Genomic DNA, 55550 nt, shown 5'->3' on the forward strand with positions numbered 1-55550 from the left:
CCAATCTGGGCAATGGCTGCCTGATACAGACGGTGTATCAGGACCTGTCCGTGGTGCGCCTGGGCTATGATGCGCTGGACAATCGGGGCTATTTCACCGTTTTCCACAAGGGCTGGGGCGATATCGAACCCGGCAAATCCTATCCGATCCGGTTCGAGCTGGACGGCAAGAGCTTTGACGCCACAGCCATCGGGTTCAAGCAGGATCGGGTGCCCGGTGCGACCGTGTTCTTCACCGACCGGAACTTTGTTACTGCCATCGCCCAGAACAAGACGATGACGATCTACAACCCCGCGGGCGAGCGAGTTTTGGCGATCGATCTGAAAGGCACCGCCAAGGCATTGGACTATGCGCGGGACTGCCAGAACAAGAAGCTCTAGCGAATTGGATCGAACAACGCATCCGAAGCGGTGCAGTCCCGGATCACGTCCCGCCCACAGGGCACCGGGTCCAGATCACGTGACAGACAGATGCGCACTTCTTCGATGTAACCGTGCTTGCAAGTGACGGTGATCATGTCCGACTCGAGCCCTGGATTGGCACTGAGGAAGGCATCCTCGACCACGCGCGCCGGCAGTTTCACGGCTTTGTCCAATTTGCGAAACACCGGCGGTCGGGTGATGCGGTTATAGGCTTGCCGGGACAACGCGTAATAGTCCACCGCAGACAGGCCCGAACAGGTGCCGTGTTTCTTCCACTGGTGCCAGGCCAGGCCCGAACTGCCTTGAATATCTTCCATCTGTCGGGTCATCGCGCGGGACGGCGGTGCTTTGGCTGTCGGGCAATAGGACGGCCAGCCCTGGTGATATTGCGGCCACAATCCGTGCAGGATCCAGCCGTGATCGTGGCGCGCATCGCACTGGTCGGATCCGCGCGCGTCGCCTTCGCGGGCGCACCAGTTGGGCGACCAGCTCAGCGACAGGACGTAATAGTCGAACACGCCCGACTTCTCGCCATCGGCCAGCGCGGCCGTCGCGCCCAAAATCCACACCAGCAGCCCCAATAACGCCCAGCGCATTCGCCTCTTCCCTTCTTGCATCTGCACGACTATATACGGGCCAAGTTCCCCGACAACGGAAACCTGCCCCAAGAACACGGGGCCGCCGAATTCCGGCGACGGGACAGATGTATTCAAAGGAGACGGGCTGATGGCAAAACCCCTGATGGCCAAGGCAACCGCCGTTTGGCTGGTGGACAATACCACGATCAGCTTCAAGCAGATCGCGGATTTCGTGGGCATGCACGAGTTGGAAGTGCAAGGCATCGCTGATGGCGATGTGGCGGCAGGCGTCAAGGGGTTCGACCCGATCGCTAACAACCAGCTGACTCAGGAAGAGATCGACAAGGCCGAGAAAGATCCGCTGCACAAGCTGAAGCTCAAGTTCAACCCGGCCGCCGCCGGCGAGGAAAAGCGCCGCGGTCCGCGCTACACGCCGCTGTCCAAGCGTCAGGACCGACCGAACTCGATCCTGTGGCTGGTCAAGTTCCACCCGGAGCTGACCGATGGCCAGATCGCCAAACTGGTTGGAACCACCAAGCCCACGATCCAGTCGATCCGCGAGCGCACCCACTGGAACATCGCCAATATGCAGCCGATCGACCCGGTCGCGCTGGGCCTGTGCAAACAGTCGGAACTGGATGCCGCCGTCCAGAAAGCCGCTGCCAAGAAGGCCGCCGAAGGTGGCGTCATGAGCGATGACGAGCGCCGCAAGCTGGTCTCGACCGAACAGTCGCTGGAAATGGATGCCGCTCCCAAGATCCCCACGGCGATCGAGGGGCTGGAAACCTTCTCGCTGTCCGATGACGGCGACGAGGAAAAAGAAGACGAAGCAGTGGTGGATGCCGACAGCTTCTTCAACCTGCCCAAGGGCGGCGCCGAAGAAGACGACGAGGACGACCTGCGCAACTGACACTGTGCTGGCCCCGGTCCGATGGACCGGGGCCTTTTTGGAACTGGACCATGCTGAACATTCTATCGTCTATCTTCGGGCCGCACCGGGCGGTTTCGATTTACGCTTTCGCAAAAACAAAGGGACTGGCCATTCTGGGCGGCGTGGCCGTTATCGCCGTAGCTGCCGGTCTGCTGCTGTTCAGCGGCGATGGGAAACACGAACACGAAGCGTTTCTGACCGTTCCCGTGCTGTCGGCCACACCGATCAATGGTGATCTCAAGAACGGGGTCATCGCGTCGGTTCGATTGCCGGACGGATCGGCAACTTCAATCACCGCGACCGAGGCGCCGATCGCGCGCAGTGTCGGAACCACGGCCTGTGTGGAAAAACGGGTTTACGTGGACAGCGGCGAACCGCGCTATCGGTTCAAATTGCCAAGCAACTGCGGCGCAAGCTGATTTGCAGAACCGCCCGGAGAATACTCCGGGCGGTTTTCTTCTTACAAAAGCTGGAACAGGATCCCGGCTGCAATAGCTCCGCTGATCCCAAGCCCGATGTAGGCTGCGAACACACGGGGTTTGACCAGAGACCAGACAGCCGCCATGGCCGGAATGGAACTGACGGCCCCGGCGATCATGAACGACATCGCGGCGCCCGCGCTCATCCCCTGCTCCATCAGGCCGGCCAGAAGCGGCGGCGCGACATACGAATTCAGGTAGGCCGGCATCCCGACAAAGGCGGCGATCACGATCGGCAAGGCACCCTCGCCACCGACCAGCCGCGCGATCAGATCAGCCGGAACATAGCTGACCAGCAGCGCCTCGAGCACATAGGCCAGAGCGAGCCACTTCAGCAGGAACAGGCCGTTCTGCACGAATTCCCGACGGAACCGGACGCGGCGTTCAGGCTCTTGCCAAAAGCGCCAAAGCAGCGTGTCTTTCTTCGGACCGCAGCCACAGCATCCGGCCGGTTCATAGTGGCGCAGAGGTTGGGCAAAGGCACCCTGACGCATGAGAAAACGCACCGCGAACCCGCCGAACAATCCCAGTGCCACGGCTGCAACGGCTTTGCCGATCGCAAACGGCCAGCCCAATGCGCCCGCCGTAATCAAAAGCGTGGGCGGGTCAATCAACGGCGAGCTTAGCCAGAAGGCCATCACCGCTGACAAGGGCGCACCCAACGCAAGCAGGCCCGCGATGAACGGAATCACCTCGCAAGAGCAGAACGGAGCCAACCCGCCAAACAATGCGGCCAGCAGGATCATCCGGGTTTCGCGGCCCTCGAAGGCCCGGGCAACCATAGTCTCGGCCCCGCTGGCCTTGAGGTAGGACAGCAACAGCACTGCAAACAGGATGTACTGACCGGTGTGCACCAGAGCCTTGGCTGCAAAAGTCGTGACGTTCACCCAATTGCCTGGGTCCAGAATGGCCACAAGCACAAGGATCGCCACGATCAGGGCCCAAGGTGTCTTCAGCAGACCGGACAAGGTTTGACCAACGGCCTTCGGGGATTGGGTCAATTCAGCCATCGTTGGCAACCTTTCTGGATTCATCCGCGCAGCATTCGCTGAGGATGAACTGCGCCAGTGATCTCAATTCATCGAAACATGCACGGTTGATTGTGGTCCGCCCGGATTTCTCCTGCTCGACCACGCCGCCTGCCGCCAAGAAACGCAGGTGATGAGCCAGGGTGGACGGTGCCATCCCAGTCCGGCTTTGGATTGCCCCGACCGTCAGACCCGCCTGTCCGGCCCGTACAAGGGTCTTGAGCACCTGCAATCGCGCCTCGGACCCCATCGCGGAAAACCCTGCAGCAGCTTTTTCCCACATTTGGTTATCTCCATTAAACTAGATTTCTAGTTTCTTAGTGATGAGCTATGCCCGTGTCAACCGTATGGGTAAATTTCCGTTCATCCTGAATAAGTCCAGATTGCCCTGCATTTAAGTCCAACATATAACGAGGCATGGGAATTTCGGTCGAAACCTTCTTTCTGAAACCGGGCGGTCAGGGCACTCTGCAGGCGCAGATCCAGCAGATGATTGCCGAGGGCATCCTGTCAGGCCGCTTTCATGTCGGTGAGAAACTGCCGTCGTCGCGCAAACTGGCCGCGCATCTGGGTGTCAGCCGCATCACCGTGACGCTGGCCTATACCGAGTTGCTGGCAAATGACTATCTGACGGCCAAAGGCCGGTCCGGGTACTACGTGTCGCAGAACGCGCCAGTGCCGCCGAAATACACACCGATTCAGCGCAGCGAAGAAACCGTCAACTGGGACGCCGCACTGGCCCGCCGTTTTTCCGACGGTGATTTTCTGGCCAAGCCACCGGATTGGCGGGAATACAGCTATCCGTTCATCTACGGCCAGGCCGACCGCACCCTGTTTGATCATGCGAACTGGCGCCTCTGCGCCGTTCGGGCCCTTGGCCACAAGGATTTCGACTCGCTGACCGGCGACTACGTGGATCAGGACGATCCATTGCTGATCGAGTTCATCGCTCGCCACACGTTGCCCCGCCGCGGTATCGCTGCACGGCCCGAGGAAATTCTGATCACGCTGGGCGCTCAGAACGCCCTGTGGCTGACCTCGCGCATTCTTCTGGGCCATGGGCGAATGGCTGCGATCGAGGATCCCAGCTACTACGCTCTGCACGAACTTATGCGCTGCTCGGATGCCTCGATGACACCATTGCGGGTGGACAAGGATGGGTTGCCGCCCGAGTCCATCCCGGACGGCACCGATGTGATCTACACCACGCCCAGCCACCAATGTCCGACAACTGCGACAATGCCCGTCGCCCGGCGTCACGACCTGTTGAAACGCGCCCGCGAACTGGACGCGATGATCGTCGAAGATGACTATGAGTTCGAGATGGCCTTTCTGGGTGCCCCGTCACCGGCGCTCAAGTCTTTGGACAAGGACGGGCGTGTGGTCTACGTGGGCAGCTTTTCCAAGTCGTTGTTCCCGGGGTTGCGGCTGGGGTACATGGTCGGATCCGAACCGTTCATCCGCGAGGCTCGTGCGCTGCGGTCACTCGTTTTCCGACACCCACCCGGCCATATCCAGCGAACGGCGGCCTATTTCCTGTCGCTCGGGCACTATGACGCCCAGATACGGCGTATGTCCAAGGCTCTGATGCAGCGGCGCAAGACGATCGAGGACGCGATCGAGGCGAACGGGTTGACCGTGGCCGGGCGCGGCGTCTTTGGTGGATCGTCGATGTGGATGAAGGCACCGGACCATGTCGACACGGCAGAACTGGCGAAAACGCTGCAGAATCAGAGTGTTCATATCGAGCCCGGCGCTGCGTTCTTCTCGGGCCCGGATCGGCCCAGGAACTATTACCGCCTCGGGTATTCCTCGATTTCGGCTGACCGGATACCCGCGGGAATCGAACGGGTTGCGGCCGCGATCCGGGCCTGCTGAAGCCACACTGGACCTACTCCGGCGCCGTGTCTGGCCCTAACCCAGATGCCCCCGTTGCGCCAAAACCAATGGCAAGCCAAGGCGTATCGCCTGACCGTTTCCACCATTGCTTGGAGAGCGTCCAAATGAAAATGACGACAGAAGAGGCCTTTGTTAAGGTTCTGCAGATGCACGGTATCGAACACGCGTTCGGGATCATCGGCTCGGCCATGATGCCGATCTCGGACCTGTTCCCCAAGGCCGGAATCATGTTCTGGGACTGCGCTCATGAAGGTAGCGCCGGCATGATGGCCGACGGCTACACCCGCGCCACCGGCAAGATGTCGATGATGATCGCGCAGAACGGCCCCGGCATCACCAACTTCGTCACTGCCGTCAAAACCGCCTACTGGAACCACACACCGCTGCTGCTGGTCACACCGCAGGCGGCGAACAAGACCATCGGTCAGGGTGGTTTCCAGGAAGTCGAGCAGATGAAACTGTTCGAGGACATGGTCGCGTATCAGGAAGAGGTCCGCGATCCATCCCGCGTCACCGAGGTTCTGAACCGCGTGATCATGAAGGCCAAGCGCGCCAGCGCCCCGGCCCAAATCAACATCCCGCGTGACATGTGGACTCAGGTCATTGACGTCGAACTGCCCGCGGTCGTCGATTTCGAGCGTCCCGCAGGCGGTGAAACCGCAGTCGCAAAGGCCGCCGAACTGCTGTCGAACGCCAAGAATCCCGTGATCCTGAACGGAGCGGGCGTGGTGTTGGCCAAAGGCGGCATCGAGGCCTCCAAGGCTCTGGCCGAGCGTCTGGATGCGCCGGTTTGCGTCGGCTACCAGCACAACGACGCCTTCCCCGGCAGCCATCCGCTGTTTGCCGGCCCGCTGGGCTACAACGGGTCCAAGGCAGCGATGGAGCTGATCAAGGAAGCCGACGTGGTCCTGTGCCTCGGCACGCGCCTGAACCCGTTCTCGACCCTGCCGGGCTATGGCATGGAATACTGGCCGGCTGACGCCAAGATCATCCAGGTCGACATCAACCCCGACCGGATCGGCCTGACCAAGAAGGTCTCGGTCGGTATCGTCGGCGACGCGGCCAAGGTGGCGAATGGCATCCTGGCGCAGCTGAGCGACACGGCCGGAGACGAGGGCCGCGCCGAACGCAAGGCCAAGATTGCCGAGAAGAAGTCGCGTTGGGCCCAGCAGCTCAGCAGCATGGACCACGAGGACGACGATCCAGGCACCAGCTGGAACGAACGCGCACGCGCGGCCAAGCCCGACTGGATGAGCCCCCGCATGGCATGGCGCGCCATTCAGGCCGCGCTGCCGAAAGAAGCCATCATCAGCTCGGACATCGGCAACAACTGCGCCATCGGCAACGCCTACCCGTCCTTTGAGGAAGGTCGCAAGTATCTGGCCCCCGGCCTGTTCGGACCATGCGGATATGGCCTGCCCGCCATCGTCGGCGCCAAGATCGGCTGCCCGGACGTGCCCGTAGTGGGTTTTGCCGGCGACGGCGCCTTCGGCATCGCGGTGAACGAGCTGACCGCCATCGGCCGCGAGGAATGGCCTGCCGTGACACAGATCGTGTTCCGCAACTACCAGTGGGGCGCGGAAAAGCGCAACTCGACCCTGTGGTTCGACGACAATTTCGTGGGCACCGAACTGGACACCAAAGTGTCCTATGCCGGCATAGCCCAAGCCTGCGGCCTTAAGGGTGTTGTCGCCCGCACCATGGACGAGCTGACCGCCGCTCTGAACCAGGCCATCGAAGACCAGAAAAACGGCATCACCACCCTGATCGAAGCCCTGATCAACCAGGAACTGGGTGAGCCGTTCCGCCGCGACGCTATGAAAAAGCCTGTGGCGGTGGCCGGTATTTCGGCCGACGACATGGTGCCGCAGCAGGTCTGAGCGGAAACGGAGCTGGAGCGGATGACCCTGACACCCATCGAGTTGTTGCGTCAGCAAGCTCCGGCAATCCGGCCAGTCGTTGCACTGAGCGAAGGCAGTGATCCCCGCATCGTTGCGGGGGCGCTTGCCGCCCGGTCCGCAGGGCTGTCCGACATCATCCTTGTCGGTCCGCGGACAGAAATCGAAGCCGAGTTGCTGGCGCAGGGCGCCGCATCGGGCGATGACCTTTCCATCCATGACCCGACCGAGTCGCCGCTGACCGAGGAGTTCGCGGCCGTCTACCACGATCTGCGCCGGCACAAGGGCGTGGATGCGGTGTCGGCCCGGTCCGCCGCCGAAACGCCCTTGGTCTACGCGGCCATGCTGGTCCGGACGGGCAGTGCCACGGGAACGGTCGGTGGCGCTGTCCACACGACCGGTGAGGTGGTCCGTACGGCGATTCAGGTGATCGGCCTGGCCCCGGATGCCGGATTGGTGTCCTCGTTTTTCCTGATGTACCCGCCGGATCCGGGCGGCCCTGATGCGCGCGCGATGCTGTTTTCCGATTGCGGGCTCGTGATTGATCCGACCGCATCGGAACTGGCCCTTATCGCGGCGGCCTCGGCCCAGTCGGCCCGGGCCATCCTGCGGGAACAGCCGTCGCTGGCGATGCTGAGCTTTTCGACCAAAGGCAGCGCAAGACATCCCGGTGTCGACAAGGTTACCGAGGCAACGCGCCTTTTGCGCGAACAGCATCCCGAGCTGCATGTCGACGGCGAGCTGCAATTCGACGCGGCTTTCCACCCCCCCGTCGGCCAGAAAAAGGCTCCTGGATCGACTGTGGCCGGCAAGGCCAACGTCATGATCTTTCCCAATCTGGACGCGGGAAACATCAGCTACAAAATCACCCAGAGGATCGGTGGATACATGGCGATCGGTCCGGTGCTGCAGGGTCTGGCCCGACCGGCGAATGATCTGTCCCGGGGCTGCAGCGCCGAGGATGTAGAACAGATGATCGCCGTGACCGTGCTGCAGGCATTGGGAACATGACCATCAAATCTGGCGCCATCGTCAGAACAGTATTCTAAATCCGGGCTGAAAGTGACAAGTTCGTCCCGACGCAAACGACTGGATCCGCAAATGACCCATCAGCAGCCAATCCTCGACACGTCCCCCAAGGTCTCGGACGAGGTTCGCAAGACAACCTGCTACATGTGTGCCTGCCGGTGCGGGATCAACGTCCACATGAAGGATGGCAAGGTCGCATATATCGAGGGCAACCGTGACCACCCGGTGAACAAGGGTGTTCTGTGCGCCAAGGGCAGTGCGGGCATCATGCAGGTCAACGCCCCGTCACGCCTGCGCGCTCCGCTCAAGCGGGTGGGTCCGCGCGGGTCGGGTGAGTTCGAGGAAATCAGCTGGGACGAAGCGTTGGACATCGCCGTCGGCTGGCTCAAGCCGCTGCGCGAGGACAACCCCGAGAAACTGGCCTTTTTCACCGGCCGCGACCAGTCGCAGTCCTTCACCAGCTTCTGGGCCCAGAATTTCGGCACCTGCAACTATGCGGCCCATGGCGGTTTCTGCTCGGTCAACATGGCGGCCGGCGGCATCTACACGATGGGCGGCGCGTTCTGGGAATTCGGCCAGCCCGATTGGGACCGCACCAAGCTGTTCATGCTGTTCGGCGTGGCCGAGGACCATGACAGCAACCCGATCAAGATGGGCATCGGCAAGATCAAGGCGCGCGGTGCCCGCGTGATCGGGGTGAACCCGATCCGCACCGGCTACAACGCAGTGGCCGATGACTGGGTCGGCATCACGCCCGGCACCGACGGTCTGTTCATCCTGTCGCTGATCCATGTGTTGATGAAGGCCGGCAAGATCGACCTGGATTACCTGAGCCGCTATACCAACGCCCCTGTCCTGGTGAATGCCGCCGAAGGCCCTGAAAAGGGCCTGTTTCTGCGGGACGCTGACGGCAAGCCGCTGGTGATCGACCGGGTCACCGGGCAACCGACGGCTTTCGACAAACCGGGCGTCCGGCCTGACCTGACCGCCACCTATGACAAGGATGGCGTCACCCACCGGCCCGTCTTCCACCTGATGGCGGAAAAATACCTCAGCGACGAATTTGCCCCCGACGCGGTGGCCGAGGAATGCGGCGTACCCGCCAGCCGCATCCGCGCCATCGCTGGCGAGCTGGCGCGCGTCGCCTTTGACGAAGCGTTCGAGCTGGACCAGGAATGGACCGATTTCCGCGGCGAAAAGCACAACAAGATGATCGGCCGCCCGGTGGCCATGCACGCGATGCGCGGCGTTTCGGCCCATGCCAACGGGTTTCAGACCTGCCGTGCGCTGCACGTGCTGCAGATCCTGCTTGGCACGGTCGAAGTCCCGGGTGGGTTCCGCTTCAAGCCGCCCTATCCGAAGCCAGTCGAAGCGCACCCGACCCCCCATTGCAAGGTCACGCCAAACTCGCCCCTGGACGGCCCGCATCTGGGTTTCGTGCGCGGCCCCGAAGATCTGGCCCTGAAGGCCGATGGCAGCCCGGCGCGCATCGACAAGGCCTTTACCTGGGAAAACCCGATGTCCAGCCACGGGCTGATGCACATGGTGATCTCGAACGCTCACGCGGGCGATCCCTACAAGATCGACACGCTGTTCATGTACATGGCCAACATGTCCTGGAACTCGACCATGAACACCAAGGGCGTGATCGAGATGCTGACGGACAAGGATGACAACGGAGACTATGTGATCCCGCGGATCATCTACTCCGATGCCTATTCCTCGGAAATGGTGGCCTATGCCGACCTGATCCTGCCCGACACGACCTATCTGGAGCGCCATGACTGCATCTCGCTCCTCGACCGCCCGATCTGCGAGGCCGACGGAGCCGCAGATGCGATCCGCTGGCCGGTGATCGAGCCCGATAGGGATGTGCGCGGATTTCAGACGGTGCTGATCCAACTGGCCAACAAGCTGGGTCTGCCGGGTTTCACGGATGAGGACGGCTCGGCCAAATACACGGACTACGCCGACTACATGGTCAACCATCAGCGCAAGCCCGGAATCGGCCCGCTGGCTGGGTTCCGCGGCGCAGATGGCTCGCAGGTGGGTCGGGGCGACGTGAACCCGAACCAACTGGACCGATATATCGAGAATGGCGGCTTCTACCTGGAACACATTCCGGACGAGGCCCTGTTCTACAAACCCTGGAACGCCGCCTATCAGGACTGGGCAGTGGGAATGGGCCTGTATGACAGCCCGCAACCCTACCTGTTCCAGCTCTATTCCGAACCGATGCGCAAGTTCCAGCTGGCTGCAGAAGGTCATGGTGACCGCCAGCCTCCCGACCACCTGCGCGACCAGATCAGACAAAAAATGGATCCACTGCCCATTTGGTACGAAACCGACCAGACTGGAAACGAGGGCTTTACCGTCAACGCCCTGACCCAGCGCCCCATGGCGATGTATCACAGCTGGGGCACCCAGAATGCCTGGTTGCGGCAACTGCACGGGCGCAACCCGCTTTATGTTCCCACCAAGCTGATGCGCGAACACGGACTGAAGGACGGGGATTGGGCCAAAGTCAGTTCTCCGCACGGAGAAATCACTGTTCCGGTGATGGAAATGGCGGCGTTGAACGACAACACCGTCTGGACATGGAACGCCATCGGCAAACGCAAAGGGGCATGGGCGTTGCGGCCCGACGCACCCGAGGCGACCAAGGGCTTTCTGCTCAACCATCTAATCCACGAACTGCTGCCGCCCAAGGGCGACGGTCTGCGCTGGGCCAATTCCGACCCGATCACGGGACAGGCCGCGTGGTTTGACCTCAAGGTCAAGATCGAAAAAGCCGAAGCATCGGCAGACGCCCAAAGCCAACCGGAATTCCCGCCGATCAAGTCTCCGGTCGGCACCGGCCCCAAGCATCTTGCATGGAAGGTTGGCAAATGACCCAGCGCCACACTCCATTTGGCCCGCAATACTCCGGGGATGAATTGAGCCGAGTGGCTCAGGAGGGGGCTGGCCCCCTGTCGGCCCCGGCCCTCGACAAAGAGCAGACGCCATGACCCAACTTCCCCAATCCACCGAGCGAAAAATGGGCCTGGTCATTGACCTGGATACCTGCGTCGGCTGTCATGCCTGCGTGATCTCCTGCAAGGGCTGGAACACCGAGAACTACGGCGCGCCCCTGTCCGATCAGGACGCCTATGGCGCCGACCCCTCGGGCACATTCCTGAACCGGGTGCACTCCTACGAGGTTCAGCCGGCCGAAGGTGCCGCCCAGCTGATCCATTTCCCCAAATCCTGCCTGCATTGCGAGGATGCCCCCTGCGTCACCGTCTGCCCCACCGGCGCCAGTTACAAGCGGGTCGAGGACGGGATCGTGCTGGTCAACGAAAGCGACTGCATCGGCTGTGGCCTGTGCGCCTGGGCCTGCCCCTATGGCGCGCGCGAACTGGACGCCGCAGAGGGCGTCATGAAGAAATGCACCCTGTGCGTCGATCGCATCTACAACGACAACCTGCCCGAGGAAGACCGCGTTCCCGCCTGCGTGCGGACCTGCCCCGCGGGTGCCCGCCATTTCGGTGACCTGGGCGACCCCGACAGCGAGGTCAGCCAACTGGTGGCCGAGCGCGGCGGAATGGATCTGATGCCCGAAATGGGCACCAAACCGGTCAACAAATACCTGCCACCCCGCCCCAAGGATACGGTCGAAGAGCAGATCGACATCCTGGCGCCCCTGCTGGCGCCGGTCGCCGACGAGCCGAAGGGCTTCCTTGGCTGGCTGGACAAGGCATTGGAGAAGCTCTGACATGCATCCCGCACCTTCCGTCATCCTGTTCACCACCCTGTCGGGGCTGGGCTTCGGCCTGCTGTTTTTCCTGGGCCTCGGCTTTCCGAATGTCTCGGGCTGGGTGGCCTTCGTGTTCTTCGCCATCGCCTATGCGCTGTCCGTGGGTGGGCTCATGGCCTCGACCTTTCACCTCGGCCACCCCGAGCGCGCCCTCAAGGCGTTCACCCAATGGAAGACAAGCTGGCTCAGCCGCGAGGGCTGGTGCGCAGTTCTGGCCCTGTTGGTCATGGGGCTCTACGCGATCGGTGTGATCTTTCTGAACCAACGCTGGTCCGGTCTGGGTCTGATCGGTTCGCTGCTCTCATTGGCGACCGTTTTCACCACCTCGATGATCTACACGCAACTCAAGACGATCCCGCGGTGGAACCTGACGCTGACGCCCATGATGTTTCTGAGCTTCAGCGTGGCTGGCGGCGCGCTTTTGGCGGGGCAGACCGCGTTTGCGATCCCGCTGCTGTTGATCGCCGCGCTGGTTCAGATCCTGTACTGGCGTTCGGGCGATCAGGCCTTGGCCAACTCGGGAACCAATCTTGGTACGGCAACTGGTCTTGGCGACAGGGGTTCTGTCCGCGCGTTTGAACCGCCGCATACAGGAACCAACTATCTGCTGCGCGAATTTGTTCACGTTGTCGGACGCAAACACGCAGACAAGCTGCGGGCCATTTCCTTTGCCTTGGCCTTCGTGGTTCCCGTCGGTCTGTTGATCCTACCGTTCAACCACCTGGTCGGAGCGCTGGCGGTGCTGTCTCATATGGCGGGTATCGCAACTTCGCGCTGGCTGTTCTTTGCCCAGGCTGAACATGTGGTCGGGCTGTACTACGGCAAGCGCTAAGTCACCCTGCAAACAAGAAAAGGGCGGTGCCGGTTCTCCCGGACACCGCCCATTTTCTTTCGGAACGCCTCTGATCAGATCAGGCCCGCATGCTCCATCGCGGAATCAATCGCGGCCTTTGTGCTGTTTTCCAGCGTCGTCAGCGGCGACCGCACTTCTTCGGTGCAGCGTCCCAGTTTGCTGAGCGCGTATTTCGCACCCACCAGGCCCGGTTCGATGAATATGGCTTCGTGCAGCGGCATCAACCGATCCTGATACTCCAGCGCCGTCGCATAGTCGCCGGACAGGGTCGCCTGCTGGAACTGGGCACACAGCTTCGGGGCCACGTTTGCGGTGACCGAGATACAGCCGACGCCACCATGGGCGTTGAAACCCAGGGCTGTCGCGTCCTCACCCGAAAGCTGGTAGAAGTCTTTGCCGCAGGCAGCGCGCTGCTGGCTGACGCGGGCAAGATCGCCCGTGGCGTCTTTGACACCGATGATCCGAGGCAGCTGCGCCAGCGCACCCATGGTATCCGGGTTCATGTCGATGACCGAGCGACCCGGAATGTTGTAGATGATGATCGGGATATCCGCACAGTCATGCAGCGCCCGAAAATGGGACAACAAGCCTTTCTGAGTCGGCTTGTTGTAATAAGGCGTGACGACCAATGCCGCATCCGCACCCACTTTCTGTGCGAATCGCACGAACCGGATGGCCTCGACCGTGTTGTTCGACCCGGCCCCGGCAATTACCGGCACGCGCCCCGCGGCGGCCTTGACCACCTCGGCCACTACGGTTTCGTGTTCCTCGTGGCTCAGCGTCGGGCTCTCGCCGGTCGTGCCGACGGGCACCAGACCGGTCGACCCTTCGGCAATCTGCCATTCCACCAATTGTTTGAGCGTATCCAAGTCCAACTCGCCGTTGCGGAACGGGGTGACGAGAGCTGGCATCGAGCCTTTGAACATGGAACGCTCCTTGAGGTTCAATCGTGTGATGTGCGTCGCGGGCCGACACGAATTTAGGTTTCTTGAGTTGATCCCGGCGGCGCAAGGTTTATCCTGAATGGCTGTATCCTCGGTTGGTCGGGAAATGCAAGGGATGACACGGATTCTGTCGCTGATCGCGACGATGATTCTAGCTTTGACGCTTCAAACTCAGGGCGTGCGGGCCGATGCGGTATCCGATCTTCGGGCCGCAATGTCCGAAATGCGCAAAGGCGACTGGAACGCCGCCTTGCGCGTGGCCGGCACCCGCGGCTCGGTCGCGCGCGACATCATCGTGTGGCACTGGCTGCGCCAAGGGTTTGGCAGTTCGGGCGATGTTCTGGTCTTTCTGGACCGGCGGCCCGATTGGCCGGGCCTTGCCTGGCTGCGCCGCAAAAGCGAGCCGTCCTTTACCGGCGCGGACCCGGACCGGGTGCTGAAGTTCTACAAGGACAACCCGCCACAGACCGCCGAAGGAGCTCTGAACTATGCCGTGGCACTGAAGGCCAAAGGCCGGACCGGTGAGGCCGAGGCGGATATCGTCACTGCCTGGCGGACGATGCCGATGGGTTCGGGCCTGCAGCAGGACTACGTTCAGAACTTCGGGTCATTGCTGAAACCGCATCACGAGGCTCGTCTGGACCGGATGCTGTGGGATGGCCATCTGATCAGCTCGACCCAGATGCTGCCACTGGTCAGCGAAGACTACCGCAAACTGGCCGAAGCGCGGATCGCCCTGCAAAAGCGCCAACCCGGCGTGGATGGCAAGGTTGCCGCCGTTCCGAAGGCGCTTGCCGATGATCCGGGGCTGGCCTTTGACCGGTTCGTATGGCGGGACCGCAAAGAGCTGGACGACAGCGCCATTGACCTGATGCTGGCGCGCTCGACCAGCCCACAGGCGCTGGGCGAACCCGACAAGTGGGCCGAAGGGCGGCGCAGGCTGGCTCGGCTGGAAATGCGTCAGGGTGATGCGAACCGGGCCTATGCCATCGCCGCCAATCACCACATGACACCCGAGATGGGGTATGGTTATGCCGACCTTGAGTGGCTGTCGGGTTTCCTGGCGTTGCGCAAGCTGAACGACCCGGCCACAGCGGTTCGGCATTTCCAGAACTTCCTGGGGGCCGTGAAGTCTCCGATCTCGATGGGTCGGGGCGGGTATTGGCTGGGCCGGGCCTACGCTGCCACCGGAAACGCCGAGAAAGCCTATGAGGCTTATGCAATCGGCGCCGACTACCAGACCTCGTTCTATGGCCTGTTAGCTGCAGAACAGATCGGACGGCCATTTGACAGCGACTTGGCCAACCCGCGCCGGGCGCCCCATTGGAAACAGGCCGAGTTCGCCAAGTCCAGTGTGCTTGAGGCGGGGCTGCTGCTGATACGAGCTGGTGAGCCGGAATTGGGCGAACGGTTCCTGACGCACCTGGTCGAAAGCCTGGATCCGGTGCAGGCCGGCCAGCTGGGTGATCTGGCGGTCGAGTTGAAGGAGCCGCACTTGGCGGTGATGATCGCCAAACGGGCCGCGACGAATGGCGTGGTATTGCCTGCGGCGTATTACCCGGTCCATCCCGTTGCGGATATCGGATTGCCCATGGCCAAGGAAATGACCCTGGCCATCGCCCGTCGGGAAAGCGAATTCGACCCGGTTGTAATCAGCGGTGCCGGCGCGCGCGGCCTGATGCAGGTGATGCCTGCGACCGCCAAGCTGGTCGCGCAGGAACTGGGCATTCTCAGCGGCCATCAGACGGGACGTTTGACCTCGGATTGGCGATACAACGCCAAACTGGGGGCAAATTATCTGGCCGGGCTGGCTGACGAATTCAACGGCAACGTCGTGATGATGGCCGCAGGTTACAATGCCGGCCCCAATCGCCCGAAATCATGGATGGACCGCTACGGCGACCCGCGAACGGGCGCAGTGGATATCGTCGACTGGATCGAGACGATCCCATTCAACGAGACCCGCAACTATGTGATGCGGGTGACCGAAAGCCTGCCCGTCTACCGCGCAAGGCTGGGCAAACCCGCGCTGCCGATCCCCTTCTCGCAGGAGTTGGTCGGATCAACCCTGTCTGCGTTCGCGCCATAGGGTGAACAGACCCGCCGCCACCACCAGCCCCGCCCCCGCGACCACCGCGGGGCGCAGGGTCTCGTCAAAGATCGTGATGCCCAGGATTGCGCTCCACATCAGGTGGAAATAGGCAAAGGGCTGTACGGCGCTGGCCTCGGCCATCTCGTAGCACTTGATCAGCAGCCAATGCCCCAGAACACCGGTGATGCACAGCAGCCCCATCCAGAACCAATCCCGCGGTACCATCGGCTCCCAGAACCACAGGCCGATGCAGGTCATGACCAATGCTCCCACGATCCCGGTCCAGAAGAAGCTGGTTGCGGTGCTGTCCTGACGCGCGGCATAGCGGGTCAGCAGACCGTAGAACGCAAACATCAGCGCCGAGATCAGGGGGATCACTGCCCACGGATTGAAGACGCCCATGCCGGGCTGCAGAATGATCAGCACGCCAACGCATCCGACCCCGATGGCCGACCAGCGCCGCCAGCCGACCTTCTCGCCCAGCACCTGCCCGCTGAGCGCGGCGACCAGAAGAGGATAACAGATGAACACCGCCTGGCTCTCGATCAGTCCGAGAATGGTAAAGCCGTAGACGGCGACGCAGATCTCGCCGGCAAGCAGCAGGCCGCGCAGGATCTGCAGGCCCGGTTGCCTGGTCCGGGCCGCGGCCGCCAGACCGCCGGATGCACGTGCCGCCAAGGCAATCACGAAGGCCGCAAAGAACCAGTATCGCAGCATGACCACCATGTAGGTGTTGTACGTGCCAGCCAGATGACGCGAGATGCCGTCCTGCAGCGCAAACACGATCGTGGCCGCGATCATCAGCGCAATACCCGCCCGCACGTTGTTTGTCTGGGTCATGCCTTGGTCGCCCGCGTCATGTGCCGTTTGCGGCCGTATCCCGGCGCGCGGGATACCGAAAACCCGGCATCCTGCAACCCACGCCGCACGAACCCGGCTGCGGTATAGGTGGCAGCCGTCCCTTCGGGCGCGGTATGGGTCGCCACTTGCCGCATCAGTTCCGGCTGCCACAGCTCGGGGTTCTTGGCGGGCGAGAACCCATCCAGGAACCAGGCATCGGCAAGCCCGTCCCAAAGGGGCAGGGTCTGGCGGGCATCACCTTCGATCACGGTCAGACGCAGCGTGTCCAAATCACAGCCGCCACCCTGCCATCGGTCAAGGAACCGGTCGGCCCAAGGCGCCAGCTCGGGAAAGGCCGCAAGCGCGCGTTTCATGTCGGCAGGGGCCATTGGAAAGGCTTCGAAACTGGTGAACGTCAGCGGACCCGATTGTCCGGACTTCTCCCATTCCGACCAAGCGGTCAGCATGTTCAGTCCGGTTCCGAATCCCAGCTCGGCGATGTGAAAGCCGGGGGCAAAGCGCGCGGGCAGATCGTTGCCCAGCAAAAAGACATGACGGGTCTCCTCCAGCCCGTTCTGAAGGCTGAAATAGGGGTCGTCGAAACGATCAGAAACAGGGACTGTCTCATCCCTCCACGACAATTTGGCGCGCTGGTCTGCCATCGGGAATTCCTGTAGCTAAGCGGCGCGACACTGAACAAGGAAAAGGGGATTGGCAATGGTCGATGTGACGATCCGCGGGGCTGGTATATTTGGCCTGTCCATCGCATGGACCTGTGCGCGACGTGGCGCCAAGGTTCGGGTCGTCGATCCCTACGGCGCTGGTTCAGGGTCCAGCGGCGGGCTGGTGGGTGCCCTTGCCCCGCACGTTCCGGAAAACTGGAACGACAAGAAAGCATTCCAATTCGAAAGCCTGCTGATGGCCGAACCGTTCTGGCGACAGGTTGAAGCCACCGGCGGCGTTTCGCCCGGCTATGCGCGTCTGGGGAGGATCCAGCCCATCAACGACCAAAAGAGCCTCAACCTTGCACATCAGCGTGCGACCTCGGCCCGCGACCTGTGGCAGGGCCGGGCTGAATGGACCGTGGTCGAGGCGCGCTCGGTCGGATCATGGTGCCCGCCCAGCGCAACGGGATTCGTCATCCACGATACGTTGAGTGCACGCATGCATCCACGCCGGGCCTGCGCAGCGCTGGTGGCCGCGCTGGCCGTTATGGGGGTTGAAGTCGTGCCCGAAGCCCCGGACACCGGGGCAGTCATTCATGCGACCGGGGTGTCCGGCCTGTTGGAGCTGTCCGATGCTGTCGGCAAGACGGTCGGAAACGGGGTCAAGGGACAGGCGGCACTGCTGCGGTTCGACGCGGGCCAGGTGCCGCAACTGTTCGCGGATTCGATCCATTTCGTGCCCCACGCCGACGGGACACTGGCCATCGGCTCGACATCCGAGCGGGACTATGACGACCCGACCGGCACCGATGCTGCCCTCGATGATGTGATCCAGCGCGCGTTACAGGCGGTTCCTGTTCTACACGGCGCGGAAGTGATCGAGCGTTGGGCCGGAGTCCGCCCCCGCAGCAAGAGCCGAGCGCCGATGCTGGGCGCACACCCGCTGCACAAGGGTCAGTTCATTGCCAATGGCGGCTTCAAGATCGGGTTCGGCATGGCCCCAAAGGTGGCCGAGGTCATGGCAGACCTTGTACTGGACGGACAGGATTCGATCCCCGAAGGCTTCCGCCCCGAGGCGTCACTGTGACCGTGGAAGGGCCACGGCCTGCATGCACTGCCGCCCGTCCGGACCGCGGACCCATAAATCGTTCCCGTTTCGGCACAGCGTGGCAGGCTCGAAATGCATCAGCGGAGAGGACGCGCGAAAGGAAAACTCGGCCAGCGACCCCATGAGATCGGTGGCGAGCAGCATCAGATGCTGCGCCAGAAGCGGTCCATGGACCACCAGTCCGGCATAGCCTTCGACATCGCGGGCATAGTCAAGGTCATAGTGGATGCGGTGGCCATTGAAAGTCAGCGCCGAGTACCGAAACAGCAGCGCGGTGTCGAACTCGACCTGGCGCAGGTCTGTTTCGTCCGTCCGGGCAACCGGGGCCTCTGGTTTCGGTGCATCGGCCGAGGGGTCCTCGCGATAGACAAGGTCCTGCCATTCGGTCAGGCACAGCGTGTCGTCCTGCCAGATTTCGTGCTTTAGGGTCACAAACCCCAAGGGCCCAGTCCGTCCGGTCTTGGTGCTCACATTGCTCAAGGTCGAGCGGCGTTCCGCTGGTGTGCCAGCGATCAGCGGAGCGGCGAACCGCAGTCGCCCACCGGCCCACATCCGACGCGGAAGACCGAGGTCGGGGACCAGCCCTCCGCCCACCGCTGGATGTCCGTCGCGACCCAAACCTTCGGGCGGGCGCGGTGACCAGAAATACAGCTGGTGAAAGAACGGCGGCAGCGACGTGCCCATGCCGATCGAAGGTGCCTGCCCCAACGCCACCTGAAACGCCGCCGCCCGGGCAGGGTCCATCACGTCGTGCTGAATTTCCGAGGAAACTTGATCCGTCATGGCCGCACCCTAAGCAGGCTCGGCCAGCCCGACAAGGCTCAGAAACCTGCTTCGGCCCGCAGCTTCTCCATCAACTGGCCCAGCGTCCGTTCGTACCGGTCGCTGCGCAGCCGACCTGCATCGTCGAACTCGTTCGAGCTGTCGGCCAGATGAATTTCGGGGCCCTCCAGGATGCGCGGCTGAAACGGCACCATGAAAGACCGCAGGATCATCTGCGCCCGTTCGCCTCCGGCCCGGCCCGCCGCCGCGGACATCACAGCAACCGGTTTGTCGGCCCAGGGATTGCCCTTGGTCCGGCTGACCCAGTCCAGCGCGTTTTTCAGAACGCCTGACGGCCCCTTGTTGTATTCCGGAGTGGAAAGGACCACCGCATGGGCACCGGCGATCTGGTCCGCCAGGATCTGAACTTCGGCCGGGATCCCGTCGGCCTCCTCAGCATCTCCATCATAGAGTGGCAGGTTCAGATCAGCTTCGATGAACGTTCCCGCGCCGAACAGGCGCGCCGCTTCACGGATCAGGCGTCGATTGGTGGCGTTCTGCCGCAACGAGCCGGACAGGCCCAGAAGGATCGGTTCGGACATCAGGATATCTCCGTCATGTGTTTCGGCTGCAGTTTAGTCATCCCGACCGCAAACCATAGCCCGCCTGACGCGCAGTCAATGTGCAAAAAAGAAAGGGGCCGCTTGCGGCGGCCCCCGGCGGTTGGCAGTTGATCGGCTCAGGCGTTGCCGCTGGGCACGATCACGATCTCGACCCGGCGGTTCTGCGCCTTGCCCTCAGGCGTCAGGTTCGAGGCGATCGGTTGGTTTTCACCACGACCGATCGTGGCGATGCGCGCATAGCTGACGCCATTGGCCTGCAGAACATCCGCCACCGCATTGGCGCGGCGTTCGGACAGGATCTGATTGTAGCCGGCTTCACCATCGCTGTCGGTATGCCCGATGATCTGTACGTTCGAGTTGGGATAGTTCACCAGGTTTTGCCCCACGCGGACCAGATCCGCCCTCAGCGCAGGTCGGACCGTGGCGCTGTCGGTGTCGAAGGTGATGTCATTTGGAACCGTGACGATCAGCCGGTCTCCGGCGTTGACGATCGTGATACCGTCATTGGCCAGTTGCTGACGCAGTTCGGCTGCCTGCCGGTCCAACTGGTTGCCGATCAATCCGCCACCGGCAGCACCAATGGCCGCACCGGCAACGGCACCCAGCCCAGGGTTCGAGTCATTGGCGATGGCGCCAACACCGGCGCCAATCAGACCGCCCAGCAACGCTCCCTGCTTGGCGCTCTGGTTCGGGTCGTCCTGAACCCGCAATGTACCGGGGTCGGTACAGGCCCCCAGCACAAATGCGGCGCTCAGCCCGACCGGCAGCAAGAATCTGGAAATTTTCATGGGTTCACCTTCTGCTCCTGCACCCGGTTTTCCGGGTTACGTGTTTGACGTGATTATAGCACGTCTGACACAAACAGGCTCAAGCGACAAAAACGTGAGATCGGCGAATACCCGCCGCCCCCAAGGCGCTCAGAAATCCGGCAACGCGCGAAATTTCATAGATATGCCATCCTCGGGGTGTTTGACGCGCAACTCCTCGGAATGAAGCATCAGCCTGGGGAAGTCGCGCGCCGGTCCTTCGGCATAGAACGGGTCGCCCAGGATCGGATGGCCCAGTGCCTGCATATGGACCCGCAACTGGTGCGAGCGGCCGGTTTTTGGAAACAGGCGAACGCGGGTCGTGTCCCCGTCGTACCGGACGACCCGCCAATCCGTGACTGCCGGCTTGCCGGTTTCGTGGCACACCATCTGGCGCGGCCTGTTGGGCCAATCCACGATCAACGGCAAGTCCACCGTGCCGGTCTTTGGTTCCACCCGGCCCCATACACGGGCGACGTAGGTTTTTCGTGTCTGCCGGTTTTCGAATTGCTGTCCCAGATATCGTTGGGCGTGCGGGGTCTGGGCAAAGATCATGACGCCGGAAGTGTCCCGATCCAACCGGTGGACCAGCAAGGCCTGCGGAAATGCGGTCTGCACACGGACCAGCAAACAATCGGCCAGGTGCTCTCCGCGGCCGGGAACCGACAGCAGGCCCGCCGGCTTGTTCACCACGATAACCTGCGCATCCTCGTGCAGCACGTCCAGCGGCGTTTTGGGGGGATCATAGGTATCGCTCATGCGGGCTGCCTATCGCAGGGCGCCGCCTCTCGCAACGTCGTCCTTGCGATGAGAAGGCTTCTCGGCAACTCTCGCGCCAGGCAGAGGAGATGACATGCACCCGACGATCGAACGAATGCAGGAAGTGGTCGCCAAGGGCGACGAGGGCCTGATCCATGAATTGCTGGCCGAAGACGTGCAGTTCCTTCCGCCGACCTACTACAGCACCTGGACAGGCCGCGCCCCGGTGGCGGCGGTATTGGGTCATGTGGGGCAGGTTTTTTCCGAGTTTCGTTACCGCCGGATCATGGGCGATGGCAAAGACTGGGCATTGGAGTTTCAATGCAAGGTAGGTGAACTGGACGCTGTTGGCGTTGACCTGATCACGCTCAACGATGACGGGCTGATTCAGGCATTCGAAGTCGCCATGCGTCCCTACAAGACCGTTGGCGCCCTGCGCGAGGCCATGATGGCGCGCGTCATGAAAGACCACCGGTTCCTGGAATTTCGGAACGCTTTGAGCTGAGCCACCCGTGCCCATTGCCGCCGATCAGCTTCTGAGGGTTCCGCTGCTGCCGGTGCTGGCGGCACAGGCTCTGCTAGTTCGGCAGAGGGCCGTGCGGCTGCCCGAACCTTCTGGTGCGCGTGAGGGCCGGCAAGGCCGCGGGCCGAGACTGCGCTTGCTGATCGCCGGTGACAGCTCTGCCGCGGGCGTTGGGGCTGGAACTCAGGAACAGGCGCTGTCGGGCCAGCTGGTGAAACTGCTCGGCCGCCAGTTCAGCGTTGAGTGGCGCCTTGTTGCAACGACCGGCCACACGACCGGTGACACGATCGAAGACCTGCGCAGGATCGAAGGCCAGTTTGACACGGCTGTTACGGCCTTGGGCGTCAACGACGTCACTCGAGCCGTGTCCTGCAGCCGGTTCAAACGGCAACAGGCCGAGTTGATGCGCTTGCTCAACGTCGATCTGGGCGTGCGGACTGTGATCGTGACGGGCGTCCCGCAGATGGATCGGTTCCCGGCGCTGCCACAGCCCTTGGCATGGGTTCTGGGAAGGCAATCCGCGCGCCTTGACGAGGGGCTGAGAGAGGTGATCGCGAGCTCTCCACAGGCCCGGCATCTGCCGTTGCACCTGCCCGACGATCCGGCCCTGGCCGCTGTGGACGGCTATCACCCAAGCCCCAAAGCCTATCGCCTTTGGGCAGAGCAGGCCGCGCGAATGATCCTCGATCAGGTCTGAGCGCGCACCTGACGGATCATGGGCACTGAATAGACAACCAGTGCGGCCCAAATCAGCGGAAAGGCAATCATGCGCCCGCGGTCGATCTGCTCACCAAACAGCGTGATCGCCGTGATGAATATCATGGTCGGCGCGATGTACTGCAGGATGCCCATGGTCGAAAGTCGCACCAGCTTGGCCCCGTTGGCATAGACCAGCAGCGGAACGGCGGTCACGATACCCGCCCCGGCCAACAGCATGGTATCTGTTGCGGCGCCTCCAAAATGTCCGGTGCCCTGCACGCCCAACCAGGTCACATAAGCCAGCGCGGGAACCAGCAAAATCAAAACCTCAAGCAGGAAACCCTGGTTTGGTCCGATGGGCAACGAGCGCTTGAAGAACGCATAAAATCCCCAACTGACCATCAACCCCAGCGCCGCCCATGGCAGACGGCCGGCCTCGACCACCAGAACCAGAACGCCCAAGGCGGCAAGCCCCACGGCAATCAACTGTGTTCGGGTCAGGGACTCGCGCAGCAGGATCGCTCCCAGCGCTATGCTGAACAGCGGGTTGATGTAATACCCCAGCGCCGCGTCCAAAGCGTTGCCACTGGCGATCGCCCAGACGTAGATAGCCCAGTTCACCGAAATCAGGGCCGCCGTCAGGCATGCCATTCCCAACATGCGCGGATCACGCAGCGCCGCCTTCAGATCACCGGTTCGCCCCAGCGCGACCAGCAACAACCCGGCCACCGGCACCGACCAGATGATGCGATGCGCCACGATTTCGACGGGATCGATATGCGCCATTGCCTTCATGTAGAGCGGCAGAAAACCCCATAGGACATACGCCGTAACAGCCAGCGCAAGGCCTTTTGGCGAATCCGTGTTCTGGGCTTGGGTCGGGCGCTCGGCCATGAATGGTCTCCAGCTGATACCCCCCGTCTTTAGGCAAAGTGCTTTGCCATTGAAACTCAGAAAAGCTTGAAGACGCCCATAACGAATTGTGATGGGTCGGCAACTCCATCGTCAGGTGTGCGGCCGGCAGGGCCTTGTTTGGCTCTGCTTTATTTTCCGGCAAAATCTTGGCCAGATGGAAGCCTCGTCACGAACCCCCATCCGGCGCTATGCAACTCAATGGGAGCAACGCCCCCAACCCGCCTTCAGACCTTCACACGTTCGGATTTCGGGTCGTACATGGGTTTGAGCGACGCCTCGGCGCTGACCTTCACACCGCAGACGTCAATCTCGTATGTCGAGGACAGCACGTCGGCCGCGCTTTCGCCCTTGCAGGGGACATAACCCATGCCTATCGCGCCACCCAAAGTGTGGCCATAGTTTCCTGAGCTGATGTAACCCACATATTCGCCATCGCGGATAATCGGTTCGTTGTGGAACAGCAGCGGTTCAGGGTCGGTCAGCTTGAATTGCAACAGCCGGCTGTGGGGGCCGCTGTCCTTGCGGGCAATCACCGCATCTCGGCCAATGAAATCACATCCCTTGTCCACCTTGACGGCAAAGCCGAGACCGGCGTCCACAACGTGATCTTCGCAGGTAATGTCATGACCGAAGTGACGGAAGCCCTTTTCGATCCGGCAGCTGTCCAACATGTGCATACCGCACAGCTTCAGGCCCATGTCTTGCCCGGCCTCGTGCAGCGTTTCGAAAACGTGCCCGGCCATATCCGACGACACGTAGACCTCCCACCCAAGTTCGCCCACATAGGTCACGCGGTGAACGCGTGCCAGGCCCATTCCGATTTCGATTTCCTGCGCGGTGCCGAATGGGTTTGCCGCGTTCGAGAAGTCGTTGGGCGAAACTTTTTCAAGCAAGGTCCGCGCGTTGGGCCCCATCACCGCCAGAACGCCTTCGCCTGCCGTGACATCGGTGATGACCACATTGAAATTGCCCGAATGACGCATCATCCACGTCTGGTCGGCCAGTCGCGTCGCTGCCGGGGTCACGACCAGATAGGCGGTCTCGGAAAGGCGGGTCACGGTCACGTCTGCCTCGATCCCGCCATGCCGGTTCAAGAATTGGGTGTAGACGATCTTGCCGTTTGGAACCGCGTAGTCGCCGCCACCGATATAGTTCATGAAAGCCTGGGCATCGGGGCCTTCGACCCGGATCTTTCCGAAGGAAGACATGTCATACATGCCCACGTTCTCGCGCACCGCGCGGTGTTCGGCGGCCGAGTTCTCGAACCAGTTCTGGCGCTTCCAGCTGTAGCGGTATTCGCGCTCCTGCCCCTCGTTGGCGAACCAGTTGGCGCGCTCCCACCCGGCCAGCTCGCCAAAGACGGCCCCGTGTTCCTTCAGGTGGTGATGGAACGGCGTCCGGCGCACGCCGCGCGCCGTGGCCTTTTGCCGGTAGGGGTAGTGGTCGGCATAGAGCAGGCCCAGCGTTTCCTTGGACCGCTCGAACAGATACTGCTTGTTGCCCTGGAAGGGCTGCATCCGGCTGATGTCCACGTCGCCCAGGTCAAAGGGTTTCTCGCCGCTGTCCATCCATTCGGCCAGCGCCATGCCCGCGCCGCCCGCAGACTGGATCCCGATCGAGTTGAACCCGGCCGCGACCCAGACATTGTCCATCTCGGGCGCAAGCCCAAGGTGATAGGCGTCGTCGGGCGTGAAGGACTCAGGGCCGTTGAAGAAGGTATGAATCCCGGCCTCGGCCAGCATCGGCATCCGGTTGCAGGCGGCCTCGAGGATCGGTTCGAAATGGTCGAAATCCTCAGGCAGTTGGTCGAACTCGAAACTATCGGGAATTCCGTTCATGGCCCAGGGCTTGGCATTCGGCTCGAACGCACCCAGAAGGATCTTTCCGGCATCTTCCTTGTAATATGCGCATTCGTCCGGCACCCGCAGAACCGGCAGCTGGGTCAGCCCGTCGATGCCCTCTGTCACGATGTAGAAGTGCTCGCAGGCATGCAGTGGTACATTGACACCTGCCATGCGCCCCACCTGATGGCCCCACATCCCGGCGCAGTTCACCACCATGTCGCATTCGATATGGCCCGAGGCGCTGCCGTCATCCGCCATCCAGTCGACGCCGGTAACTTTGCGGCCCTGCTTTGCGATCTCGGTGACTTTGACCCGTTCCTTGACGACGGCGCCGCGCTGACGGGCACCCTTGGCCAGCGCCAGCGCGATGTTGGCTGGGTCGCCCTGTCCGTCCAGCGGCAGATAGACCGCGCCCTTGACCCCATCCAGATTCAGATGCGGATAAAGTTCGCCCACGCGTTCGTTCGAGATCTCTTCGACCTCGACCCCGAAGGCGCGGGCCATGGCGGCCTGGCGATAGATCTCTTCCTTGCGCTCATCCGTCAGCGCCACGGTGATCGAGCCGCAGCGTTTGAACCCGGTAGCGACACCGGTTTCCTCTTCGAGCGCGCCATAGAGTTCCTGGCTGTACTTTGCCAGTTTGGTCATGTTCGCGGTGGCCCGCAGCTGTGCGATCAGGCCCGCCGCGTGCCAGGTCGTGCCGCTGGTCAGCTGCTTGCGCTCCAGCAGAACAACGTCGCTCCAGCCTTTCTTGGTCAGGTGATAGGCCACCGAGCATCCGATCACACCGCCACCGATGATCACCACGCGGGCCTTGCTGGGAAGATCAACCATTCCGAAGTCTCCAATCTCGAGTCGGCTTCAGAATGCCACGAACAGGCGACAAAAAATGCAGCGAAAACGTCAACTGCGGCACAAAAATCACCGCAGCGCCGATTGGCGTTTCTGGCGGCGCAGAGCGAATGGCGTGATCCCGAAAAAGCTTTTGTAGACGGATGAGAACCCGTTGGGAAAGCCGCAGGCGAGGCCTATTTCACGCACCCTCATAGTGGTATTCAAAAGCAGGTTGTTGGCCTTGGCCAACCGCATCTCCCGATAGAACCCGTTCGGCGTAGTGCCGAAGAATGTCTTGAATTTGCGCTCCAGCGAGCGGTTTGACATTCCAAGCTCTTCGACCAGTTGATTGATGGGCAACGGATCTTCGATATTGGCCTGCATCAACTTGATGCACTGATCCAGCCGGGCGTCCCCGGTCGTTGTCGTCTTGGCGCCCGAAAACGGCTGCAACGACGAAAAGTCGCGGATATGTTCATGCAGCATGATGTCGGCCACCGTCATCTTGGCCGGGCCCGAGATGTGACGCCCGATCACCGCCAGTGCGATATCGGCCGTGGCCCCCATTCCCGCGCAGGTCACGACCGGGCCCTGCTCGGTCGCGATCGAAAGCTTGGCCTCGAACCGGGCACCGCGTTCGCGGAAGATCGACGCGTTTTCCCAATGCGTTGCCATGTCGGGCGTGCCGTGTTCGTCGATGTACCGGCTGGCGGCCTCAGCCAGCAAAAAGACCTGCGCACCGCGATAGGTATAGTCGGACACAACCCGGCCCAGCGACAGCTCGGGCTGGTCCGGGTCGGTGTTGCCGATCACGAACAAATAGTCGGCGTCCGGTTGGCGTGTAACGGGCTGGGTCGGAATGCTGGCGCCGCTGCTGCTGACGATGGTCCCCCCCTTGAGCGACCGATAGGTATAAGTGAACGGCGGGTGCGGACAAACCCGATTGGCGAGACGCAACACATCCACCACCGACGCCAGTTCCAGCAGAACGAAGCCCGGCGCGGTGATGATGTCAAAATGCCATTGCGCCTTGACGCCTTCGGGTTTTCCAAGGTCCGGTTTCTCCACCATCCTCGCCACTCACACAATCCTATGCCCGGCCGAGCGCAGGGCTTTGGCCAAAGCTTCGATGTGCTCTGGGCCCACTTCGCAGCATCCACCGATGATCGTGGCCCCTTGGTCAACCCAACTCATCGCATGTGCGGCATAGGCCGACGGGTCGAGATCGTGGCGCGCCTCCAGCGCGTCGACTGTCGGAGCGTCTTTCAGGAAGCTGTCGGAAATCCGGGTAAAACCATTCGCGTAGGCACCGTAAGGTCTTTGAAGTGTCGCAAGGATCTCCAGCGCCGCGGGCACCGCCTCGGGCCGGGTGCAATTGATCAGAACCGCTTGAGGATCCAAGCGTTCGACCAGTGGCGCGATCGCGCCCAGCGGTTCGCCCGACCTCAGCCGCGTACCGTCCTCGTCCATGACCGACAGGGCCAGCCAAACCGGCTTGCCACAGCCTTCGGTTCCACGCAGGGCGCCTTCGGCCTCGGTCACGGAGGAGACGGTTTCGATCAGAAACAGGTCCACCCGGTTCTGCATCAATCGCACCAGTTCCGCGAATTTCTGCGCGGCCTCGTCGGGATCGGGGTTCAGATCGGGGCGATAGGTGGCCAGCAAGGGACCCAGCGCGCCGGCGATACGCCCCGCCCGCCCATCGCGCGCCAGTTCGGCCTGTGTCAGAGCCGCATCGATGAGTTGCTCCAGCTGGTCCTCGATCCCCGCTCGTACGAGGCGAGAGCGGTGCACGGCGTAGGTGTTTGTTGTCGCGACGGTTGCCCCGCAGTCGAAATATTCCCGATGGATCTTTCCGACCAACCCGGGCTCGTCGATCATTACGCGGGTTGACCACAAGGCGGTTGGCTGTTCGCCACGACGTTTGACCAGCTCTTGACCGATCGAACCATCCAACAGCGTGATGTCTGCCATCTCGGTGCCTCCTTACGGTATGAGAACCAGCTTTCCGGGCAAGGTCTTTGATTGAAAGTCCGTCTGCGCCTGCACGATCTCGCGCAGCGGGTAAGTCTTGGAAATCAACGGCTTGATCCGACCCGCGTTCATCAACTCGAACAGTCGGCCAAAAACTTCGAAGGCTTGGTGAGTGCAGCCGTGGATCGTGATGTCGCGCAGGTAGATTTCGCGCAGATCAGCCTGCACGATCGGGCCGGCGATGGCCCCGGACACGGCATATTGGCCGCCCGGCTTCAGCGCCAGGATCAGGCCGGGAAAGGCCGGGCCGCCGACCACGTCGATCACCACGTCAAAGCTGTCCTGCGGCAGCGGCGCGTCGCGGTCAAACGTACCAGCCGCACCCTGCGCCCGCACCACTTCGGCCTTGGCCGCACTGGTCACCCCCCACACGGTTGCTCCCCGCAAGGCTGCCAATTGCACGGCCGCCAGCCCGACGCCGCCCGAGGCGCCGGTGATCAGCACCTTGTGCCCGGCAGTCACGCCTGCTCGGGTCAACAGGTTCTCGGCCGTCCCGAACGCACAAGGGATGGCGGCGATTTCCACATCCGACAGCGGTGAGGCGGTCACGTCATAGAGGTCATCCGCCTCGAGAAGGCAGTATTGCGCAAAAGCCCCGTCGATCTCGGACCCAAGCGCGATGAAGCCTGTCGGGTTACCCGGGCGCGGGCGCGGCAGGTTGATCGGGCAGGTCACGCGTTGCCCCGGTTTGAAGCCGGCACCCGGCCCGATCTGCTCGACTATGCCGCAAAGATCTCCGCCTTGAACGCGGGGAAAGGACAGCGCGCCGCCCCAACCGCCGGCTTCGACCTCTTGGTCAACCGCGTCCGTCGCGCCGGTGACGTCCGAGGAATACCATCCGATCCGCGTGTTGATGTCGGTGTTGTTGACGCCTGCCGCGACCACGCGGACCAGAACCTGCCCGGGCCCGGGCACCGGAACCGGAATATCCTCACGCCATTCCAGAACTTCTGGACCACCGTGACCGGTCAGATAGACACCGCACATCGACTTTGGAGCATTCATTTCGCTGGCTTCTCAGGTCTGGTCGTCGGGATGGGGTGGAACCGGCCCCATCGGCACGATGTCGTAGCGGGCATTCAGATCGGCCATCTTGGCCTCGTCCTCAAAATCTGCCTGGGTCATGGTTGCCAGTTCCGCAAGGAAGCCGTCAAACCCGGAGGGTTGAAAGATCATGAGCATCCGTGCCGGTTTGTTGTCGGCCACCCGGCAAGCATGCGGCACACCCGGCGGAACATGCATGGTGGTGCCCGGCGTGCACAGGTGCCAATCTCCGTCGACATAGAAATCCACGGCGCCCTCGAGAAAATAGAAAGTCTCGGCGTGGCTGTCGTGGCGATGAAGGCCAAGCGCGAAGCTGGCCTTCAAGTTGTCTTCCATCAGGGTGTACGCCCCGCCCGTGTCCTGACCGGAAACCTTCACGAAGGTATGGTCGTTCTCCCAGTCATAGTTGGGACCCTCGCCGGGTCCCTGCTTGGAATATCGCGGGCGCATATGGGCCTCCTTATGTCAGGCGCGCAGCCGCTCGTTTGCAGGATCCCACAGCGGCTGATCCTCCTGTACCACGGCGCGACACTTTTCGCCGTAGATTTCCACCTCAAGCTCGGTGCCCGGGTTGGCCAGATCGGCCTTGATCATGCCCAGCGCGACGGACTTTCCGACACGATAGCCCCAAGCGCCCGATGTGGTCTCGCCTACGATCTGATCGCCCTGCCAGATGCAGGACATGTAAGGCGCATCGCAGTCACCGGCCTCGACGACCAGCGTGACGAAAGACTTCTTCACTCCACGCTGCTTTTCCGCCAGCAAAGCGGCCTTGCCGGGGAAATCCTGAGGCTTGTCGAACTTGACGAAGCGTTCCAACCCGCCTTCCAGCAGCGAGTAGTCGGTGCTGAGATCTCCCTTCCACGCGCGGTATCCCTTTTCGATGCGCAGGCTGTTCAGCGCATACATGCCAAACGGCTTGGCCCCGGCGGCAAGGATCGCGTCATAGATCGCGGGCATGTGTTCGTTGAGCGCATGCACCTCCCAGCCCAGTTCGCCGGCGAAGGACACGCGGATCAGGTGGGCGGGCTGTCCGGCCACGGTGGCGGCCTGATGGGTCAGCCAACCCAGAGAGAGGTCGGCATCGGTCAGACCCGATAGGATCTCACGCGATTTCGGACCGGTCACGATCAGCGTGTCGCGGGTGGTGGTCACGTCCTCGACCGTGACGCCCGCGGGCATCGCGTTCACAAGGATGTCGCGGTCGTGCCACTGCGCGGTGGCGGCGGTGATCATCACGAAGTCATCCTCGGCCAGACGCATGCAGGACATCTCGGTCAGGATGCGGCCACGGTCGTCGGCGATGTAGACGAGGTTGATCCGGCCCACCTTGGGCAGGCCGCCGGTGATCAGACCGCGCAGCGCCTCGGCCGCGCCATCGCCGTTGACGACAAAGCGCGAGAAACCCGGCAGGTCAAGCACGCCGCAATGGTCGCGCACGGCCTCGCATTCCTCCTTGATCCGCTGCTCCCACGGGCCCGAGCGGCCCCAGGTGTGGGTGCTTTCCTCGGAGGTGTCATCGCCCGGTTGCGCGAACCAGTTGGCGCGCTCCCAGCCGTTGTAGACGCCCATGACGCCACCCAGTTCCTTGACCTTGGCGTGAACCGGCGACAGCTTCTTGTCGCGCGCGGCGGGCCATTCATGATGCGGGAAGTGCATGGCGTATTCGTTGCCGTAGACCTCCATGCCCTTTTGATTGCAGTAATCCTGATCGGTGTAGTCGGTATAGCGGCGGGGATCGACGGCCCACATGTCCCATTCGGTGGCGCCATCCACGATCCATTCGGCCAGCACTTTGCCTGCACCGCCGCCTTGGGCGATGCCGAAGGTGAAGGTATGCGCCTCGAAGGCGTTCTTGACGCCGGGCATCGGGCCAATCAGCGGCAGGCCGTCGGGCGCATAAGGGATCGGCCCGTTGATCACGCGGCCCACGCCCGAGGTCGCCATCAGCGGCACCCGCTCCATCGCGTCGGTGACGATGTCCTCGATCCGGTCCAGATCGTCGTTCCACAGCTGGAAGCTGAAATCCTCGGGCATCGGGTCGTCCTCGGTCATCCAGTGGCCCTTGCAGTTGGGCTCGTATGGGCCAAGGTTGAAGCCGTGCTTTTCTTGTCGCAGGTAGTAGGAGATATCCACGTCGCGCAGCAGCGGCAGCTTGCCACCGTTTTCCTTCGACCAGGCTTCGACCTCGGGGATCTCGTCAGTCAGCAAATACTGGTGGCTCATGACCATCGCCGGTACGGTGCGGCCGCCATAAGGCTTGTACCATTCGCCCACACGCTGCGCGTAGTAGCCGGCCGCGTTGACAACATAGTCGCAGTCGATGTCGCCCTTTTCGGTGTGGACGGTCCAGGTGCCGTCGTCATGCTGGGTCACGCCGGTGGCCGGGCAGAACCGGATGATCTTCTGCCCCATGTCGCGTGCGCCCTTGGCCAGCGCCTGGGTCAGCTGCGCCGGGTCGATGTCCCCATCGGTCGGGTCATACAGAACGCCCTCAAGATCATGAGTTTCCAAGAACGGGTAGCGTTCCTTGGCCTGCTCCGGCGTCCACATTTCCATCGGGATTCCCTGGTAGCGGCCCATCGACATGGCCCGCTGGAACTCCTGCATCCGCTCTTTGCTGTGCGCCAGACGGATTGATCCCGACACGTGGTAGTTCATCGGGTAGTCGACCTCTTCGCCAAGACGTGAATACAGCTCGGTCGAATAGCGCTGCATGTTCATGATGGCCCAAGAGGTCGAGAAGGTCGGCACGTTGCCGGCCGCGTGCCAGGTCGAACCTGCGGTCAGCTCGTTCTTTTCCAGCAGAACGCAGTCGGTCCAGCCCTTTTTGGCCAAATGGTACAGCGAGGACGCCCCTACGACGCCGCCACCGATGATGACCACGCGGGCCTTGGTCGGAAAATCGCTCATGTTTCTAGATCCCTGTCATTGTGCCCTTTGGGGCAGTTCATCCGTGATGTCGTAGTAGTCGCCCTTGTCCGCCACGAAGATGTGGCGAGCCAGTTTCAACTGAGTGGGCTGGTCCAGTGCACCCATCGAAACCGAAATCGTGTCTTCGTCCTTGTGCTGCCAGAACAGAAAGCTTCCGCATGCCTTGCAGAAACCACGCCGGGCCGTGTCCGAAGCCTGAAACCATCCCAGCGTATCGCTGCTGTTCAGGGTCAGGTTGTCCTGGTGGGTCGCGGTCGAGGCCCAATAATGCCCTGACTGCCGACGGCATTGCCCGCAGTGGCAGGCCGAGGGCGGTGACAGCTCTCCGTTGATCGTGAATGCCACCGAACCGCAAAGGCACGATCCTTTTTGCATGGCTCTATCCCTTTCCTGCAGGTGCCGCGCTGGTTCCCAGCAGGACGCCATAGATGATGAAACAGGTGGCCATGACGCGGCGCACCCAGACGTTGAACACGGCGCCCAGCGCCGCCCGCCCCATCACCGCACCCAACAGTGTGAACCCGGTGTAGCTGAGCGTGGTGATGATCAGCGCCGTCGGCATGATGATCGCCATTTGCTGCCAGATCGGCACATCGGGCTGCACGAACTGGGAAAACGCGGCTAGGTAACCTGCGACGCTCTTTGGATTGATCGTGGCGACAGCCAAAGCATGGAGATAGACATGGCGGGCCGGGCGCTGGCTGGCCGGCGCGGGACGCGCGGCGTTCATCCACCCCCGGAGCCCCATCCAGATGAGGAATCCCGCCCCAATCAGCTTGGCCACGAAAAACCCGGTTGGCGAGGCCGCGATCAGGGCTGTCACCCCCAGAGCCGACAGTATCAGAAAGGCGCTGGCCTGGGTCAGGATCGCCAGGACCCCAAGCATCGCCTTGGGAAATGGCAGGCTCATCCCGTTCGAGATGCAATTCACCGCATTCGGACCCGGCGTGGTCACGAACACCACCCAGAACAGCGCGAATATGGTCCAGGCCTCAAAGCTCATCAGTACACCGGCGGAGCGATCACCCAGACGGCCACGGCGGGTTCGTCGTAAGGGTTTGCCCATTGGTAGGGTTCGTGCTTGATCCGAAAGCTGTCCCCGACGCCGACGGTGAAATTTCGGCCTCCGATCGTCAGGTCGAGACGGCCCGAGATCATGTATCCAACCTCTTGCGTCGGACGGTTGGCCGGGGTCTGCATCCGGGAATGGGGCTCAAAGGTGGAATGCACCATCTCGAAATCATCGGTCAGGTCAGGTGACAGCAATTCCTCGATCAGCCCTTCCTCGCCTGACCCCATCGGCCGGCGCGAACCGGCGCGCACCACATAGCCCTGTTCCTCGGCCAGAACGCCGGTGTGGGCGAACAGCATCGACATTGGCACGCCCAGGCATTCCGCGATCAGGCGCAGATCCGAGATCGACGGAGCAGACAAATCGCGCTCGACCTGGCTAAGCCAGCCCACCGACCGGTCCAACCGCGAAGCGATATCGGTCAGCGTCAGCCCGCGCGCCCTGCGCAGCGCGCGAATGTCCGCCCCCAGCGTCGCAGCGATATGGGCCTGGTCGTTCACGCTACCCCCCCGATCCATGAAATTTACGTCACATTTTTCACGATGTCCCGAATCGGTGAAAATTCCAAGAGATTTTTCACTACCGATCCTGATCCTTCCGCGCTATGGCTGCGGAATGTGGATCGTCATTCTGTATTTCTGGGCCATCAACGCGTTGACTTTGCTGGTGTTCGGGTGGGACAAGCTGCGGGCGATCCGACGCAGGCGGCGTGTCCCGGAGAAGTGGCTTTTGCGACTGGCGCTGTTGGGCGGCAGCCCCGCAGCTTTGCTGGGTCGCTGGATATTCGGGCACAAGACCCGGAAAAAGCGGCTGACGACTCTGCTGTATGCCATTGCGGCTCTGCAGGCGGGCGCGATCTACCTGTTCCTTACCTACAGTTCTGTTTGAAACTGGAAATTGGCAGTGCGATCGGGCAATGGTTGCACATGATTGACAGAACTTCGTCCCAGGCGCTGGCCATCGGGTCAGTGGCGGTGTCCCTGCTGGTGCTGCTGCTCAAGGTCCTGGCATGGCATTTGACCGGGTCGGTCGCTCTGTATTCCGACGCAATGGAATCTTTGGTCAACGTGGTTGGCGCGCTGCTGGCGTGGTTTGCCATTCGGATGGCGGAGCGTCCTGCCGACAGCAATCACCCTTTCGGACATCACAAGGCCGAGAACTTCTCGGCCATCGCCGAGGGGACCCTGATCGTTCTCGCCGCAATCCTGATCATTCAGGAAGCCTGGGGCGCCTTGTTCGCCCCACACCTGGACCAGCTCGGGCCGATCGGACTGGCCGTGAACGCCGCGGCCATGGTCCTGAACCTGGTCTGGGCACGCGTGCTGATCTCGGCGGGTCAGAAACGGCGCTCGCCGGCCATGACGGCCAATGGACGCCACCTGATGACCGACGTCTGGACTTCGGCCGGGGTCTTGTTGGGACTGATCCTCGTATTGCTGACAGGCTGGGCCGTTCTTGACCCGCTGCTGGCCATTCTGGTGGCCGCAAATATTCTGCGCGAAGGCTGGAAGGTCATTTTCCATTCGGCCGGAGATCTCATGGATTCAGCGGCCCATACCGAGGACACGGATATCATCGAGGCCGCCGTTCGGAACTCGTCTCAGGGAGCCTTGCAGATCCACGATCTGCGCACACGTCGGGCCGGCAAAGCCGTGTTCATCGAATTTCACCTAGTCGTCGATCGCAACATGACAGTCGGTGACGCCCACGACATCTGCGACGCGATCGAAGATGCAATCGCGGAAAAGCTGCCCGAGGCCCGGACCATCATTCACGTGGAGCCGGACTCTCAGCTCAAAGCCTCGGGGATCGAACCGGAATAAAATTTCTACAAACGCCCGAAAACCTGCGCGAGGATGCGCGACAACCCATCGGCATCGGCCTGCTCGAACGCATCGGGCTGATCGCTGTCGATATCAAAGACCCCGATGACCTGCCCCGCAGAATCCCGCACCGGCAGAACCAGTTCGGACCGGGTCGACGAGGCGCAGGCAATGTGCCCCTCAAACGCATCCACATCCGGGACCAACTGAACCTCTCCGGTGCGCGCCGCTGCCCCGCAGACCCCGCGGGAGAACGGAATGACCAAACACCCGTGCCCGCCTTGATAGGGTCCGATCTTCAACAACTCCGGCTCGGTCACACGGTAAAACCCCGTCCAGTCAAAGCGGTCGTCGCTGTGATGCACCTCGCAGGCGACGGTGGCCATCAGAGCGACCTGATCAGTTTCACCTTCCGTCAGGGCTTCGATGGTTTTGGACAAGAGCGCGTAGTCAGCTTTCATGGGGTCAATTCCAAAGTGCAATCGGGCCGCAACCTCTGCGGCCCGGTTCAGCTAATGGCAAAATGCCAAAGCGTCAAACCCGCTCGATCGCGATTGCAGTGCCCTCGCCGCCTCCGATGCAGATCGCCGCCACTCCGCGCTTCAGGCCACGCTTCTCGAGTGCATTTAGAAGCGTAACCAAGATACGTGCGCCCGAGGCCCCGATCGGATGACCTAGGGCGCAGGCGCCTCCGTTGACGTTGACCTTGTCGCGCGGCAAGCCCATTTCATGCATGAAGGCCATCGGAACAACGGCAAAAGCCTCGTTCACTTCCCACAGGTCCACGTCGTCCTTGCTCCAACCGATCCGTTCCAGCAGCTTCTGCGCGGCCGGGACCGGAGCCGTCGTGAAAAGGCCGGGCGCCTGGGCGTGGCTCGCATGGCCCAGGATGCGGGCACGGACATTCAGGCCGCGCGCCTCAGCCGTGTCAGCCGCGGCAAGAACCAGCGCCGCCGCGCCATCCGAGATTGACGAGGAATTGGCCGCCGTCACCGTGCCATCCTTGCGGAATGCCGGCTTCAGCGTCGGTATCTTTTCCGGCCGCGCCGATTTGGGCTGCTCATCCGAATCCTGAATGATTTCACCTTTGCGGCTTCGGACCGTGACGGCTGCGATCTCGTCCGAGAAGGCGCCGCTGGCCTGCGCTTCGAGCGCATTCGACAGCGACTTCAACGCGTATTCGTCCTGCGCCTCTCGGGTGAATTGATAAGCCTCGGCGCAGTCTTCAGCAAAAGTGCCCATCAGGCGGCCCTTGTCATAGGCATCCTCCAGCCCGTCCAGGAACATGTGATCCACCACCTGGCCGTGACCGATACGCGCCCCGCCGCGCATCTTGGGCAGCAAGTAGGGCGCATTCGTCATGCTTTCCATTCCACCCGCAACCATCGAGTCTGCATGGCCAAGCGCGATCTGATCGAACGCCATCATTGCCGCCTTCATGCCCGACCCGCACATCTTGTTCAGTGTGGTCGCAGGTACCTCTTCACCCAGACCTGCCGCGAACCCTGCCTGCCGCGCCGGAGCCTGCCCCTGACCGGCGGGCAGAACGCAGCCCATCAAAACCTCGTCGACCGTCTGCGTCTTGGCGTTTTCAAGCGCCGCACAAATGGCGACGCCACCCAGTTCCGCCGCAGGCACGCCGTCGAACATTCCTTGAAACCCGCCCATCGGCGTCCGGGCCGCACCAGCGATCACAACCTCTTTCATGTGACGACTCCTCCTTTTGTCGAGTGCTTGGATACCGAATGGTAAGAAATGCCGTCTAGCGTATTTCTACGATCGATCGACGGAATCCGAGGGAAGTCACGTGGCACTGAGCAGCAAAACGACAGGCGAGATGCAGATCATCACAGTCGACGCCACCCGCATCGACGCCGCCATGGCGATACAGTTCAAGGAAGACATGCGGACCCAAACCGCAAATAGCGCCGGTCGGATCATCCTGGACCTGTCTGCGGTCGAGTTCATAGACTCCAGTGGATTGGGCGCGATCGTGGCATCAATGAAACAGCTTGGAAATGGGCGCAGGCTGGAACTGGCGGGATTGCAGCCTGTCGTGGCAAAGGTTTTTCGGCTGACGCGGATGGATACGGTTTTCAAACTGCATCCCAACTTGGATGACGCGCTGGCCTCCGAGTTGGAGTGAAGCGCCAGGGAGCAAATGGCGTGACAGTCAACTGCGAAGACGGCCGACTCGAAATGGCATTCCCTGCCGTCGAAGCCGAGGCCAGCCGCGCCATCGCTTCGCTGCACGCCGGGCTGTCGAATTTCGGTTTGCGGGGGCAAAGGATTGCGGACATCAAGATCGTGTTGGCCGAGGCGATCAACAATGTTGTCGAACACGCCTATGCTGAGTGCGCGCCCGGAATGGTCCGGGTTTCCGTGCTGGACTCCAAAGATTATCTGGAGGTCCAGATCGCCGACACTGGGCGCCCCCTGCCCGGCCTGAAGATACCTGATGGCATTCCTGCCAGCGTGGAAACCGATACATCAAATCTGCCCGAAGGTGGTTTCGGTTGGTTCCTGATCCGCACATTGGCCGACGAGGTGCGGTATGACCGCAAGAACGGCCAAAACCTGCTATTCTTGCGGTTTGAGCGCACAAAAAAAGCGGATCGGCCACAATAACGCCCAGATCGGACCATTGTCGCGCCGCAAACGACCGGCAGAAACAAGGGGTAGCTCAGATAGCTTCCCTCGGCGCCATGTGTCACAGCCCCCACCCAGTGAACGGCGCCGAGGACCTTCTCCTTGAAATGACTGGACATCAGCCATCGGCACCCTAGTGTCGACCCGTTCAGGAGGAGACCCATTCCATGCGCGATTTCCATGCCCCCGGCCGTTCCGAGGTTTTGTCGACCGAAGGGATGTGCGCAACCTCGCATCCGCTGGCTGCAAAGGTGGCGCTGGACATTCTGGGCCGCGGGGGAAACGCGATGGACGCCGCCATTGCCGCGGGCGTGCTTCTGGGCATCTGCGAACCGCAGATGACAGGTCTGGGTGGCGACTGTTTCGTTCTTTTCAATCGCGCGGGCGAAACGACGGTTCGCGCGCTGAACGGCTCTGGGCGGGCGCCCGCTGCAGCCTCGGCCGAAGATCTGCGGGCTCGTGGGTTGGCTACGGTGCCACTTGACGGCCCCGAAGCGGTGACAATCCCCGGCGCCGTCGACGCATTCTGCCACCTGTCAGAAGCCGAGGGCCGATTGGGGATCGAGGCCCTTCTTCAACCTGCAATTCACTATGCCGAAACGGGCGTGCCAGTTGCACCCCGCGTTGCGCATGACTGGTCGCTCGGGGCCGAAACACTGCAGGGCGCAGCGCGGGATCACTATCTGATCGACGGCCGCGCCCCAACGACAGGTCAGATGTTTCGCGCTCCGGGTCAGGCAGAAGTCCTGCGTCGCGTGGCCCGAAATGGGCGTGACGCCTTTTACGAGGGCGAAATCGCCGATGACATGCTGGCTGCCTTGAATTCCCGAGGCGGGATTCATTCGGCCACCGATTTTCACGACACAAAGTTCATCGAAGCCTCACCGGTTGGAAGCGACTACCGCAACGCTGAACTGCTTGAACATCCGCCGAACGGACAAGGCGCGACTGCGATCCTGCTTCTTAACATCCTTAAGCATTTCGACATTGCCGGCATGGACCCGTGGGGCGCCGAACGGGCGCATATCGAAGCCGAGGCGACCAAGCTGGCCTACGATGCACGCAACCGGTTCATCGCCGACCCGGATCATACGTCGCGCATGGAGCATTTTCTGGCGCCGGAAACGGCGGCAAAGCTGGCCGGGCTAATCGATCCCCGGCGCGCCATGACCGCCGCCGCCCCACTGACCGAAGCGGTGCACAAGGACACGGTTTATGTCACGGTCGTCGACCGGGATCGTATGGCTGTTTCTCTGATCTATTCGATCTTCCACAGCTTCGGATCGGGCATCGCCTCGGAAAAGTTTGGCATTCTCCTGCAGAACCGCGGATGTGGTTTCAACCTTGAACCGGGGCATCCGAACGAGCTGGGCGGCGGCAAGCGCCCGATGCACACGATCATTCCCGCGATACTGAAGCAAAACGGCCAGATTGCCATGCCGTTCGGCGTGATGGGCGGGGCCTATCAGCCGACGGGCCACGCGCGCCTTGTTTCCAACCTTCTGGATTTCGACTTGGGGCTGCAGCACGCCGTCGACGCGCCCCGCGTTTTTGCCGACGGTTCGATCTTGAAGATCGAACCGGGCTACAACCGCAGGATCGCGCAACAATTGTCAGACTTGGGCCACAATGTCGTCGAGACGGAAACGCCTTTGGGCGGTGCACAGGCGATCCGAATCCATCAAAGCGGAGTATTGGAAGGCGCTAGCGACCCCCGAAAGGACGGCTGCGCTTTGGGTTACTGACGCCGCAACGGCGTCAGCACCGCATCAGTTCAGTTGGAAGTGCAGCGGATAGCTGCCGTCCTGAAACGGCCCGAACATGTTGGGAATGTCAGGATGATCAACAGGTTCGCCTGACTGGTCGGCAATCAGATTTTGCTCTGATACATAAGCCACATAGAAGGATTGATCGTTCTCGGCCAGCAAATGGTAGAACGGCTGATCCTTGATCGGGCGGCTGTCTTCGGGAATTGCCTCGTACCATTCCTCGGTGTTCGCAAATTCCGGATCCACGTCAAAAATCACCCCTCGGAAGGGATGTTTCTTGTGACGAACCACCTGGCCCAGGCGGTACTTTGCATGTGTCTTCAGCATTGTTTCAGCCCCCAAGGCACTTACTAAACCTTTCCGCCGGCAATTGCCAATCATTGATCTGAAATTCCCGGAAACAGTCTGTGAACCTATGCCTGACAGTCGACGGCCTGCTGGACGGTATCCTATACGATTGTGATTTCCTCGGCCTGCAATCTGCGCTAGAATAGAGAAAAAAGGCACGAGGCACATGAGCAGAAAACTTCTCGTACTCTTCGGGGTGCTGTTTTTGGCATCCTGTGGGGGCGGCGCACAGCGTCCGCCCAGCAACCTCAATGACGCTTGCGCCATCGCGCGCGAGCGGCCGGACATGATCAAGGCGTTCAAGAGCACCGAACGCAAATGGGGTGTTCCGGTTCATGTCCAGATGGCAACCATCTACCAAGAAAGCCGCTATCGTCACGACGCGCGGACGCCCCACAAATATGTTCTGGGGGTTATTCCGATGGGCCGTCAGAGCAGCGCCTATGGCTTCAGCCAGGCCCTGGACGGAACCTGGGAAGAATATCAGCGCGAAACTGGGAAGCGGCGCGCCAAGCGTGACCGCATTCGTGACGCGTCAGATTTCGTCGGTTGGTACATGAACAAAAGCAGTCAGAAGATCGGCATCTCGACCAGCGACACGCGGAACCAGTATCTGGCATATCACGAAGGTCGTGCAGGTTACGCACGCGGCAGCCACTACGGCAAGACCTGGCTGTTGAACGTGGCCAATGACGTGGATGCACGTGCGCAGATGTACCAGGCGCAGCTGTCCAGCTGTCGCTACTGAAAGAGCCGCGGGTCAGCGGTTTTCTGACCCGCGCCGCGCCTTGTTCGAAAACAGGTCACTGTCGATTTTGAAATCTTCGTTGAGAGGTCCCAGCAGCACCGTGGTTTGACCCCCGGCGTTGTCGTAGATGACCCATTTCCTCAACTCGATCGGATTTGCCGTGAACATCAGCTCGATCCGTCCGGACTCGGGGTTTTTCGGGTCCTGCGCGGTGACGACCGTGGCTGTGCCATCAAATGTGTGGCCGACTACCATGTTGGCCTGCGACAGGTTCACGTTGCGCGCCAGAACCAGCGACAGCGGCGTGCGCTTCAACGGGTACTGCTCGGGCGGCTGATTTGATTTGGGGTCGAACACCATCACGGTGCCGGCATTGGCCAGCACGACCGCACTGTTGGGCGGATCGTATTCGAACCGCATCTTGCCGGGCCGCTGCAGCCACAGCTTGCCGGTACTCAGCGATCCGTCATCGTTGACTTGGGTAAACGTCGTCTGAACGGCCTTCAATCCGTTCAGATAGTTCGAGATCTGCGACAAGGGCAGCTTGTCGGCGGCCCAGGCTGCAGGGGCAGTCAAAGCAAGGGCAAGGGCAAAGGCAATCTGTTTCATGACACACAGATATGCGCTCTGCCCTTGTTATTAAATATCCTACTGTTCCGGGACGAGGATTTCGCGTTTGCCCACGTGATTTGCTGCCGAAACAACGCCTTCGTCCTCCATCTGCTCGACCAGCCGCGCGGCCTTGTTGTAGCCGATGGCAAGTTTCCGCTGGATGTACGAGGTTGAACACTTGCGATCCTTGATCACGATGGCAACCGCCTGATCGTACAGGGCGTCCTCACCATTGGTGTTGCCGCCGGTATTCAGACCCAGAACCGCGTCGATATTGTCGGCCTTGTCCTCGGACGGACCATCCAGCACGCTGCCGACATAGTCCGGCGGACCATACTGCTTGAGGTGGTTCACCACCTCCTCGACCTCTTCATCGGACACGAACGGCCCGTGGCAGCGGGTGATCTTGGCTCCGCCAGCCATATACAGCATGTCGCCCTGCCCCAGCAGCTGCTCGGCCCCCATTTCCCCCAGGATGGTCCGGCTGTCGACTTTCGACGTCACCTGGAACGAGATCCGGGTCGGGAAGTTGGCCTTGATCGTACCGGTGATGACGTCGACCGATGGGCGCTGCGTGGCCATGATCAGGTGGATGCCCGAGGCCCGTGCCATCTGCGCCAGACGCTGGATACAGGCCTCGATCTCCTTGCCCGCGACCATCATCAGGTCAGCCATCTCATCGACGATGACGACGATATAGGGCATGGCCTTGGGTTCGAACTCTTCGGTCTCGAAGATCGGCTCTCCGGTTTCGTCATCGAACCCGGTCTGGACCGTGCGGCTGAACATCTCGCCCTTGGACAGCGCGTCCTTCACCCGGCCGTTGTAGCCGGCGATGTTGCGCACGCCCATCTTGGACATCTTGCGATAGCGGTCCTCCATCTCGCCCACGACCCATTTCAGGGCGACCACCGCCTTTTTCGGGTCTGTCACGACCGGCGACAACAGATGCGGGATGCCGTCATAGACGGAAAGTTCCAGCATCTTGGGGTCGATCATGATCAGGCGGCACTCATCCGGTGTCAGCTTGTAGAGCAGCGACAGAATCATCGTGTTGATCGCCACAGACTTGCCCGAACCGGTCGTCCCGGCGATCAGCAGGTGAGGCATCTTGGCCAGGTTGGCCACGACCGAGTCGCCGCCGATATCCTTGCCCAGCGCCAAAGGTAGCGCATGGGTGCCATCGCCGAAATCGCGGCTTGCCAGGATTTCGCGCAGGACCACCATCTCGCGGTTTTCGTTAGGCAGTTCGATGCCGATGACTGAGCGTCCGGGCAGGGTCGAAACCCGCGCTGACAGGGCCGACATCGACCGGGCGATATCATCGGCCAGTCCGATCACGCGGCTGGCTTTCAGGCCCGGTGCGGGCTCCAACTCGTACATCGTGACGACGGGGCCGGGGCGGACACTGACGATCTCGCCCTTGACGCCATAGTCATCCAGCACGTTTTCCAGCATCCGCGCGTTTTCCTCTAGCGCCTCGTCGCTCAGGTGATGTCGCGGGATGCCGGACGGGTTCGTCAGCAGGCTGAGCGGTGGCAGTTCGAAATCGGTGTGCCGCTCTTCGAAGGACAGGCTGGGCTGAGCCTCGGCCTGAGCCCGTCGCGAGGGCAGGACGTTGCGCCGGACAGGCTGCGCGACAACTGGCTTGCGCGGTTCGGCAACCGGGATCTTCATCGCCGGACGCGCCTCGGCGATTGGGTCTTCTGCATCCTCGAACACCTGATCGTCGTCGGCGTCCAAAGGCGAATACTCTGAGACCTGGTCTTCGGTGAACGTCTCAATTTCCGCATAAGGCTGCGCTGGCTGACTGGTCAACGGCGGCTCGGGCGGAAGCCCGGCAGCAGTCAGTGGAGGCTCGGTCGGAAGGTTGCCCGCTCGCGGCGCATTCAGGATCAGCGGGTCGGGGCCACGGCCACGCCCCTTGGTCAGCGGGCGGTTCGGATCGGGCTCGGGCGCGATTTCACCGGTGGCGACCTTGCGGTTCTGGATCACCGCGGAAATCTTCGAGCGGATCCGGTCCTCGCCCGGCATCTCGTCATATCCGGTGACGGGTTCCGGGTCGACCAGTTCGGGTTCGGGCATCGGCTCGGGGCGGCGGATCAGGCCGGGCATGCGCGCAAGCAGGCCCGTCTTGACGGGTTCGGGTGCTGCGATCTCGGGCTCTTCAAAGACCGGATCGGCATAGGCCAGTTCATCCTCAAATTCGGCGCCAGCGGCCTGGGTTGCCTTGCGTTCCTGCCATTTTTCCCGGCGCGCCTGTGCGGCCCGGGCGGTGGCCGACGCCCCCTGCCCCAGCGCGGTCATCAGCATGTCATAGGCCATCACCAGACCCAGCAGGAAAGCCCGGAACCCGCGCCGGACATCCGACTTGGTGAAGCCCAGAACAAAAACGCCCAACGCCAGCATACCGGCCGCCATGGCCAGCGACATCAGCTTGACCATGAAATGCGACGAGATGGGCAACAGCGTCAGCAGCGCCCCCATCACCGTATCGCCGAACAGGCCGCCCAGGCCAAAGCTGTGCGTCGCTCGCCATTCAGTTCCGGGCACCAGCGTCGCGGCATAGACCGAAAGGACGGCGATCCAGATCGGCGCGAAAATCAGGCGGGCCACGGCGCGATCCTCGCCGAAATGGCCGGCGAACCGCACGCCCCAGCCGACCAGCACCAGCGCGATGCCAAAGCTGCCCCAGCCCACGATCATGAACAACGGCGCGGCGATCGAAGCGCCGAACCGGCCCAGCCAGTTCTGCACCGGCGCGTCGGTCGAGACCATCCAGTTCGGATCATCCGGCGTGTAGGACCAGATCATCGCCGCGGCGGCTAGGCCGGCCAAGATCAAGGCGATCCCGATCAGTTCCTTGCTGCGCCGCTCGATTGCGGCCTGGGTGGTGCTGTCCAACAATGGGTCGCGGTTGCGCGCGTTGTAAGATGCCATGTGCCCTCGTACCTCACGAATAGATGCAGTCGCGGAGCGTGATCAGCCCGCGCTGCATCTCTGTTTTTGGGGCCACCATCGCGACCCTGATAAAGCCTTTGCCCGGGTTCTGCCCCGGATCCCCTTGTGAAAGATATGCGCCCGGCAGGACCCGAACCCCGGTTTCCTGCCACAGCTTCAATGCGGCCTGCTCGCCATCTTCGACAGGCAGCCAAAGAAAGAACCCCGCCTCGGGCGGCATATAGCCCTGAACGCCCGCGAACACCTGATCGGCGATGGCGTATTTTTCCTGATACAGCGCACGGTTTTCCTGAACATGCGCCTCATCGGCCCAGACCCTGGCCGCGGCGGCCTGCAACGGCGACGGCAAGGGCGCCCCGGCATAGGCGCGCAACTGCTTGACCCGCTTGATGCTTTCCGGCCCGCCCGCTATCAGCCCCGACCGCAGCCCTGCCAAGTTCGACCGTTTCGACAGCGAGTTGAACAGCGTGATCCGCTCGGGGTCGGCGCCCAGCTCCTGCGCGACGGTCAGGATGCCGGTGGGCGGCGTATCGCGGAATATCTCAGAATAGCACTCATCGGCGAAGATGCGGAAATCGTACCGCTCGGCCAGCCGGATCAGCTCGGCCCAGTAGTCGCGCGAGGCGACGGCACCCTGCGGGTTGGCGGGCGAACAGATATAGGCCACGGCGGTGCGGTTCAGCACATCTTCTGGCAGGCTGGCATAGTCCGGCAAGTGCCCGGTGGCCGCGGTGGCCGGCACGAAATACGGCTGCGCCCCGACCGAGATCGAGGCCACCATGTAGACTTGGTAGAACGGGTTGGGGCACAAAACGATCGGCTGCCGGCCGTTCTTCTGCTCGGGGCACAGGGCCATGGCGGCGTTGTACAACCCCTCGCGCGTGCCGTTCAGCGCCATGATGTTGGTCTCGGGGTCCATCCGCACGCCATAGCGGCGGTCGATCCAGTCGGCGATGGCACCGCGCAGCGCGTCCGACCCCTCGTTCGGCGGGTATGTCTGGAACCCGGCGGCGTTTTCCACGATGACATCGGTCACCCAGGGCGGAAAGTCATGCTTGGGCTCGCCAATCGTCATGTGCACGACATCGCCACCCGGCGCGTGATGGTCGAGCAGGGCGCGTAGACGCGGAAAAGCATAAGCCGGTAGGTTCGAAAACCGCTCGGGGAAATTCATGACTGCTGCCTCGATACCGGGATCATTGGCGCCCCGGTTTTCCAGCAGATTACAGGCCGAACCCCCGCGCGTCCAGACAAAGAGGTTCCGAATCAGGGGATTGTGGCATTCAGGTCAGAACCACCTCGGCCGCCGCACCCAGCCGCAAAAGCGCCTCTTCCGAGCCCGGATAGCCCAGCATCATCAGCCCGCAGGACGGTGTCGAAGTGGGCAGCGACAGCGCCGCCAGCCCCATCAGGTTGCCGATCCGGGTGTTGCGCAGGGCCAGAAGGTTCTCGGTGACGTAGTAGTCATGGTCGTTCATCAGCCGGTCCAGATCCGGCGGCAGGATCGGCGCGGTGGGGGCCAAAACCGCGTCGAAGCCGGCGGTGGCCGCGTCCCAGACCGACCGGCAGGCCTTCAACCGAGACCACGCGGCCACGTAATCCGGGCCGGAATGCCCCTTGCCTGCGCGGAACCGTTCAAGGATCTCGGGATACATCGCCTCAGGGTTGGCCTCGATCACGTCGCGCCACAGGCCATAGGCTTCGGTGGTGTAAAGGACACCGGACAGGCCCATCGCCTCGGCCAGTTCTGGCACCTCCAGCGGCACGATCTCGGCCCCGGCATCTCGCAGGCGGTCCAGCGCCTCGGCATAGGCCTGGCGTGGTGCGTCGCGCAGATCGTCCTGCGCGATTGTCTGCAGATCGGCAAACCGCCGCCCCTTCAGGCTGGCGCCCCGCAGATCGGCCGGCGTTCCGCCCCCCAGCAGCGCCAGCATCTGCGCCGCATCCTCGACGGACCGCGCCAGCGGGCCAACCGTGTCAAACCGCAGGCACAGGGGCACCACGCCCTCAAGGCTCAACCGCCCCGAGGTGGTCTTCAGCCCCACCAGATCGTTCCACGCGGCCGGAATGCGCACCGATCCGCCCGTGTCCGAGCCGATTCCGCAGGCCGCCAGACCAAAGGCCACCGACGCCGCCGCACCCGAGGACGACCCGCCCGGAACCGCCTTTTCGTCATTCACGCAGGGCGGCGTCGCGGTGACGGGGTTCAGACCAAGCCCCGAGAAGGCCAGCTCGCTCATATGCGTCTTGCCCAGACAAACCGCGCCCATGGACGTTGCGTTGCGCAGGACGGTTGCGTCGTTCTCGGGCACCCGGCCGCGCAGCAGGGCCGATCCGGCCTCGGTTCCGATCCCGGCGGTGTCGAACAGATCCTTCCAGCTGATCGGCACCCCATCCAGCAACGACCGGCGCAGCCCTTGGGCCGCCCGTTCCTTGGCTGCGCGGGCTTCGGCGCGGGCGCGGTCATGCGTGACGCGGGCATAGATGCGGTCGCGGTGCGGATGGGCGTCGATGGCCGCCAGATAGACCTCGGTCAGCTCCTCGGGATCGATCTGACCCATGCCGATCCCCCGGCCCAGGTCACATGCCGTCATGGTCAGCCAGTCCTGCATCTTTGCCCCCTTGTCGGAAAAATTCGTGTTTCGGCGACGGTAGCGACAGGACTGCACATGGACAATCCCGAAAGGGCGCGCATATTGCACCGCATGACACAGGTTTCCGATATCTTGATCGTGGGCGGCGGGCTGAACGGCCCCGCTCTGGCGCTGGCGCTGGCGCAGACCGGGCACAGCGTTACCGTGATCGACGCACTGGCCGAGAAGGTGCGCAAGAACGCGGCGTTCGACGGGCGTGCCTATGCGCTGGCGCTGGCCTCGCAACGGTTGCTGGCCGCGATCGGCGTCTGGGAGCGGGTCGCGGACCATGCCCAGCCGATGTTGGAGATCAAGGTGACTGATGGCCATGCGGGCGCAGGCCCGTCGCCGTTTTTCATGCATTTCGACCATGCCGAGATCGAGGAAGGCCCGATGGGTTATATGGTCGAGGACCGTCACCTGCGACGCGCATTTCTTGCGGCGATGGAGGCGGAACCGGCAATCACCCGGGTCAGTGGCAAAACCGTGGTCGCGCAGGAAACCGGTCCAGGCAGCGTGACCGTGACGCTGGATGACGGATCGGCGCTGTCCGGTCGGCTTCTGGTGGGGTGCGACGGCCGCCGCAGTGGCACCGCCGCCCGCGCCGAGATCAAGCGGACCGGATGGGACTACGGCCAGACCGCGCTGGTCTGCGCCATCGAACACGACCTGCCCCATCACGGCATCGCACATCAGTTCTTCATGCCCCCCGGCCCGCTGGCTATCCTGCCGCTGACCGGCAACCGCAGCTCGATCGTCTGGAGCGAACGCTCTGACACCGCGCAGCGCATCAACGCACTGGACGAGGCCGAATACTTTCAGGTCCTGCGGCCCCGATTCGGCGATTTTCTGGGTGACATCTGCCTGCAGGGCGACCGGTTCACCTATCCGCTGAACCTGACCATCGCCAATTCCTTCATCGCGGAGCGGCTGGCGCTGGTGGGTGATGCGGCCCATGGCATGCACCCGATCGCCGGTCAGGGGCTGAACGCCGGGCTGCGCGACGTCGGCGCGCTGGCCGAGGTGCTGACGCTGGCCGGGCGACGCGGCGAGGACATCGGCTCGGTGTTGGTTCTGGAGCGTTACCAGGAGTGGCGCCGCTTCGACACGGCCGCCCTGGCAATGGCGACGGATGTGTTCAACAAGCTGTTTTCGAACGACAATCCGATCCTGCGGCTAGGGCGCGACATCGGCATGGGCATCGTGGGCTCCCTGCCCGGTCTGCGCCGCGGCTTCGTGCGCGAGGCCGCCGGTTTGACAGGCGACCTGCCCAAGCTGCTGCAGGGCCGCCCGATCTAGTCGAGCTTGCGCGCCTCATCCACCAGCATCACCGGAATCCCGTTGCGGATCGGAAAGGCCAGACCAGCGGCTTTCGAGACCAGCTCCTGCCGCTCGGCGTCATATTCCAGCGTGGTATGGGTCTGCGGGCAGATCAGCGCCTCGAGCATGTGGCGGTCGAACCCCGGTTCCGTCTCAGTCATTGCAGTTGTTCCTCGTTTGAACCCCCGCGCAGCGAGAATTCGATCAGTGTGACCAATGTTTCGCGCCTGGTGCGCAGGCAGGGCGCCTCAAGCAGGGCCTGCTTGTCCTCAGGGTCGAAATCCAGAAGCATAGACAGGGAGTTGACCAGCAATTCGTCATCCGCCTCGTTCAGTGACTCCCAATCGGTCGAGAGCTGGCGGGCGGAAAAGTAACGCCCCAGCAGACGCAGGAAACCGGACCGGTCGAACGTATCGTCGATTTCCCCTTTGCCCAGATCGCGGTCGAACCCGTCCCAGGTAACGGCGCAGCGACGATACGGCGTGAAACCATCCAATTCGGATTGGATACGAAACCGGGAAACGCCGGACAACGTGATCAGATAGCGCCCGTCTTCGGTCTCGGAAAACTGCGTGACACGTCCGGCGCATCCGATCCGATGCAACTTGGTGTCGTCATTCTGGCACGGGTTCGGCTGGACCATGCCAATCAGCCGCTCTTTGGTTTTCAAGGCGTCATCCAGCATTTGCAGGTAGCGAGGCTCGAAAATATGCAGCGGCAGGCGTGACCGGGGCAGCAACAGCGCCCCGGGCAGAGGAAACACGGACACCGTGTCCGGCAGATCGGCGGGATGCATCATGTTTCCGATTCTAGCTCTGATGCGCGGTTAGGCAAATATCATCGAGCTGAGTTTGCGGCGACCGTTCAAAACAATCGGGTCATTGGCCTTGAGCGCATCGAAGATGGTGAACAGCTGTGCCTTGGCTGCGCCATCATTCCATTCCCGATCGCGGCGGAACAGCTCCAGAAGCTGGTCAACCGCCTCGGCGGCCTTGCCGTTGGCATAGAGCGCCTGCGCCAGGTCGAACCGAGCCTGATGGTTGTCGGGATCTGCTTCGACCGCTGCCGTCAACTCGGCCACCGGCCCGGCATTTGCGGCCTGCTTGGTCAGTTCCAGCTGGGCATGGGCGGCCTCCAACTCGGCCGTCGTCGAGATTTCGGCCGGAGCGCCGTTCAGGATCGCCTCGGCCTGATCAAGGTCACCCATCGCGATATGCGCCCGCACCAGGCCGCCATAGGCCGCGGCATGTTTGGGGTCTTCGCCAAGAATGGCGGCAAAGGTCTGGGCCGCATCCACTGCCGCGCCATCATTCAGCATCTCTTCGGCGGCCTCCACGGCCTCGTCCAGCTGGCCGCCCGGGCTCTGGCCCCCGGCGGCCTCGATCACGCGGTCGATGAAGGCCTTGATCTCCGATCCTGGCAGCGCGCCTTGGAATCCGTCAACCGGCTGCCCCTTGAAAAAGGCATAGACGGTCGGAATCGACTGGATGCGCAATTGCGAGGCGATCATCTGCGCCTCGTCCACGTTGATTTTCACCATCTTGACCGCGCCCTTGGCGGCGGTCACGGCCTCTTCCAGGGCGGGGCCCAGCGTTTTGCACGGACCGCACCAGGGTGCCCAGAAGTCAACGATGATGGGCATTTCCTGCGATGCCTCGACGACATCGGCCATGAAAGTGGCCTCGGTTCCGTCTTTGATCAGATCGGTGGCTGCGGGGCTGCCTGCGCCGTTCAAAAGTTCCATGGCATTCACTCTCCGGATTCAGTCTTGGGCTTTATATGCAACCAGCCGACCGGGAAACCAAGGGCCGAGTTGCGGAATCCCGCACCGATCAAAGATCGAAACTGGCAAAGACGGGCGCGTGGTCGCTGGGCTTCTCCCAGCCGCGCGCGTCGCGCAGGATGCGGCTGGAATGGCCGGCGTTCGAGATATCAGGCGTGGCCCAGACGTGATCCAGGCGCCGCCCCTTGTCAGCCGCATCCCAGTCGCGGGCGCGATAGGACCACCAGCTGTAGAGCTGTCCATCGGGGATGTCCTGCCGGGTGATATCGACCCAGCCGCCCGCATCTTGGGTTTCGGCCAGTTGCTCGACCTCGATCGGCGTGTGCGACACGACCTTGAGCAGTTGCTTGTGCGACCACACGTCATCCTCGCGCGGGGCGATGTTCAGGTCACCGACCAGAACGGATTTCTGCGGCTTTTCAGCGTGGAACCAGTCGCGCATGTCGGTCAGGTAATCCAGCTTCTGACCAAATTTTTCGTTCACCTCGCGGTCGGGAACGTCACCGCCTGCGGGGACGTAGAAATTGTGGATGATCACCCCGTTTTCCAATTGCCCCGCTACATGCCGGGCATGGCCCAGCCCGGCAAAGTCCTGATCGCCCAGATCCGTGATCGGCAGGCGCGACAGGATGGCCACGCCGTTATAGCCCTTCTGACCGCGGGCGATCATGTGGGTGTAGCCCAGTTCCGCGAATCCCTCGGTCGGGATCTTGTCGACCGGTGATTTGCACTCTTGCAGGCAGAGCACATCCGGCGCGTCTTCCTGCAGCAGCTTCAGCACGATCGGCTCGCGCAGGCGAACGGAATTGATGTTCCAGGTGGCCAAAGTGAAAGGCATGATCGGGTTCCCTTGTCGCGACTCGGGCAAACTAGCGCGGCAGGTGCCGGGGTGCCATCCGAAAAAAAGCCGGGCCAAAGGCCCGGCAGTCCAACAGGGAGGTACATGTCATGACCCGGACATGCACGGGATGGGATTATCCTAAAGATGCTTGCAGAGTATCACTTTGATCCACATCAATCCACCTATGGTTACGACACCAGTCGATATCCACCAGATTCTGTGACCAAAAGGCGCGCATTGGAGGGATCGGGCTCGATTTTCTGACGCAGTCGGTAGATGTGCGTTTCCAGCGTATGTGTGGTGACACCTGCGTTGTAGCCCCAGACCTCGTGCAGCAGCACATCGCGCGCCACCACGCCGTCGGTCGAGCGATACAGGAATTTGAGAATGTTGGTTTCCTTCTCGGTCAGCCGAATCTTGCGGTCGTCCTCGGTGATCAACATCTTCATCGCGGGTTTGAAGGTATAGGGCCCCAGGACAAAAACGGCATCTTCAGACTGTTCGTGCTGGCGCAGCTGCGCACGGATCCGGGCCAGAAGAACCGGGAACTTGAACGGCTTTGAAACATAGTCGTTGGCGCCCGCATCCAACCCTAAAATCGTGTCGGCATCGCTGTCATGGCCGGTCAGCATCAGGATCGGGCTTTTGACCCCCTGCTTGCGCATCAGGCGGCACAGCTCTCGCCCATCTGTGTCGGGCAAACCCACATCCAGGATCACAAGGTCATAGATGGCTTCGCGCGCCCGCTCCATTGCGGATTGACCGTCGGAGGCTTCGAATACATCAAAGTCCTCGGTCATCACCAACTGCTCGCTGAGCGCCTCGCGCAAGTCTTCATCGTCATCGACCAGCAGGATTTTCTTGAGTTGCGCCATGTCCCGGTCCTCCTAAACCTTTTGCAACACTTGAGCGTGGAAGATGCAATCAACAAGTTTTGCTGCAATGCTCTCACGCCCTCGTGTCTGGTGGGCCAGAAATGTTTCACATTTCCTTTCGAACGGGCTAGGACGAGGGTCGAACGTTACAGGATAACATCAATGAGTCTCATTCCAGACATCGCCGAGTTGCTGGCCCGGGCGCGTGCCGACCTTCGGATGGGCGTTCCGGTCGTGCTGACGGATGACGGGGATTTCAGCGTTGTCGCCGTCGCCGCAGAGACACTCAACCCGCAGCGTCTGGCGGACCTGAGGGGTCTGGGCGACACGCCTGTGGTTGCCATCACCGGACGACGGGCCGAAACGCTCAAAGCCCGCGCCTATGACGGTGATCTTGCTCGGGTCGTGATCCCGGCGGAAGCTGATCTGGGGTGGGTGCAGGCGGTTGCAGACCCGTCCGATGACCTGAATGCCCCAATGAAGGGGCCCTTGATGACTCAGCGCCAGGGCAATGCACACCTTCATCGCATCGCAATCGCACTGACTAAATCCGCCCGCCTGCTGCCCGCCGCTGTGGTGGTTGCGGTCGAAAACGGCCGGGCCTTTGCGGCGACACACGGTCTGACCTGCATCGACCACACACGCGCCGCGCCGCATCTGGCCGATCGCAGCCCCTTGCACGAGGTGGTGGCCGCGCGCCTGCCGATGGAGGTGTCCGAGGCCGGTCGTCTGCACGTCTTCCGCCCAGAGGACGGTGGCGAGGAGCACTATGCCATCGAAATCGGCCGCCCGGATCGCTCGAAACCTGTTCTGGCTCGGTTGCATTCGGCCTGTTTTACCGGTGATCTGATGGGCAGCCTGAAATGCGACTGCGGCCCGCAACTGCGCGGTGCCCTGGCCCAGATGGGGGCCGAGGGGCATGGCGTTCTGCTGTATCTCAACCAGGAAGGTCGCGGGATCGGCCTGGCCAACAAGATGCGCGCCTATTTCCTGCAGGATCAGGGCTTCGACACGGTCGAGGCCAACCACCGGCTTGGGTTTGAAGATGACGAGCGCGACTTCCGCCTTGGATCGGACATCCTGAAATCACTCGGGTTCAGTTCGGTCCGGTTGCTTACCAACAACCCGGCCAAGATCGCAATGATGGAACGGACCGGGATTGCCGTTACCGAGCGTGTGCCGCTGAAGGTCGGGGAAACCGCCCACAACCGGGCCTATCTGGCGACCAAGGCCTCGAAATCGGGCCACCTGCTGTGAGCCCTTTTGATCTGGTGGTGACGCCGATCGGAGTGCGGTTCTTCGGCCGCAGGTTTCCCTGCACCATCGGCAAAGGTGGCCTGAGCAACCACAAGCGCGAGGGCGACGGGGCCACCCCCACAGGGCACCACCACATCGTCGGGATGCTGTACCGCCCGGATCGGATTGCCCCGCCAGCCCCGTGGGCTTTGCCCATCGGGCCGGGCGATCTGTGGTCGGATGACGATAGGGATCAGGACTACAACCAACACGTTCGGGCGCCCTATCCATGCAGTCACGAACGCCTGCGTCGGGCTGACCCGCTGTACGATCTGGTGCTGATTACCGATTGGAATTGGCCCGTCGCCACACCGGGCAGCGGATCAGCGATCTTTCTGCATCAGTGGCGCAGACCGGGTTATCCGACCGAAGGCTGCGTGGCGTTCCGGCGCGACCATCTGCACTGGATCGCGCGGCGCGTCGCACCCGGAACCCGGATCATCATTCCTCGGGTTTGACCCGGTCACCAAAAATGGCCGACCCCACCCGGACATGAGTTGCACCCAGCGCGATCGCGGTTTCAAAATCGCTGCTCATCCCCATGGACAGGCCATCCAGCCCGTTCCTGACCGCGATCTTGGCCAGCAAAGCAAAATGCAGCGCGGGCTCCTCGTCGACGGGCGGAATACACATCAACCCACGCACCGGCAGGTCAAGTGATCGACATTCGGCGACAAAATCATCGGCCTCGGCGGGTATAACCCCGGCTTTCTGAGCCTCTTCGCCGGTATTTACCTGAATGAATAGATCAGGACACTGCCCCACCTCTTGCGCCAGCCGCGCAAGGGTTTTGGCCAGTTTGGGACGGTCGACCGAGTGGATCGCGTTGCACAGTTCCATCGCCTGCCGCGCCTTGTTGGTTTGCAGCGGACCAATCAGATGCAGATCAATATCGGGATAGCTTTCACGGAAGGCGGGCCACTTTCCGGCGGCCTCCTGCACCCGGTTTTCACCAAAACACCGGTGACCCTGCTTCAACACGGCCTCGACCCGATCGTTGGGCTGCACCTTGGATACAGCAATCAGCCGGACCGAGCCCTTGGGGCGGCCGGCTGCGGCTTCGGCCTTAGCGATGCGGGCGATGATTTCTTGCAGCGACATGGATTCCCTCTGTTTCCATTTGTCCGCAGAAAAACACCATGTCGGCGCAAAAGAAAAGGGCGGGTCCGAAGACCCGCCCTCAAACCTTGCGGTTCAGATCAACTTAGAAGTTGAACTGAGCACCGAAGTCAGCGCGCAGGCGGCCGTCGCCGTCGCCAACTTTCGTCTGGCCGATACCACCGCGCAGCGATGCACCGCCGCCCAGGTCGTAGATGGCGCCAATGCCGTACTGCTGGGTGTCGTTGTCAGCCGAACCGTCGCCGTAAGCGAAGGTCAGGGTGGTTGCAGCGCCAACGTTGTAGGCTGCCGACAGACCGTATGCAGTGCCGTTCAGCGAGTCGTCTGCAACGTCATCGTCTGCGACGAAGATGGTGCCCGAGAAGTCGCCGAATTCAGCACCCAGGGTCAGAACTGCCAGGCTCTGCTTCTCGATCGCGTCACCGATGGCGCTGGTTTCACCATAAGCAACAGCTGCGGTAAAGTTGTTGAAGCTGTAGGTGAAGCTGATGTCCCAGCGGTCTGCGCTGTCTGCAACACCGTTCAGGCCAAAGGTTGCCTGGTCGTACGATGCGCCGAAGGCGAAGTCACCAACTGCGTACTGGAAGAACACAGCGTTCGAACCTGCACCGGTCGACGAGTAGCCCAGGAAGCTGTAGTCAACGCCCGAGTACTGGCCGATGAAGTTTTCCAGGCCCGGCTCGTTACCGTAGTAGTTTGCCAAGTTGTCGAACGAACCAGCAACGTTGCCGGCGTCAACACGCAGACCACCATAGATGACCGAGAAGCGAGCGCCGTTCAGGCCGGCTGCGTTTGCTTCGCCGGTGTTGGCGTTTTCGTCAGCCTGCAGACGAACACGTGCTTCAAAGCGGACGCCACCGTCGGTTTCCGCGATGCCGTCGATGTTCAGGCGGAAGCGCGAGACCAGGATGGTTTCGTCGGTTGCAACGGTTGCGGTGTTTGTGGTGGTCTGGTCGGTCAGCGTGGTGGTCTGACCAGTGTTGGTCGCACCGCTGGTGGTCGTGGTGGTCACGCCAGTGTTGGTGACGGTCACGCCGGTGTTGAAGTTGGTCACAACGCCGGTACGGTCTTCCAGGTAACCGATACCAAAGCGGCCATAACCGCTGAACTTAACTTCGGCCGCGGCAACCGATGCGGTTGCGATCAGTGCGGTCGATGCGAAGAGAACTTTTTTCATCTTGTTTCCCTCGGTTTCAATAATTTCTACTCGACACATACCTGCTGCATATGTCTCAGCACGCAGACCGTTTCGCTCTTTTTGCCCCTGTTGCGCAAGCATGCCTTGGACAGCTTCGGTTCTTTGGCCCAAAATTGGTGCAAGGATGCCACAGTCGAATTCACCCCGATATTTCAGCGGCACCG

The 55550-nt window shown here is 62.0% G+C and carries 56 protein-coding genes (1 of these 56 only partly in view); 22 read left to right on the forward strand and 34 right to left on the reverse strand.

Features of this window, described 5'->3' with window-relative positions; translation table 11 throughout:
• On the forward strand, positions 1–380 hold the 3' portion of the coding sequence (locus tag AC2FNL_RS16500) for a hypothetical protein (RefSeq protein ID WP_093964309.1). 109 nt of this gene lie to the left of the window's left edge; 380 of the gene's 489 nt are visible here — the last part of the coding sequence; its start codon lies beyond the left edge, outside the window; the stop codon is at positions 378–380.
• Here AC2FNL_RS16500 and AC2FNL_RS16505 read toward each other — a convergent pair.
• Positions 377–1018, reverse strand: a complete 642-nt coding sequence (locus AC2FNL_RS16505; RefSeq protein ID WP_496834352.1) for a ribonuclease T2 family protein — start codon at positions 1016–1018, stop codon at positions 377–379. The genes AC2FNL_RS16500 and AC2FNL_RS16505 overlap by 4 nt on opposite strands.
• A 130-nt stretch (positions 1019–1148) precedes the next feature.
• Here AC2FNL_RS16505 and AC2FNL_RS16510 point away from each other — a divergent pair, with 130 nt between their 5' ends.
• Both AC2FNL_RS16510 and AC2FNL_RS16515 read left to right on the forward strand, forming a co-directional pair.
• Complete coding sequence (locus tag AC2FNL_RS16510; protein ID WP_093964307.1) at positions 1149–1910, forward strand: DUF1013 domain-containing protein; 762 nt, start codon at positions 1149–1151, stop codon at positions 1908–1910.
• 50 nt (positions 1911–1960) lie between these two features.
• Positions 1961–2350: a hypothetical protein gene (locus AC2FNL_RS16515; RefSeq protein WP_093964306.1), complete on the forward strand. Its 390-nt coding sequence runs from the start codon at positions 1961–1963 to the stop codon at positions 2348–2350.
• A 41-nt stretch (positions 2351–2391) separates the two neighbouring features.
• Here the strand turns inward: AC2FNL_RS16515 and AC2FNL_RS16520 are convergent, their stop codons facing one another.
• The gene (locus tag AC2FNL_RS16520) at positions 2392–3420 is read right to left on the reverse strand and encodes a permease (RefSeq protein ID WP_093964305.1); all 1029 of its coding nucleotides are present in this window, start codon (positions 3418–3420) and stop codon (positions 2392–2394) included.
• Positions 3413–3721 carry an ArsR/SmtB family transcription factor gene (locus AC2FNL_RS16525; RefSeq protein WP_496834353.1) on the reverse strand — a complete coding sequence of 103 codons (309 nt, stop codon included), beginning with the start codon at positions 3719–3721 and terminating at the stop codon, positions 3413–3415. Before AC2FNL_RS16525 ends, AC2FNL_RS16520 begins: the two co-directional genes overlap by 8 nt.
• A 134-nt stretch (positions 3722–3855) precedes the next feature.
• On the opposite strand from AC2FNL_RS16525, the gene pdxR reads away from it, so the two are divergent.
• From pdxR to AC2FNL_RS16555, 6 genes are all read left to right on the forward strand, one after another.
• Positions 3856–5316 carry a MocR-like pyridoxine biosynthesis transcription factor PdxR gene (pdxR, locus tag AC2FNL_RS16530; RefSeq protein WP_496834354.1) on the forward strand — a complete coding sequence of 487 codons (1461 nt, stop codon included), beginning with the start codon at positions 3856–3858 and terminating at the stop codon, positions 5314–5316.
• Between the two features lie 125 nt (positions 5317–5441).
• Positions 5442–7217, forward strand: coding sequence for a sulfoacetaldehyde acetyltransferase (xsc, locus tag AC2FNL_RS16535; protein WP_093964302.1), 1776 nt, complete (start codon positions 5442–5444; stop codon positions 7215–7217).
• A gap of 21 nt (positions 7218–7238) precedes the next feature.
• On the forward strand, positions 7239–8246 hold the full coding sequence (gene pta / locus AC2FNL_RS16540) for a phosphate acetyltransferase (RefSeq protein ID WP_496834355.1): 1008 nt from the start codon (positions 7239–7241) through the stop codon (positions 8244–8246).
• Between the two features lie 90 nt (positions 8247–8336).
• Positions 8337–11156 (forward strand): molybdopterin oxidoreductase family protein, encoded by a 2820-nt coding sequence (locus AC2FNL_RS16545; RefSeq protein ID WP_496834357.1) that lies wholly within the window; start codon positions 8337–8339, stop codon positions 11154–11156.
• Positions 11157–11268: 112 nt separating this feature from the next.
• Positions 11269–12018: a 4Fe-4S dicluster domain-containing protein gene (locus AC2FNL_RS16550; protein WP_093964299.1), complete on the forward strand. Its 750-nt coding sequence runs from the start codon at positions 11269–11271 to the stop codon at positions 12016–12018.
• A gap of 1 nt (position 12019) precedes the next feature.
• Positions 12020–12892 (forward strand): dimethyl sulfoxide reductase anchor subunit family protein, encoded by an 873-nt coding sequence (locus tag AC2FNL_RS16555; RefSeq protein ID WP_496834359.1) that lies wholly within the window; start codon positions 12020–12022, stop codon positions 12890–12892.
• Positions 12893–12966: 74 nt separating this feature from the next.
• Here the strand turns inward: AC2FNL_RS16555 and dapA are convergent, their stop codons facing one another.
• A complete protein-coding gene (dapA, locus tag AC2FNL_RS16560) occupies positions 12967–13839 on the reverse strand; it encodes a 4-hydroxy-tetrahydrodipicolinate synthase (RefSeq protein ID WP_496834360.1) in 873 nt (290 codons plus the stop codon).
• A gap of 133 nt (positions 13840–13972) precedes the next feature.
• Here dapA and AC2FNL_RS16565 point away from each other — a divergent pair, with 133 nt between their 5' ends.
• Positions 13973–15946, forward strand: a complete 1974-nt coding sequence (locus AC2FNL_RS16565; protein ID WP_170341362.1) for a lytic transglycosylase domain-containing protein — start codon at positions 13973–13975, stop codon at positions 15944–15946.
• Here AC2FNL_RS16565 and AC2FNL_RS16570 read toward each other — a convergent pair.
• A complete protein-coding gene (locus tag AC2FNL_RS16570; protein WP_496834361.1) occupies positions 15920–16789 on the reverse strand; it encodes a DMT family transporter in 870 nt (289 codons plus the stop codon). The genes AC2FNL_RS16565 and AC2FNL_RS16570 overlap by 27 nt on opposite strands.
• On the reverse strand, positions 16786–17451 hold the full coding sequence (gene mnmC2, locus AC2FNL_RS16575; RefSeq protein ID WP_496834363.1) for a tRNA (5-methylaminomethyl-2-thiouridine)(34)-methyltransferase MnmC2: 666 nt from the start codon (positions 17449–17451) through the stop codon (positions 16786–16788). The genes AC2FNL_RS16570 and mnmC2 overlap by 4 nt, the downstream gene beginning before the upstream one ends.
• 55 nt (positions 17452–17506) lie before the next feature.
• Between mnmC2 and AC2FNL_RS16580 the strand changes: the two genes are divergently transcribed.
• Positions 17507–18541, forward strand: coding sequence for an NAD(P)/FAD-dependent oxidoreductase (locus tag AC2FNL_RS16580; RefSeq protein WP_496834364.1), 1035 nt, complete (start codon positions 17507–17509; stop codon positions 18539–18541).
• Here AC2FNL_RS16580 and AC2FNL_RS16585 read toward each other — a convergent pair.
• The 4 genes from AC2FNL_RS16585 to AC2FNL_RS16600 form a co-directional block, all read right to left on the reverse strand.
• A complete protein-coding gene (locus tag AC2FNL_RS16585; protein ID WP_496834366.1) occupies positions 18533–19345 on the reverse strand; it encodes an HTD2 family dehydratase in 813 nt (270 codons plus the stop codon). The two genes, AC2FNL_RS16580 and AC2FNL_RS16585, sit on opposite strands and share 9 nt — an antisense overlap.
• 38 nt (positions 19346–19383) lie before the next feature.
• Positions 19384–19926: an NADPH-dependent FMN reductase gene (locus AC2FNL_RS16590; RefSeq protein WP_496834367.1), complete on the reverse strand. Its 543-nt coding sequence runs from the start codon at positions 19924–19926 to the stop codon at positions 19384–19386.
• A gap of 137 nt (positions 19927–20063) precedes the next feature.
• Positions 20064–20735, reverse strand: coding sequence for a YiaD family glycine zipper/OmpA-like lipoprotein (locus AC2FNL_RS16595; RefSeq protein ID WP_093964290.1), 672 nt, complete (start codon positions 20733–20735; stop codon positions 20064–20066).
• Between the two features lie 129 nt (positions 20736–20864).
• Complete coding sequence (locus AC2FNL_RS16600) at positions 20865–21512, reverse strand: RluA family pseudouridine synthase (protein WP_170529722.1); 648 nt, start codon at positions 21510–21512, stop codon at positions 20865–20867.
• A gap of 94 nt (positions 21513–21606) precedes the next feature.
• Between AC2FNL_RS16600 and AC2FNL_RS16605 the strand changes: the two genes are divergently transcribed.
• Both AC2FNL_RS16605 and AC2FNL_RS16610 read left to right on the forward strand, forming a co-directional pair.
• On the forward strand, positions 21607–22017 hold the full coding sequence (locus AC2FNL_RS16605; RefSeq protein ID WP_496834368.1) for a nuclear transport factor 2 family protein: 411 nt from the start codon (positions 21607–21609) through the stop codon (positions 22015–22017).
• Positions 22018–22024: 7 nt separating this feature from the next.
• A complete protein-coding gene (locus tag AC2FNL_RS16610) occupies positions 22025–22732 on the forward strand; it encodes an SGNH/GDSL hydrolase family protein (RefSeq protein ID WP_496834369.1) in 708 nt (235 codons plus the stop codon).
• Here the strand turns inward: AC2FNL_RS16610 and rarD are convergent.
• From rarD to AC2FNL_RS16660, 10 genes are all read right to left on the reverse strand, one after another.
• Positions 22723–23628 (reverse strand): EamA family transporter RarD, encoded by a 906-nt coding sequence (gene rarD, locus AC2FNL_RS16615; RefSeq protein ID WP_496834370.1) that lies wholly within the window; start codon positions 23626–23628, stop codon positions 22723–22725. The genes AC2FNL_RS16610 and rarD overlap by 10 nt on opposite strands.
• Before the next feature lie 245 nt (positions 23629–23873).
• Positions 23874–26327 carry a GcvT family protein gene (locus tag AC2FNL_RS16620; protein WP_496834371.1) on the reverse strand — a complete coding sequence of 818 codons (2454 nt, stop codon included), beginning with the start codon at positions 26325–26327 and terminating at the stop codon, positions 23874–23876.
• 87 nt (positions 26328–26414) lie between these two features.
• Positions 26415–27398 carry a GlxA family transcriptional regulator gene (locus AC2FNL_RS16625; protein WP_496834372.1) on the reverse strand — a complete coding sequence of 328 codons (984 nt, stop codon included), beginning with the start codon at positions 27396–27398 and terminating at the stop codon, positions 26415–26417.
• 9 nt (positions 27399–27407) lie between these two features.
• Entirely contained in the window at positions 27408–28301 is an 894-nt protein-coding gene (locus AC2FNL_RS16630; RefSeq protein WP_496834373.1) for a homocysteine S-methyltransferase family protein, read from the reverse strand.
• A gap of 12 nt (positions 28302–28313) precedes the next feature.
• On the reverse strand, positions 28314–29366 hold the full coding sequence (locus AC2FNL_RS16635; protein ID WP_496834375.1) for an alcohol dehydrogenase family protein: 1053 nt from the start codon (positions 29364–29366) through the stop codon (positions 28314–28316).
• Positions 29367–29378: 12 nt separating this feature from the next.
• Positions 29379–29855 carry a cupin domain-containing protein gene (locus tag AC2FNL_RS16640; protein WP_093964282.1) on the reverse strand — a complete coding sequence of 159 codons (477 nt, stop codon included), beginning with the start codon at positions 29853–29855 and terminating at the stop codon, positions 29379–29381.
• A 15-nt stretch (positions 29856–29870) separates the two neighbouring features.
• Positions 29871–32318, reverse strand: coding sequence for a GcvT family protein (locus tag AC2FNL_RS16645; protein WP_496834376.1), 2448 nt, complete (start codon positions 32316–32318; stop codon positions 29871–29873).
• A gap of 15 nt (positions 32319–32333) precedes the next feature.
• The gene (locus tag AC2FNL_RS16650) at positions 32334–32714 is read right to left on the reverse strand and encodes a GFA family protein (RefSeq protein WP_170342302.1); all 381 of its coding nucleotides are present in this window, start codon (positions 32712–32714) and stop codon (positions 32334–32336) included.
• Between the two features lie 4 nt (positions 32715–32718).
• Positions 32719–33342, reverse strand: coding sequence for a LysE family translocator (locus AC2FNL_RS16655; RefSeq protein WP_093964279.1), 624 nt, complete (start codon positions 33340–33342; stop codon positions 32719–32721).
• On the reverse strand, positions 33342–33911 hold the full coding sequence (locus AC2FNL_RS16660) for a helix-turn-helix domain-containing protein (RefSeq protein ID WP_496834378.1): 570 nt from the start codon (positions 33909–33911) through the stop codon (positions 33342–33344). Before AC2FNL_RS16660 ends, AC2FNL_RS16655 begins: the two co-directional genes overlap by 1 nt.
• Positions 33912–33966: 55 nt before the next feature.
• Between AC2FNL_RS16660 and AC2FNL_RS16665 the strand changes: the two genes are divergently transcribed.
• Positions 33967–34299, forward strand: a complete 333-nt coding sequence (locus AC2FNL_RS16665) for a DUF1294 domain-containing protein (RefSeq protein ID WP_367646559.1) — start codon at positions 33967–33969, stop codon at positions 34297–34299.
• A gap of 38 nt (positions 34300–34337) precedes the next feature.
• A complete protein-coding gene (locus tag AC2FNL_RS16670; protein ID WP_170341329.1) occupies positions 34338–35234 on the forward strand; it encodes a cation diffusion facilitator family transporter in 897 nt (298 codons plus the stop codon).
• A gap of 5 nt (positions 35235–35239) precedes the next feature.
• On the opposite strand, the gene AC2FNL_RS16675 is transcribed toward AC2FNL_RS16670, so the two are convergent.
• Together AC2FNL_RS16675 and AC2FNL_RS16680 are read right to left on the reverse strand one after the other, a co-directional pair.
• Positions 35240–35695 carry a GAF domain-containing protein gene (locus AC2FNL_RS16675; RefSeq protein WP_170342295.1) on the reverse strand — a complete coding sequence of 152 codons (456 nt, stop codon included), beginning with the start codon at positions 35693–35695 and terminating at the stop codon, positions 35240–35242.
• Between the two features lie 73 nt (positions 35696–35768).
• On the reverse strand, positions 35769–36941 hold the full coding sequence (locus tag AC2FNL_RS16680; RefSeq protein ID WP_496834379.1) for an acetyl-CoA C-acyltransferase: 1173 nt from the start codon (positions 36939–36941) through the stop codon (positions 35769–35771).
• A 100-nt stretch (positions 36942–37041) separates the two neighbouring features.
• Here AC2FNL_RS16680 and AC2FNL_RS16685 point away from each other — a divergent pair, with 100 nt between their 5' ends.
• From AC2FNL_RS16685 to AC2FNL_RS16695, 3 genes are all read left to right on the forward strand, one after another.
• Positions 37042–37380 carry an STAS domain-containing protein gene (locus AC2FNL_RS16685; protein ID WP_496834380.1) on the forward strand — a complete coding sequence of 113 codons (339 nt, stop codon included), beginning with the start codon at positions 37042–37044 and terminating at the stop codon, positions 37378–37380.
• Positions 37381–37433: 53 nt separating this feature from the next.
• The gene (locus tag AC2FNL_RS16690; protein WP_496834381.1) at positions 37434–37862 is read left to right on the forward strand and encodes an ATP-binding protein; all 429 of its coding nucleotides are present in this window, start codon (positions 37434–37436) and stop codon (positions 37860–37862) included.
• 188 nt (positions 37863–38050) lie between these two features.
• Positions 38051–39628, forward strand: a complete 1578-nt coding sequence (locus AC2FNL_RS16695) for a gamma-glutamyltransferase family protein (RefSeq protein WP_496834383.1) — start codon at positions 38051–38053, stop codon at positions 39626–39628.
• A 24-nt stretch (positions 39629–39652) separates the two neighbouring features.
• Here AC2FNL_RS16695 and hspQ read toward each other — a convergent pair whose 3' ends face one another.
• Positions 39653–39979: a heat shock protein HspQ gene (gene hspQ / locus AC2FNL_RS16700; RefSeq protein WP_170341320.1), complete on the reverse strand. Its 327-nt coding sequence runs from the start codon at positions 39977–39979 to the stop codon at positions 39653–39655.
• Between the two features lie 187 nt (positions 39980–40166).
• On the opposite strand from hspQ, the gene AC2FNL_RS16705 reads away from it, so the two are divergent.
• Positions 40167–40748 carry a transglycosylase SLT domain-containing protein gene (locus AC2FNL_RS16705; RefSeq protein WP_093964271.1) on the forward strand — a complete coding sequence of 194 codons (582 nt, stop codon included), beginning with the start codon at positions 40167–40169 and terminating at the stop codon, positions 40746–40748.
• 12 nt (positions 40749–40760) lie between these two features.
• On the opposite strand, the gene AC2FNL_RS16710 is transcribed toward AC2FNL_RS16705, so the two are convergent.
• The 4 genes from AC2FNL_RS16710 to AC2FNL_RS16725 all read right to left on the reverse strand — a co-directional run bounded on the left by AC2FNL_RS16710 (position 40761) and on the right by AC2FNL_RS16725 (position 46933).
• Positions 40761–41357: a LolA family protein gene (locus AC2FNL_RS16710; RefSeq protein WP_093964270.1), complete on the reverse strand. Its 597-nt coding sequence runs from the start codon at positions 41355–41357 to the stop codon at positions 40761–40763.
• Between the two features lie 39 nt (positions 41358–41396).
• Positions 41397–44300: a DNA translocase FtsK gene (locus tag AC2FNL_RS16715; protein ID WP_496834384.1), complete on the reverse strand. Its 2904-nt coding sequence runs from the start codon at positions 44298–44300 to the stop codon at positions 41397–41399.
• A 13-nt stretch (positions 44301–44313) separates the two neighbouring features.
• Entirely contained in the window at positions 44314–45495 is a 1182-nt protein-coding gene (locus AC2FNL_RS16720) for an aminotransferase class I/II-fold pyridoxal phosphate-dependent enzyme (RefSeq protein ID WP_496834386.1), read from the reverse strand.
• A 109-nt stretch (positions 45496–45604) separates the two neighbouring features.
• Positions 45605–46933, reverse strand: coding sequence for an amidase (locus AC2FNL_RS16725; RefSeq protein ID WP_496834387.1), 1329 nt, complete (start codon positions 46931–46933; stop codon positions 45605–45607).
• 93 nt (positions 46934–47026) lie between these two features.
• Between AC2FNL_RS16725 and AC2FNL_RS16730 the strand changes: the two genes are divergently transcribed.
• A complete protein-coding gene (locus tag AC2FNL_RS16730; protein ID WP_496834389.1) occupies positions 47027–48253 on the forward strand; it encodes an FAD-dependent monooxygenase in 1227 nt (408 codons plus the stop codon).
• On the opposite strand, the gene AC2FNL_RS16735 is transcribed toward AC2FNL_RS16730, so the two are convergent.
• The 5 genes from AC2FNL_RS16735 to AC2FNL_RS16755 all read right to left on the reverse strand — a co-directional run bounded on the left by AC2FNL_RS16735 (position 48250) and on the right by AC2FNL_RS16755 (position 51773).
• A complete protein-coding gene (locus tag AC2FNL_RS16735) occupies positions 48250–48435 on the reverse strand; it encodes a Trm112 family protein (protein WP_093964266.1) in 186 nt (61 codons plus the stop codon). The genes AC2FNL_RS16730 and AC2FNL_RS16735 overlap by 4 nt on opposite strands.
• Positions 48432–49073, reverse strand: coding sequence for an LON peptidase substrate-binding domain-containing protein (locus tag AC2FNL_RS16740; protein ID WP_093964265.1), 642 nt, complete (start codon positions 49071–49073; stop codon positions 48432–48434). Before AC2FNL_RS16740 ends, AC2FNL_RS16735 begins: the two co-directional genes overlap by 4 nt.
• A 27-nt stretch (positions 49074–49100) precedes the next feature.
• Entirely contained in the window at positions 49101–50018 is a 918-nt protein-coding gene (trxA, locus tag AC2FNL_RS16745; RefSeq protein ID WP_093964264.1) for a thioredoxin, read from the reverse strand.
• Between the two features lie 88 nt (positions 50019–50106).
• Positions 50107–50895 carry an exodeoxyribonuclease III gene (locus AC2FNL_RS16750; RefSeq protein WP_496834390.1) on the reverse strand — a complete coding sequence of 263 codons (789 nt, stop codon included), beginning with the start codon at positions 50893–50895 and terminating at the stop codon, positions 50107–50109.
• Between the two features lie 191 nt (positions 50896–51086).
• A complete protein-coding gene (locus AC2FNL_RS16755; RefSeq protein ID WP_093964262.1) occupies positions 51087–51773 on the reverse strand; it encodes a response regulator transcription factor in 687 nt (228 codons plus the stop codon).
• 162 nt (positions 51774–51935) lie between these two features.
• Here AC2FNL_RS16755 and ribA point away from each other — a divergent pair, with 162 nt between their 5' ends.
• Positions 51936–53030, forward strand: coding sequence for a GTP cyclohydrolase II (gene ribA / locus AC2FNL_RS16760; protein ID WP_170360820.1), 1095 nt, complete (start codon positions 51936–51938; stop codon positions 53028–53030).
• Positions 53027–53527 carry a L,D-transpeptidase family protein gene (locus AC2FNL_RS16765; protein ID WP_496834391.1) on the forward strand — a complete coding sequence of 167 codons (501 nt, stop codon included), beginning with the start codon at positions 53027–53029 and terminating at the stop codon, positions 53525–53527. The genes ribA and AC2FNL_RS16765 overlap by 4 nt, the downstream gene beginning before the upstream one ends.
• On the opposite strand, the gene AC2FNL_RS16770 is transcribed toward AC2FNL_RS16765, so the two are convergent.
• Together AC2FNL_RS16770 and AC2FNL_RS16775 are read right to left on the reverse strand one after the other, a co-directional pair.
• Complete coding sequence (locus tag AC2FNL_RS16770; protein ID WP_093964260.1) at positions 53511–54170, reverse strand: YggS family pyridoxal phosphate-dependent enzyme; 660 nt, start codon at positions 54168–54170, stop codon at positions 53511–53513. The genes AC2FNL_RS16765 and AC2FNL_RS16770 overlap by 17 nt on opposite strands.
• A gap of 103 nt (positions 54171–54273) precedes the next feature.
• Positions 54274–55365, reverse strand: coding sequence for a porin (locus AC2FNL_RS16775; protein WP_496834687.1), 1092 nt, complete (start codon positions 55363–55365; stop codon positions 54274–54276).
• Positions 55366–55550: the final 185 nt, after the last annotated feature.

It is taken from the genome of Ruegeria sp. CRTD044, from assembly GCF_059613485.1.

Excerpts from the sequence above, each read along its gene's own strand:
- AC2FNL_RS16715 (WP_496834384.1), bottom strand. The coding sequence starts at position 44,300 with ATGGCATCTTACAACGCGCGCAACCGCGACCCATTGTTGGACAGCACC.
- AC2FNL_RS16735 (WP_093964266.1), bottom strand. The coding sequence starts at position 48,435 with ATGACTGAGACGGAACCGGGGTTCGACCGCCACATGCTCGAGGCGCTG.
- AC2FNL_RS16645 (WP_496834376.1), bottom strand. The coding sequence starts at position 32,318 with ATGAGCGATTTTCCGACCAAGGCCCGCGTGGTCATCATCGGTGGCGGC.
- AC2FNL_RS16730 (WP_496834389.1), top strand. The coding sequence starts at position 47,027 with ATGACACAGGTTTCCGATATCTTGATCGTGGGCGGCGGGCTGAACGGC.
- AC2FNL_RS16520 (WP_093964305.1), bottom strand. The coding sequence starts at position 3,420 with ATGGCTGAATTGACCCAATCCCCGAAGGCCGTTGGTCAAACCTTGTCC.
- hspQ (WP_170341320.1), bottom strand. The coding sequence starts at position 39,979 with ATGCTGAAGACACATGCAAAGTACCGCCTGGGCCAGGTGGTTCGTCAC.
- AC2FNL_RS16525 (WP_496834353.1), bottom strand. The coding sequence starts at position 3,721 with ATGTGGGAAAAAGCTGCTGCAGGGTTTTCCGCGATGGGGTCCGAGGCG.
- AC2FNL_RS16600 (WP_170529722.1), bottom strand. The coding sequence starts at position 21,512 with ATGAGCGATACCTATGATCCCCCCAAAACGCCGCTGGACGTGCTGCAC.
- AC2FNL_RS16640 (WP_093964282.1), bottom strand. The coding sequence starts at position 29,855 with ATGCGCCCGCGATATTCCAAGCAGGGACCCGGCGAGGGTCCCAACTAT.
- AC2FNL_RS16725 (WP_496834387.1), bottom strand. The coding sequence starts at position 46,933 with ATGCAGGACTGGCTGACCATGACGGCATGTGACCTGGGCCGGGGGATC.
- AC2FNL_RS16775 (WP_496834687.1), bottom strand. The coding sequence starts at position 55,365 with ATGAAAAAAGTTCTCTTCGCATCGACCGCACTGATCGCAACCGCATCG.
- pta (WP_496834355.1), top strand. The coding sequence starts at position 7,239 with ATGACCCTGACACCCATCGAGTTGTTGCGTCAGCAAGCTCCGGCAATC.
- AC2FNL_RS16705 (WP_093964271.1), top strand. The coding sequence starts at position 40,167 with ATGAGCAGAAAACTTCTCGTACTCTTCGGGGTGCTGTTTTTGGCATCC.
- ribA (WP_170360820.1), top strand. The coding sequence starts at position 51,936 with ATGAGTCTCATTCCAGACATCGCCGAGTTGCTGGCCCGGGCGCGTGCC.
- AC2FNL_RS16595 (WP_093964290.1), bottom strand. The coding sequence starts at position 20,735 with ATGAAAATTTCCAGATTCTTGCTGCCGGTCGGGCTGAGCGCCGCATTT.
- AC2FNL_RS16545 (WP_496834357.1), top strand. The coding sequence starts at position 8,337 with ATGACCCATCAGCAGCCAATCCTCGACACGTCCCCCAAGGTCTCGGAC.
- rarD (WP_496834370.1), bottom strand. The coding sequence starts at position 23,628 with ATGGCCGAGCGCCCGACCCAAGCCCAGAACACGGATTCGCCAAAAGGC.
- AC2FNL_RS16635 (WP_496834375.1), bottom strand. The coding sequence starts at position 29,366 with ATGAATGCTCCAAAGTCGATGTGCGGTGTCTATCTGACCGGTCACGGT.
- AC2FNL_RS16550 (WP_093964299.1), top strand. The coding sequence starts at position 11,269 with ATGACCCAACTTCCCCAATCCACCGAGCGAAAAATGGGCCTGGTCATT.
- AC2FNL_RS16740 (WP_093964265.1), bottom strand. The coding sequence starts at position 49,073 with ATGATGCATCCCGCCGATCTGCCGGACACGGTGTCCGTGTTTCCTCTG.
- pdxR (WP_496834354.1), top strand. The coding sequence starts at position 3,856 with ATGGGAATTTCGGTCGAAACCTTCTTTCTGAAACCGGGCGGTCAGGGC.
- AC2FNL_RS16750 (WP_496834390.1), bottom strand. The coding sequence starts at position 50,895 with ATGCCTTTCACTTTGGCCACCTGGAACATCAATTCCGTTCGCCTGCGC.
- AC2FNL_RS16510 (WP_093964307.1), top strand. The coding sequence starts at position 1,149 with ATGGCAAAACCCCTGATGGCCAAGGCAACCGCCGTTTGGCTGGTGGAC.
- AC2FNL_RS16720 (WP_496834386.1), bottom strand. The coding sequence starts at position 45,495 with ATGAATTTCCCCGAGCGGTTTTCGAACCTACCGGCTTATGCTTTTCCG.
- AC2FNL_RS16630 (WP_496834373.1), bottom strand. The coding sequence starts at position 28,301 with ATGGCAGACATCACGCTGTTGGATGGTTCGATCGGTCAAGAGCTGGTC.
- AC2FNL_RS16650 (WP_170342302.1), bottom strand. The coding sequence starts at position 32,714 with ATGCAAAAAGGATCGTGCCTTTGCGGTTCGGTGGCATTCACGATCAAC.
- AC2FNL_RS16605 (WP_496834368.1), top strand. The coding sequence starts at position 21,607 with ATGCACCCGACGATCGAACGAATGCAGGAAGTGGTCGCCAAGGGCGAC.
- AC2FNL_RS16655 (WP_093964279.1), bottom strand. The coding sequence starts at position 33,342 with ATGAGCTTTGAGGCCTGGACCATATTCGCGCTGTTCTGGGTGGTGTTC.
- AC2FNL_RS16580 (WP_496834364.1), top strand. The coding sequence starts at position 17,507 with ATGGTCGATGTGACGATCCGCGGGGCTGGTATATTTGGCCTGTCCATC.
- AC2FNL_RS16675 (WP_170342295.1), bottom strand. The coding sequence starts at position 35,695 with ATGAAAGCTGACTACGCGCTCTTGTCCAAAACCATCGAAGCCCTGACG.
- AC2FNL_RS16695 (WP_496834383.1), top strand. The coding sequence starts at position 38,051 with ATGCGCGATTTCCATGCCCCCGGCCGTTCCGAGGTTTTGTCGACCGAA.
- AC2FNL_RS16585 (WP_496834366.1), bottom strand. The coding sequence starts at position 19,345 with ATGACGGATCAAGTTTCCTCGGAAATTCAGCACGACGTGATGGACCCT.
- AC2FNL_RS16555 (WP_496834359.1), top strand. The coding sequence starts at position 12,020 with ATGCATCCCGCACCTTCCGTCATCCTGTTCACCACCCTGTCGGGGCTG.
- AC2FNL_RS16670 (WP_170341329.1), top strand. The coding sequence starts at position 34,338 with ATGATTGACAGAACTTCGTCCCAGGCGCTGGCCATCGGGTCAGTGGCG.
- AC2FNL_RS16505 (WP_496834352.1), bottom strand. The coding sequence starts at position 1,018 with ATGCGCTGGGCGTTATTGGGGCTGCTGGTGTGGATTTTGGGCGCGACG.
- AC2FNL_RS16690 (WP_496834381.1), top strand. The coding sequence starts at position 37,434 with ATGGCATTCCCTGCCGTCGAAGCCGAGGCCAGCCGCGCCATCGCTTCG.
- AC2FNL_RS16570 (WP_496834361.1), bottom strand. The coding sequence starts at position 16,789 with ATGACCCAGACAAACAACGTGCGGGCGGGTATTGCGCTGATGATCGCG.
- AC2FNL_RS16565 (WP_170341362.1), top strand. The coding sequence starts at position 13,973 with ATGACACGGATTCTGTCGCTGATCGCGACGATGATTCTAGCTTTGACG.
- AC2FNL_RS16625 (WP_496834372.1), bottom strand. The coding sequence starts at position 27,398 with ATGGTGGAGAAACCGGACCTTGGAAAACCCGAAGGCGTCAAGGCGCAA.
- AC2FNL_RS16620 (WP_496834371.1), bottom strand. The coding sequence starts at position 26,327 with ATGGTTGATCTTCCCAGCAAGGCCCGCGTGGTGATCATCGGTGGCGGT.
- AC2FNL_RS16515 (WP_093964306.1), top strand. The coding sequence starts at position 1,961 with ATGCTGAACATTCTATCGTCTATCTTCGGGCCGCACCGGGCGGTTTCG.
- AC2FNL_RS16710 (WP_093964270.1), bottom strand. The coding sequence starts at position 41,357 with ATGAAACAGATTGCCTTTGCCCTTGCCCTTGCTTTGACTGCCCCTGCA.
- dapA (WP_496834360.1), bottom strand. The coding sequence starts at position 13,839 with ATGTTCAAAGGCTCGATGCCAGCTCTCGTCACCCCGTTCCGCAACGGC.
- AC2FNL_RS16590 (WP_496834367.1), bottom strand. The coding sequence starts at position 19,926 with ATGTCCGAACCGATCCTTCTGGGCCTGTCCGGCTCGTTGCGGCAGAAC.
- AC2FNL_RS16755 (WP_093964262.1), bottom strand. The coding sequence starts at position 51,773 with ATGGCGCAACTCAAGAAAATCCTGCTGGTCGATGACGATGAAGACTTG.
- AC2FNL_RS16770 (WP_093964260.1), bottom strand. The coding sequence starts at position 54,170 with ATGTCGCTGCAAGAAATCATCGCCCGCATCGCTAAGGCCGAAGCCGCA.
- mnmC2 (WP_496834363.1), bottom strand. The coding sequence starts at position 17,451 with ATGGCAGACCAGCGCGCCAAATTGTCGTGGAGGGATGAGACAGTCCCT.
- AC2FNL_RS16680 (WP_496834379.1), bottom strand. The coding sequence starts at position 36,941 with ATGAAAGAGGTTGTGATCGCTGGTGCGGCCCGGACGCCGATGGGCGGG.
- xsc (WP_093964302.1), top strand. The coding sequence starts at position 5,442 with ATGAAAATGACGACAGAAGAGGCCTTTGTTAAGGTTCTGCAGATGCAC.
- trxA (WP_093964264.1), bottom strand. The coding sequence starts at position 50,018 with ATGGAACTTTTGAACGGCGCAGGCAGCCCCGCAGCCACCGATCTGATC.